Origin of the sequence: Nonlabens marinus S1-08 (assembly GCF_000831385.1) — a bacterium.
GTDB classification, from domain to species: Bacteria; Bacteroidota; Bacteroidia; order Flavobacteriales; family Flavobacteriaceae; genus Nonlabens; species Nonlabens marinus.
The window spans coordinates 1,652,793-1,708,790 of the sequence record NZ_AP014548.1; the positions used below are offsets into that span (position 1 = coordinate 1,652,793).

Genomic DNA, 55,998 nt, shown 5'->3' on the forward strand with positions numbered 1-55,998 from the left:
TCATTTTTGTAGAAGGAATAGGGAATGTAGGAGAAGCTTTGGTAGAGTACCTTACTCAAGAAGGAGCAAAAGTCACAATTGCCGATATCAATCGAGAGCGATTAGAAGAAGTACGTGACAAGTACGGTGCTACCATTTATGAAGGTGCTGATCTTCATGCAGAGCCTATGGATATCTATGCGCCGTGTGCGCTGGGTGCTACCATCAATGACAACACCATTACAAAATTACAGGCCAGCATCATCGCTGGTGCAGCTAATAATCAATTGGCAGACGAGAACAAACACGGCATGTTGTTGCAACAGCGCGGTATCGTTTACGCTCCAGATTTCTTGATTAATGCGGGTGGAATTATCAATGTGTATGCCGAGTTGGAAGGTTATGACCGTGCAGAGATCATGCGCAAAACTGAAAATATTTACACTACTACGATCGAGATATTAAATAAAGCAGAGCAAAACAGGATTACAACGCATTCCGCAGCCTTGCAGATCGCTCAGGCGAGAATCGATGCAAGACGTGCAGAACAGCAAGGTTAATCCGCATTTATAAAGTATTTTTGCCGTCCCATAATTCTAGTGTGGTGTTGTGGGACTTATAATAATTACGCTTTCGCGAAAGCTGACTCAACAACAGCCCGCGTTGCACCTAGAAAAATCGTTCTTATGCTTACCCGTCGACATTTGCGCATCAAGGTCATGCAAGCCGTTTTTGCTTTTCAAAAGCAACGACCTGATGAACTCAAGGATCTGGAGAAATTCCTCAATACGAGCATGACGCAAACTTTTGTACTATTTCTTTATATGGTGCAACTGTTGATTGAGATTCACAAACTAGCAGAACAGCGCCACAAACTAGCAACAGAGCGCTTTACAGGATCTGATGCGGTTAAAAACCCCAGTCGCGCGCTTATTGAGAACAAAGTATTGGTAGAACTTTCTAAAAGTCCAGCTATTAAGGAAGCCTTGAGGAAACGCAAGTTGGACCCTTGGCATTTAGATAGCGCTTATGTAGAGCGACTTTATGAAAAAATCATCATGAGCAAAGAATTTGTGGTGTATGCTAGCCAGGAAAATGAGTCTATTAAAAAGGATCAATCCTTTATCAACACGATCTTTTCAGAGATCATTGCGCCTAGCGATGAGTTGATGGATTACCTAGAAGATGCTAATATTACTTGGACAGATGATTACCCACTTGTAAATACGGAAATGATCAAGTTCATACGTAAAGTAAAAGTGGATAAAGAGATCAAGTTGCCTGAACTGGTAAAAGATCCAGATGATATCAAATTTGCCATGGATCTTTTTAGAAGAACCGTGCTCAACATGGATGAGCTATGGGCGAGAGTGGACGGTAAAACACCTAACTGGGATAGTGAGCGTATCGCTCAAATCGACAGTGTATTAATCATGATGGCACAATGCGAATTTTTGTATTTCCCTAGCATTCCAGTAAAAGCATCATTAAACGAGTATTTGGAAATCTCTAAAGACTACAGCTCTCCTAAGAGCAGCGTTTTCATTAACGGTATACTGGATAATTTACTCAAGCAATTCCAGCAAGAAGATATGATCAATAAAATCGGACGTGGTACGTTATAGATAAAGGATTTACATTGCCAACAAAGTGCTTTTTATTACCTTTGAGGCGCTTAAAAATTTAAGAAAATGAAAAAAATTGTTTTAATTTTTGCAGCAGTAGCTGCGATGTCACTAACAAGTTGTAACGAGAATGCTTCTGCTAAAATTGACGAGGCAAACTTAACTGCTGCGGCTAATCGTGAGTCTGTAAAGGCTGATTTCCCAGTAATGACTTTTAACGAGCCAGAATATGATTTTGGAACGGTCACTGAAGGTACTGTAGTAGAGAAGGAATACACATTCAAAAACACAGGAAACTCTCCTTTGATCATCGTAAACGCAAAAGGTAGCTGTGGTTGTACGGTTCCTACATGGACTAAAGAGCCAGTGGCACCAGGAGAAGAAGGAACTATGCTAGTAAAATTCAATACTAGTGGTAAGCCAGATGCTCAAAGCAAAACGGTGACTATCAAAACCAATACGGAAGCTGGTCAAGAAATGATCGTCATTAAGGGTTATGTATCTCCTAAAGGTGGAGCTACTCCTAACGCCTAATTTGTCATTATGGATATGAATCAGATTATAGGGTTTGCACCTTATATACTTATCGTGATTGTTTTTTATTTCTTGATCATTAGGCCACAGTCTAAAAGAAGAAAAGAAGAAAAACAATTTGCAGAGTCATTGAAAGTAGGAGACCGTGTGATTATGTCTAGCGGTATTCACGGCAAAGTGAATCAAATCAATGCCGATAAAGGAACGGTGATGGTTGAAACAGGAGCTGGTAAAATGCTCTTTGAGCGATCTGCAGTTTCAGTAGAGCTCACTAAGAAATTAAATACTCCAGACGAGAAAAAGTAATCGTCTAAAATTTACCAGAAAGCCCTTGAGAAATCAAGGGCTTTTTTATTTGGCAAATTCTGTCAACTCAGTTCGAATAGGAAGCGCACATGCCGTTGATAGACTTCCAATCCTCACCTTCGGCAGTTTTTTTCAAAATTGCGTTGCGATGCTCTAATAATTGACTCATATATTTTTTGAGAAAAAGCGAGTCGGCTATTTTCCCTATAATCCCCAATGGCGAGTCGTAATCAAAAACATCTTTCATAATCATTGTACCATTGCTGGAGGAGATAAAATGATGTTCATGTCTAAATCTTTTAAATGCTCCAGACACCATCTCGTCTGCAAAAAAGTGATGTGGTTGAACCTCTGTAATCAGACTGGTCAATTGTTGCTTGATACCAAAATGCGTCGCTTGCCAAGTAACCGTTTCACCTTCCTCCACCAGCCCGGTAATTCTACCTGCGATGGCTTTTTCATAAGTGTGTTTTAGCGAATTTTGATGAAGATCTATACTTCGAGCCAGATCAAAAACTAATTCAATTGGTGCTTCAACATGAGTTTCTAGAACGATCTTTGGCATTTGCTTTTTTATAAAGATACTAGGAACGGTAGTTATGAGAATCTAGAAGTCATGGTATTCTTGAGAGAAATGAATGAAGCAGTATATCCTAACTATCCAGACACACAAACCATAGTAGAGGAGAGTACCAGCTTTCCCAAGGTTAGCAAATTTACCTCCATGACCTATACGTTTACAGATAATTTCATGTTGCCCTTATCGCATGATGAGGTGGTTTATGGAAAAAGTTCCATTATAGGTAGAATGCCAGGCGATTCTTGGCAAAAGTTTGCCAACCTGCGATTTTTATATACTTCTATGTTTACGCATCTGGGTGGTAATTTGCTGATGATGGGATCAGAATTTGGCCAGCATGAAGAGTGGAAATCAATGGCAGCCTAGACTGGCACCTGACAGAGCTTGCTGATCATAAGGGAATCATAGCCACCATTACTGACTTGAATAAGTTGAACAAGAAGAGTCTGCACTACATGAGTTGCAATTTGCTGTGGCAGGTTTTGAATGGATCTCTCATGAAGATGCAGCGAATAGCGTGATCAGTTATTTGCGTAAAGGAAAAAGATTCTAAAGTAGTCGTCGTTTGCAACATGACACGAGTACCGCGAGAAAACTACAGCATAGGATTGCCAGAAGCAGGCAATTACAAATTGCTTTTCAAAAGCAATACCACTGAATATGGCGCTAGTGATTTTAAGGTGAAAAAATCATTTTCTGCTCAAAAAGAAAATTGGCAATACCACAATCAATGCGTGGAATTGGATTTGCCGCCTTTGGAGGGGGAATCACATTTAATTAGTAAATTTAAAACTCATGAAATTTTTGCTATTCATAACCATATTACTTTTTGCGTCAACTGCTTCGGCTCAAATGAGTTCATCAGAACTTTTAGAGGAGGTACTTAATCAACTGGAGATTAAGGTAGAAAATGTAGAGATGCGATTTCTGTCTGAAATGGTTATTTCTGACTCGGAAGCTATTCTTGTTTTTCCGGAAATAGCAGAACAAGGAGAGCAATATGCTATTTACCATTCGCATGTACTCATTGTTGATAGAAACGATGGATCTATAAAATCAAGGTTTTCAAGAAAAGAGGAATGGTTTAGTGATGCTATAGGTATTGAAGCTATAGAAATTTTGTTTGAACCCTATCAAATATCAAACGAATACAAGGTTTTTGGAATTCTAATTGACTATTATGTCCAAAGTAGAGCAAATCCATATTCTTCTAAAAACCTAAGTTTATTTATAATTAAAGAAGATACGCTGGAGCGAGTTTTGAACGATTATATAATTTATCAGTACAGAGGAGAAACAAATGGAACGGGAGATGGAGAGTTCGAAGAGATCATTGGAGCGATTGAAACTATTAAGTCTAACCAAACTCTCGATAATCTACAGATTATTAAAACTATGCGAAAAATAGAATTTGTGGATGGAGTGGAAGAGGTTACTGAAACATCGGAAAGCACAGAGGTATTGACATTTAAAAATGGTCAGTACGTTCAATCCAACTAACTAGCAGAGACTTGAAATCAATTTTAATTGCCACGTAAAATTTAGATAAAATCTGGAATGGTAATTTTCACATCGATCTTGCTATAAACTTCAATCAAGTTAAACTTCCCACAAGCTTGCTACTTAGGCTGTATAGATCCTTTATCTTAATAAAAAAGATAAAGACATGAAAAACTTAGGATTATTAGCCACATTACATGCCAAACCAGAACAGGCAGAAACTGTAAAAAACTTTATTAAAGGAGCCGTTGATCTTGCTAAAAAGGAGGAGAAGACTTTGACATGGTACAGTTTTCAGATTGACACGACCACTTTTGGAATCTTTGATTCGTTTGAAGATGAATCTGGCAGAGAGGCACACTTGAACGGAGAGATCGCCAAAGCCTTAATGGGGAAAGCAGATGAACTTTTGACTCAAGCTCCAGATATTAAGAAGATCGACATACTTTCTGCAAAGTAGAAAAGCACAAGTAACGATCAAAATTTACTCCAAAAACAAAAAGAAGCTATGAATATCACATTAAAACAAGCCCAAGCCGTTATTGAAAAAGCAATGGCTAAAGCTAAAGAACTGAATACTAAAATGAACATCTGTGTTGTTGACGCAGGAGCAAATCAGGTCGCATTTGTCCGCATGGATGGTGCCTGGTTAGGAAGTGCAGATATTGCATTGAAAAAGGCCAAAACTGCAAGATTCTTTGACATGCCATCTGGCGAGATAGGAAAATTGTCACAACCAGGAGAATCACTGTTTAATATTGAGCATTCCAACGGTGGTTTAATTTCTTTCCCAGGAGGAATTCCCATGACAGATAAAGATGGAACCATCATCGGCGCGGTAGGCGTTAGTGGTAGCTCTGTAGAGAATGACCATGAGGTGGCAGCAGCAGGAGCTTCAGCTATTTAATTTAACGACTCTTCTAACTATAAAAGCCCTCCTAATTTAGGAGGGCTTTTGAGTTATTGAATTTTCGAGTCTTGCCTTAATTCAATTGGGTTTCACCCACTGCTGTTACTTGTCCCACGGTTACTTGAACATCAGCAATGGTAGCTGTTTGAAGACCAGCTGTAGCATCAGGCTCTAATGTTACCGTGTAGGTTCCTTCAGGAACTCCACTCAATCTATATTCACCTAATGAATTGGTAAAGGTAGAAATGGTATTGACACCATCTGTTGCTGTGACCAGGGTTTGTACGGTAGTAGGAACAACAGTACCGGAAATGGCACCAGTTTGAGCTACCAATTCCGTTCTAATCACGGGCTTTAAAGAGTATCCTCCATTGCCTTGTTGAACAATAGATTTGTCCGCATCAAAATCAAGGATGAACTCATAAAAAATCCCGCCTTCTAGATCTTGGTTGACATTCAATTTCAGTCCAGATTGTTGAGCGCTAGGAGTGGAAAGCGGGAACGTCTGACCATCAACTACAACCGTATTGTCATCGCCCAATACAAGTCTTATTTGGCTGATTCTTCCTGCTGGAATTTCATCATCTGCTAGAATGACGCTGGCGCCACCTGTTAATTCTAATAGGTCATAAACACCTGTGTTGACAGCTCCTATCTCGACTTCTTCATCGCCATCATCATTATACTTAATCATGACATCCTGAATGTCAATAAAAACATTGTCATAATCACCAGGAGCATCCACAAGTCGAATGCTTACCCGGGCGGGTTGTGTACTGTCATCGCTATCGCTACAGGAAAATAGAGATACCGTTAGAATGGTACACATCAAAATACTTAGGTACTTTTTCATAATTAGGGTTTTAGGTTATTTTAGGGTTACACTATTCAACGAATATATTTTTTTCTTGTTGCTCAAACCCCATTTTTAACCTTGATTACAGAAGGTATTAACAAAGATTTGCGACCTGTTTTTATGGACTAAACCAGTGAAACATTACTCCTAACGAGAGGTCTCAGCTGCTTCAAAATATCATTGAAATGAAGAAAGTGTAATTAAGAATACAGATGAACTGCCCGCCTGGAACCTGAAAAGAGCTGTTCAATTTTCTCAACAGTTTGCAATTAAACCAGTAACAACCTCTATCAAGGATAATCTATCAACCCTAGGTTTTCTTAATTAAAAATCAAAACCAAGTCAGAGCGCGTTAATCTTTATAAAATTTAGTTTTTTGTAAGAATAATAAACAGGTCACTCTTTTATATTAAACGAAAATACATACCATGAACTATTTAAAAACATTACTCTTAATTGCTGTCGCCACCGGAATCTACAGCTGTGGTCCAGCAGTTACGACCACTAAGCCGACTAATGACAGTCTTAAGAAATATTCCACATTTGCTTATTTACCTAATGCAGCTATTGACATGCCTGAAAATTCTTTTAGCGCAGATAGTGTGAATGCTATGGTATTGCAACAGGTTAATGATAAAATGATGGATGCAGGATATGAACTAGACCGATCGAATCCTGATTTATTGGTTTTAGTGAGTACTAAAGTAAACCAACAAACTGAAACTGATACGGATCCAGTATATGCTAGATATGGGTTTTACAACCGTCCTGGATTAAATGTAAACCCTTATTATAATAATTATTACTACCGTGGATATTCTACCTACCCAACAGTGGTGGGATATGATACAGATACCTACCAGTATAAGGATGGAACTCTGATTGTCCAATTAGTTGATCGTGAGTCTCGTGAGACCGTATGGAAAGGCATCAGCAGTACTAGTATTTATGATAGTAGTACTACCGTCGCCTTAACTAATTTGGTGAATGCTATTTTCGAGGAATACCCCTTGATGAATAATTAATTACAATCATATCAAAAAGTAGAGACCGATTCAAATCGGTCTTTTTTTGTTTGTATTAATGTGTATGGTTGTTTCGCTTTCGCGAAAGCGAACTTGCCTCAACATTTTCGTTTTTCCAGGTTGCGCGTTGATTAAGATGTGGTGTGGATCTTCCAGCAAGCTTCCTTGATGAAACCAGATGGCACAGTGATTTTTGAAAGCTGCCAATCCAACAATGTTTTTGCCATTGCTCGTATAGCAAGGTGCTCCCCATTTTATTTCTTCTTTCAATGATAGATTGCTGAGAAGATCTGCAACAGACTATAGTTGTGACTCCCATTTTACGTGAAGCTCTATATATGCTCTAGTTGTACTGACTTTTGCTTTCATGATGTCGTTAAAAATATGTTTATTCCGTCAGAATTAAGAAAAGAGGGTTTTTGAATGGATTACTTTGAGCAAAATTTTAGATAATGCTAACACTATTACAAGACGTACTTGAACAAAAACCTGATGTTGAAGGAGAGATCGATGTCAATCCAGGGAATTTTATTGAGAAAATAGATACTTGGTTAGATGGTTTCGTAAGGATTTTACCTAACGTTCTTATCGCTATAGGTCTATTCATAGCCATTCTTTACTTGGCCGGTTGGATAGGTGGAGTAGTGCGCAAACAATTAAGGAATAGAAATAGATCCAATTTTGGGGAAGTTCTGGGAAGTTTTACCAAATGGATTCTGGTCATATTTGGTTTTGCAGTATGTATAACGATTATTGCGCCCAGCCTCAGTTTTGGTGACTTGATTGGTGGATTGGGCGTGAGTAGTGTTGCCATAGGGTTTGCTTTTCAAGATATTCTTCAAAACTGGCTTGCAGGTATTTTGATCTTGACTCGTCAACCTTTTAGAATAGGAGATGAGATTGAGGTTAATGGAATGAAAGGTCGCGTGGATCGCATTGAAACCCGTGCCACAGTGATTACTACCTATGATGGTATCGACATTGTCGTTCCTAACAATGATATTTATACTAACGCGGTGAAAGTCATAACCGCTCATAATTATGTAAGGTCTCAATATGATCTAGGATTGGGTTATGATCAGCCTTATGAAAAAGCTGTGAAAATCATACGCGAGACACTGCAAAGTATAGAAGGAATTGCACAGGATAAACCTATAGATATTCTCAACTGGGATCAAGCCGATAGCTGGCTAACGATTCGTATGCGTTGGTGGACAGACTCAAAACGCGGCAATGTGGTAAAAACCTTTAGCGAGGTCATTGTCAAAACGCAACATACGCTGGATGATGAGGGCATAAATTTACCGTTCCCAACAATGGTACAAGTGCGAGATGCGCATGATGTAAAAGAAGCCCAAAAACGAGCGGATCGTAAAAATGCCGATGTCATCAAAGATGATGAAAACCAGCAAAAAGAAAAGTCAAAGAAAAAAGAACAGGAGGACTACACTGATAAAAATGCAGATAAAGTGAGTACCAAGCAGGCACTGGACAAGGAAGACCGAGAAGGCGACTCCAAGTACACAGAATAATCTATTTTCTTTTAATACATAAAAAACGAGCCCTAGGGCTCGTTTTTCTTATTGACTCAAATTATAATTTCTAAAATCTCCACCCGAAGTTGACACCGCCACGGCCGGTTACTTCTGGTAATTCATAGTCTGCTGGATCATCTGCTAGACCTAAGTTGCGACCTATCCCGAAACCAACATCGATCAAGAAACCACTGTCGCTCACCCATTTCCAGCCTATACCCACTCCTAATGCTACATCAAAATAATTTTCTGTGACTTCAGAACTATTAGATTCTGAAGCAAAAACGAAGTAGGAATCCTCAAAGGAATGTGCTTTTAAAAATCCTTCACCATAGAATCCCTTTGCGCCATAATCTTCTTTTGAGAAAAAATACTGCCTGTAGTAAGGAGTAATGCTGAAGGTTTCAACATAGTCAATGTCTTCGCTATCCATGATTCCAATATTGAGGTCTACTCCAACACCAGAGTGTCGGCCTAAAACATATTCATAACGCGGATTGATCCCCAAACCTGCAATAGCAGCGACAACATCAAGGCTTACCTCGTGTTTCTTAACCTCATTAAAGGAATCAAGTCGTTTTTGACTGTCAGTTAAGTCTTCTTCTTGCGCAAAAGCTGCGGTTGATGTGAATAGCACGAGAAGTGCAAGGAATGTATTTTTCATGGATTGGTTTTATACTGCTAAGATGCAAAAAAAATAGAAACGTTGCGTTTTGATGTTTTAAAATGCTTTTATCTAGCAATAGCTACCAATTCCGCAATACGAACGATCACCTTACTGGCAGCAATCATGCTTTCTACCGGTACATATTCATAAGGCCCGTGGAAGTTGTGTCCACCTGCAAAAATGTTAGGACAAGGTAATCCCATGTAACTCAATTGAGAACCGTCTGTCCCACCACGTATGGGTTTAATGAGCGGTTCAATATCTAAATCTTTCATGGCTTGCTCTGCAATGTTTACAATATGCATTACGGGCTCTACTTTTTCCTTCATATTGAAGTACTGATCCTTGATTTCTATACTGACTACTTCACGCTCGTATTGTGCGTTCATGTCAGCGACCAATTTATAAAGGACTTCTTTACGAGCATCAAAATGATTCTTATCGTGATCGCGAATGATATAGTGAAGTTCTGTTTTTTCAACTGCACCTTTCATGTTGTGCAAGTGAAAGAAACCTTGATATCCTTCCGTATGTTCTGGGGTTTCCAGTCTAGGTAAGGAATCTACAAATTCAGTAGCAATGTACATGGAGTTCACCATTTTACCTTTAGCATAACCTGGATGAACTATTTTGCCATGGAAAGTTACTACGGCTCCAGCAGCATTGAAGTTCTCATATTCTAACTCGCCTATTTGGCTACCGTCCATGGTATACGCCCAATCTGCGTCAAACTTTTCCACATCAAATTTATGGGCACCGCGACCTATTTCTTCATCTGGAGTGAAGCCGACTTTTATCGCCCCATGTTTAATTTGAGGATTGTCGATCAAGTGTTTTACGGCAGTCATGATTTCTGTGATTCCAGCCTTATCATCAGCAGCGAGGAGTGTCGTACCGTCTGTGGTAATGATGGTTTGACCTTTATATTGCTTTAAATCCTCAAAATAATCAGGAGATAAAATCAAATCGCTCCCTTTAAGTGGAATATCACCACCATCATAATTCTTGATAATCTGCGGCTTGATATTTTTTCCCGTAAAATCTGGGGTGCTATCAAAATGGGAAATAAAACCGATAACGGGCACATCGTGGCTCACGTTGCTGGGCAGCGTTGCCATGATATAAGCATGATCATCAATACTCACATCACTCATTCCCATATCGATCAATTCTTGATACAATTTACGGGCAAGATCCCATTGTTTCTCTGTGCTAGGTGTTGTATCGCTGGCAGGATCTGACTCTGTATCAATGGTGATGTAACTTATAAATCTTTCGGTGATTTCTTGGTGCGTCATGATTTTTTGAACTGGGAATTATTTGAGGAAAGATAGGGATTACAAGAGCATTTTATCCCTAGTAGGATCTTAAATTGATTCGAATATTTTGTAGTAGGTTCCGCTTTCGCGAAAGCGGAATAGCGACACACACTCCATCATTAAAATTGAGTATTGCGTGCAAATGGGTTTTCTACTTGAGAAAAAATGGTGTTGTTTCCAGCCTCGTATAAAGCTCTGTTTTTGTATTTGTACTTTAATGCATATTTATCCAACTCCGTAAAATTGATCACTACATTTTCATACATTTTTGAAAGCTGATCTGAGTAATCATCAAGTTGAGATAGCTGAATGGATGATTGCATGGAAAAGGTCTGAATGTTGACTTTAATAGGTTGCCAGTTTGCAGGTATAGCCGTGGTAGGCTTTAATGGTACTGTAACAATTGATTGCGGCTGATAGTTGACTGAAGACGTAATGCTCTGTGACTGATTTGAAGCAGATTGAGGTAATTGTTGACCTACTGCAGCTATACAGGAGATTACGGCAAGCAAAAAGAGTGTTATAGTTCTCATGTATTTAAATATAGTAAAAAATCAGGCGATAGTAAGCCCTAACTCTCTGCCTTTTTCAAGCATCAGTGCACGTGCAGCGTCGTGCTCATTAGGAATATCTCCGTCTAATATAGCCTCTTTAATCACTGATTTGATGATGCCTATTTCTCGACAAGGCTGTAGATTGAAAGTTTTCATAATCTCCTCTCCACTCACTGGTGGCTGGAAATTACGCACATGATCACGTTCCTCGACCTCGACTATTTTATCGCGTACTTTTTGAAAGTTGCTGTGGTATTTTTTGAAGCGCTTTGGGTTTTTAGTGGTGATGTCAGCCTCACATAAAGTCATTAAATCCTCAATATGATCTCCGGCATCGTGAACCAGCCTGCGCACGGCACTATCCGTAGCAGCTTCATCAATAACCGCTATAGGTCGCGAGGACATGCGTACCATTTTTTGAACAAATTTCATTTTTTCATTCAACGGCATGCGCAGCCTTTTGAACAAATGGAACACCATTTTAGAGCCCTTGAATTCATGACCATGAAATGTCCAGCCTACTTTCTTACTGAATCGCTTAGTAGGTGCCTTACCTATATCGTGAAACATTGCTGCCCAGCGCAGCCACAAGTCATCTGTGTTTTTTGATATATTATCAACGACTTCGAGAGTATGATAAAAATTATCCTTGTGTGTTTGACCTTCAATTTCTTCAATGCCTTTTAACGCGGTCAATTCAGGTAAAATCAATTCTAATAATCCAGATTTTTCTAAGAGTAAAAAACCATGGGACGGTGCATCACACAGCATAATTTTATTCAGTTCTGTAACAATACGCTCATTGGAAATAATATGGATGCGATAGGCGTTCTTTTTAATGCTTGCGAAAGACGCAGGCTCAATCACAAAATCCAACTGGCTTGCAAATCGTATGGCACGTAACATGCGTAACGGGTCATCGCTGTACGTAATGTCTGGATCCAGCGGTGTCCTAATGATTTTCTTTTCTAGATCCTCTAGGCCGTGGAAAGGATCTAATAAACGACCATAATCATCTGGCTGTAAAGAAAACGCCATGGCATTAATCGTAAAGTCTCTCCTGTTTTGATCATCCTCTAATGTTCCATCTTCCACAATCGGGTTGCGGCTACTGCGGTCGTAACTTTCTTTTCGGGCTCCTACAAACTCCAGTTCAAGATCGTTAGTCTTAATCATGGCGGTACCATAGTTCTTAAAGACACTAATTTTTGTGCTTTGAGTAAGTAGTTTCTTTGTCCTTTCCGCAAGCTCAATACCACTCCCTACTGCTACAATATCAATATCCTGCTTATTACCTCGCTCAAGTAAAAAGTCTCTCACAAAGCCACCAATAACGTAGGCCTGAACATTAATGTCTTGAGCGGCTTGACTTACCACTTTGAAGACACTGGAACTGATGGCTTCCTTGTAAAATGAATCGGCCATGGGGTTATTTTCTAATGATCTTGATAAGGCCGTCATTTGAAATCTTCATGATGGCACTGGGCTTGAGGTTTTTTGCTGGTAGGGGAAGGTCGACCACGTGGTCCACACGTTCCAACAGCTCCTTAGAAATATCCTCAAAATGCACGGGCGATGGGTGCCCGCTAATGTTTGCGCTAGTGGAAACAATGGGTTTGCGCAATCCTCTGATGATTTCCCGGCACAAAGGATCGTTTGTGACACGAACGGCAAGGGAATTATCGCTAGCGATCAGGTTTTCTGCCACACCCTTGGGTCGGTCAAAAACGATGGTTAGCGGGTCTTTGTTGACCTTAAGCACTTCCCAGGCCATTTCAGGAACCTCCTCAATATATTGATCGAGCATAGGAAAGCTGTCCACTAGAATCAAAAGCGACTTAGAAGGGTCACGTTCTTTGATAGCATAGATCTTTTCTACTGCTTCAAAATTGGTGGCATCACAGCCTATACCATAGATCGTATCTGTAGGGTACAAAATGGTATTTCCCTTTTTTAAATGAGCTACAGCTTCTTGTACAAACTTTCTAGGAATGTCAAATTTAGGCTCTTTGGTCTTTTTGTTTTCCCGGCCACGAACTTGGTCTCTTCTATTACTATGTCTATCGCTTTTGCTCATGCTACAAAATTAATGGTTCTTACAACAAAGTAGCAAAGTTGGTTGAGATTTAGTAGTCCTATTTAAATTTAGGTTCTAAGGCATCATTTTCAAGAGATCTCTTTCGCCATTATGATGTTTCCTATAGTTATATCCGTCCTTTTTTAGCATAAAAAACTTAATTTGCGATTCAATTTTCAGAAGGGTTATGAGCAGTGAGAATTTTGTAAGTAATTCGCTTTCGCGAAAGCAGTTTCAAAATATCCTAGAATTATTTCAAGATTCTGATAGGAAATTAGGTGATGATCGCAATCAGATTAAGATCGTACAGTTTGAGGGTCGAAAACTGGTTGTCAAATCTTTTAAAATTCCAAATGCTATCAACCGTATTGTTTATCGATTTTTTAGAAAGTCCAAAGCAGAGCGATCTTACCTTAATGCGCTTTATCTCAAGTCTCGAAATTTAGGAACTCCAGAGCCATTAGCATATCTTGAAGAAATAGGTCCAGCGAGGTTCCATCAAAGTTATTATGTTAGTGAATTTGTAGAACATGATTTTACTTTCAGAGAGTTAGCTGCTGACGATACTATCAAAAATAAGAAGGAGATTTTGAAAGCCTTTACTCAGTTTATTTATCAACTCCATGAAGCAAATGTTTACTTTCTAGATAACTCGCCAGGGAACACTTTAATTTTAATATCAGGAAATGAGTACAAGTTCTATCTGGTAGATTTGAATCGTATGAAGTTTTATGATATTCCTGTAAAGGATAGGCTTAAAAACTTTGAACGTCTATCACCTCAAAAATGGATGTTTGACATCATGGGAGCAGAGTATGCTAGACTTTCTCAATTAGATCCTGAAGAGACCATAAATACCATGTGGAATCATGTTCAAGCATTTCAAGACCATTTCCAGAACAAGAAAAAATGGAAAAAGCGATTGAAAAAAATATCTTAATATGAAATTAAAAGAATGGCCAGCTTCTCTCTATCATAGTAATAGATTGAAAAACTTATCTATTGATCAATTAATCGATAGGGATGTTCCAACTATCAATGCCATAGTATCGCTTACTTCAATACCGTCAAGGTTGAAAACAATCCACATAACGCTCAAAAGTGTCATGATGCAAGATTGCAAGCCTAAAAAAATAGTGCTTTGGCTACATGAAAGTTTAGAAGGCCAATTACCGCCTAGTTTATTAGAACTGACTAAAGGCTTGCTGGAAATCAAGTATTCAGTATACACATTTTCCCACCGCAAGCTCATTCATAGCATAAGAGAATTTCCAGACGATATGATTATTACTGTTGATGATGATATCATATATCACCCCTCAACGCTTTCCTCATTATACCAGGCCGCTATAAAGAATCCAAAAAAAGTGACATCCCATAGAGGAAGGAATATATCGTTTGACAAAGAGGGAAAAGTGTTACCCTATCCTGAATGGAACTATGCCAATAAGCAGACGGCAGATAAAAATTGGTTCATGCCTATAGGAGCATTTACAGTAGCATATCCACCTCATGTTTTGAGTGATCAAATTGATGATGTGGAAACATTCATGAGGATTACCCCTAAAAATGATGACCCATGGTTTAAAGTTATGGCATTATTGAATGGGAATAATAGCGTTCCCTCAGGTGTTGACCTTCCTGAACCTATACCTATTGCCGGAACTCAGAAAATTTCTTTAAAGAAAATTAATGTCGATCGCGATTTCAATAGAACTCAAATGGAAAATATTTTAAACGAGTTTCCAGAATTGAGAAAGCTAATCAATATTCCTGCGTAACAACCATAATTTGACATAGCGCATAAAAACCATGTATCCTCTAAGATACGCAATGACAAGGCCCACAAACCCATCTAAAAAGCCTAGTTGAACAAAGTAATGCTTGCAAAATGACCATACAGGTTTAATGATGAGGTGAAAACCAGTAATCCTTCCAGTTCTTTTATCATAATCAACGGCTTGATGGGAAGCATACCGTTGAAGTTTTTTGATATGGGCGTCCATGCCTACATATTTGTAATGCGTCAGTTTATTTTTGAGATACCCAACACTGCCATCTGCGACTATTTCAGAATGTACCTGTTTATCAGCATAGCGACATTTTGATTTTTTAAAAAACCGGATCACCTTGTCATTTCTCCAGCCGCTAAAACGCACTTGTTTTCCCATAAAGAAATTCAAGCGTCCGATCCAGTACCCTACATGAGGTTGCTGATCTATGCGATCGAATAGACTAATGATTTCTTCTTTAAGAGCAGGTGTAACGCGCTCATCTGCGTCAACAAGCAAAATCCATTCATTCTTTGCTTGGGGTATTGCCCAATTCTTTTGACTTGCACTGTGCTCATAGTCTCGAACTAAGAGTTTGTCAAAGTATGGTGTTGCCAGTTCTACCGTGTTATCCGTACTATTGCTATCAACAAGTATAATTTCATCACAGAAATTAACCGATTTCAATACCTCCACTATATTGTGTGACTCATTATAGCAGGGGACTATAGCGGTAATCTTATACTTCTGCATGTGAGTAACTCTGTTTGAAAGCAAAAATAAACTTGTTAGTGACTTCTCCCATCTCCATTCATTATTTTTCCCGAAATTTGTACAGATATGACAAACGCTCCCATAATAAGTGTAGTAATTAGTACGTACAATTCAATTGAATGGTTACAAAAGACATTGTGGAGTTATGAGCAGCAAGTTTTTAGACCATTCGAGATCGTTATTGCAGATGACGGTTCACAGCAAGAAACGATTGATTTTATTAATAATTATAAGTCATGGAGCGATCGTCCTATTATTCATGTATGGCATGAGGACAAAGGGTTTCAAAAGAGTGCAATTTTGAATAAAGCATTACTTGCTTGCACAACAGATTATGTAGTAATGAGCGATGGCGACTGCCTCGCACGAGAGGATTTTATCCAGGTACATTATGAGAGACGTAGAAAAGGATGTTTCTTATCTGGTGGATATTATAAATTACCGTTAGAACTTTCTCAAAAGATAACTAGGGAGGACATTCTCACGCAAAAATGTTTTGACTTAGCTTGGCTCAAGAAGAACGGATTGCCAGAAAGCTATAAAACCCAAAAGCTCAATTCAGGTTTTGTAAAGGCAAAGATTATGGAAAAAATAACGCCAACAAATGCCAGCTGGAACGGTCATAATTCAAGTGGTTGGAAAAAGGATCTTCTCGCAGTTAATGGTTTTGATGAACGCATGCAGTATGGTGGTCAAGATCGAGAACTTGGCGAGCGCTTGTTTAACTATGGAATTAAGTCCATTCAAATAAGGTATAGTGCGATATGCCTACATCTTGACCATGCTCGTGGTTATAAGAATCAAGAATCTATTGATAAAAATAAGGCCATCAGAAAAAAGACCAGAACGGAAAAGTTGAATTACACACCGTACGGTATCGTAAAATAGAACAGTTCCTCCTTACTTTTTTATCAAGTTGTTTGGATTCTTTTTTGAATCCATTTTGTTATGTAGTTCAGTATTTGCTCGTCTGCCATATCTAAACTTTGAAACGTCATAAAAAGCTTGTTTTTATCATTTTCGAATTTCTTCAAATTACGTTTGACCTTAAACTTGCTTTTGTAGGATCGAAAATAGGTAAGTTGGATATTGGAAGTAAAGTTCTTTTTATTTTCTTTAAACTCTAAATGTTCTGACAAAGAGGATATGATAAATTGATCTTTATTTCTGAACCTGTGAGAAATGTTTTCTTCTAAGATTTTATGGGTTTCAAAAAAATTGGATAGGGTACTTCTTCTAATGCAAACTGGCGTATGAAAGCGTCTTATGTATTTTGCAGGGGGATGGTTTTCATAAGCAAGCTTAGCACTTGTTTCTTGAAAATGCTTGAAACTAGAGGTACGTTCTTTAGGTTTTAAATGAAGCACCTCTAAAAATTCATAATAGTATTTTCTGACTTTTCTATTTTCCCTGAATAGTTCTTTTTTACCTCTAATGATGGGTTTCCCGTCGGTAAAAAAATCATTAACATTCGTTTCACGCATCAAAAAGGTATCGTCATTAAACACTATAAAGTGTTCAGCTAGATTCGGGATGCGATATAGCATACAACCAATAGAGCAAGAGTTAAATGTTGGCAAATGCTCTTCAAAGCCCCTAAAGATTACTTTATGATCAACAATTTCTAAATTGATACCTTTTTGACTTGCATTCTTTTTTAAAACATCAAAACCTTCAGGTACCTGATTATCGGTTACTAAATAAATAGTATTTACAAAAGAAGCAAACTTAATAATAGAAGAGATAGCAATATTTATTTCTCCTATAGAATTATACCTCAATCGACTTTTTCGTTCATCAAAGTTTATTTTTTTTGGAGAAAACTGATTGAATTTTGACTGCCAAATAGGATCATTACCATCCACCCATGTGATGACAGCATCTACATTAATGTCGGTCGTATTTTGTTTTGGAGCCATAAATGAGTTTGCTGGAAGGTTTACGTCGGTTATTAAACCGCCACATCATATTCTCTCAAAGCGTCATTGAGCGATGTTTTCTTATTTGTACTTTCCTTGCGGGTTCCTATGATTAAGGCACATGGAACGTTATAAGTTCCTGCAGCAAAAGTTTTTGCATAGCTTCCTGGAATCACCACAGATCTCGCCGGTACAACTCCTTTCATTTCAACAGGTTTGTCTCCAGTGACATCAATAATTTTAGTACTTGCGGTAAGGACAACATTTGCACCTAATACCGCTTCTTTTTCAACACGAACACCTTCCACAACAATACAACGTGATCCTATAAAGGCATTATCTTCAATGATCACAGGTGCCGCTTGTAAAGGCTCTAATACACCACCTATTCCCACACCACCTGATAAGTGAACGTTAGCGCCTATTTGCGCACAACTACCTACTGTAGCCCAGGTGTCCACCATGGTACCTTCATCTATATGAGCTCCTATGTTGACATAACTTGGCATCAAAATCACCCCCTTAGATATATAAGCTCCATGTCTTGCAACCGCATGAGGAACCACACGTATGCCGCGATCTTTATAACCACGTTTCAATGGAATCTTATCATGAAATTCTAAAGGCCCACATTCTAAGGTTTCCATTTTTTGAATTGGGAAATAAAGAACCACTGCCTTTTTTACCCATTCGTTCACCTGCCAGCCATCTTCAGTGGGTTGTGCAACACGCAACTCGCCAGTGTCTAGTAAATCAATAACGTTGCGTATGGCATCTTGAGTCACCTTGTTTTCAAGTAAACTGCGGTCTTCCCAGGCATTTTCTATGATGTTCTTAATCTGTTCCAATTGTAATGTATTTTATGATTCAAATATAAAACCTAAAAAAGGAACACAGGGGATAATCTATTGTCAGGTTGATTATGGATCAGACTGCTGCATTATTCCTATTTTTGCAGCCTATGGGGCGTTTGATGGCAATTGATTATGGAAAGAAAAGAACCGGCATTGCCGTGACTGATCCTATGAAAATTATCGCCTCCGGATTGTGCACCGTTGCTACTAAGGAGTTGGGCCACTGGCTGGTGAACTACCTGCTCAAGGAAGATGTGGAAACCATTGTAGTGGGTGAGCCTAAACAAATGGATTATACGGATAGTGAGCTGGGCGGAGAGATTACCGCTTTCGCGAAAGCGTTACAAACTCAATATCCCAACATCAAAGTAGAACGAGTGGATGAACGATTTACTTCTAAAATGGCATTCCAAACCATGATTGACAGTGGGTTGAATAAAAGGCAACGACGCAACAAGGCGCTTGTTGATGAGATTGCAGCCACCATTATATTACAGTCCTACATGGACCGAAAAAACTATTTATAAAAACGAGTTACTTCAAATGATTTTACCAATCGTAGCCTACGGTGATCCCGTACTAAGAAAAGAAGCTGAAGAAATTTCTAAGGACTATCCTAAGTTGAAAGAAGTTCTAGAAAATATGTGGGAGACCATGTACAATGCCGCGGGCGTGGGACTGGCCGCACCGCAAGTAGGATTGCCCATACGTGTTTTTCTGGTAGATACTGAGCCGTTTAGCGACGATCCAGACCTAACGGCAGAAGAGCAGAAACAACTAGCAGATTTCAAACAAACCTTTATCAATGCTGAAATTGTAGAAGAAACTGGCGACGAATGGTCTTTCAATGAAGGTTGCTTGAGCATACCTAATGTACGTGAGGATGTTTTCAGACCGGAGAAAGTAACCATAGCTTATCAAGATGAGAACTTTAAAGAGCATACAAAAACCTTTGATGGTCTAATTGCCCGAGTGATCCAGCATGAATACGATCATATTGAGGGTATTTTATTTACAGACAAAATTTCTGGACTCAAAAAACGTTTGATCAAAAATAAATTGAGTAATATTTCCAAAGGAAAAACAAATGTAGATTATCGCATGCGTTTTCCTGATGCAAAAGGCCGCAGGTAACCACGGTTTTATATATTTGCCACCGTTTTAAAAAACAACTATGAGTTTAGACAGCATTTTATCCATTACAGGAAAGCCAGGATTATATAAATTGAAGACTAAAGCGCGCAGCGGTTTTGTTGTAGAGTCATTGACAGATAATAAAACATCCATCATAGGGATGAATCACAACGTGAGTGTCTTGAAAGATATTTCTATCTACACCTATGAAGCTGAAATGCCTTTAAAAGAAGTATTCAATAAAATCGCTAGCAAAGAAGATAAAGGAGCAGCGATCAGCCACCAGTTGAGTAAGGATGAATTAGCCAGTTATTTCAACGAGGTCGTTCCAGAATATGATGAGGATCGAGTGTATGCCAGTGATATCAAGAAAGTAGTGCAGTGGTACAATATTTTGCAAGAGAATGACCTGTTAGGAACCTTGTCTGACGAGGAAGAATAACCTAAACTGAATCACAAATTCTAAAGCCTTTTCTTGATAGAGAAGGCTTTTTTGTTCGCTTTCGCGAAAGCGATATTGCAAAGATTGCTCTTCCACCAGCATCTTTATTTTTTATAGAAAGGAATACGGTAACTAATGCCATAGGAATACCCGACGCCTATAGAGTTTGTGTCATAGGTACGGCCAAATCCTGGCACGTAGAGATTTCCAAAGCCATCCGGTTCATCTTCAGAAACCATAACTTTCAACTGAACGTTGATGCCCATATAAAGGTTATTCAAAACTTCGACCTTAATACCCGCTTGTACTTCGGCCCAAATGGCTAATAAGCCATCTGTCTTGTTCCCAGAGATTTGACTGTCAACAGGAAAAAAATCATTGTCCTGATAGTAATCAAATCTATCCAGAGTGGTTGAAAAATTACTAGCCCCCACACGGAATCCTGAATAAAGCATGTTGTCTAAATCCTGCCAGTTGTTATAAAAATTATAATCAGCACCCGCTTTGAGAAAGGAGCCACTGGTTTCAAAGTCCACTTGATTGGTTTCTCGATCCAGGCTTTCTGTACCCAGCTCTCCAGCTATATACCAGTCGTCGGTCAACCGGAAATCTGCCATGATTTGAAAACCTGTATACTCCTCGTCTAATGCGGTACGTGCTATACTGGCGAGATCTAGACCTAAGCGTAATCCATAGGTCTTTTCATAGGTAATGGTATCATTTGCAACCGCACTACCAGTTGCAGTTTGAGCAATACTAATAGAAGTTACAAAAACTAAAAGAAGGCTAGTGACGTATTTCCACATGGATGTCTTGATTTGAGAGTACGTTACTATTTCTTATAAGGATATTCCTGATCCAGGGCGATGATGGTGTCTCTGCAGGCTGATCTATTTCTAAATCTTTATAAATCGCCCGGAATCCGCAAGCACGGTTGATGTATTCTTGATCAACGGTATAATTGAAATTCAACGCATCTTTATTCAACGTTCCATTAAGTGTTCGTTCAAAAGAATACATCGTGTTTCCCGGAATAATGCGCAGTGGAATCGCAATGGAATCCACAGCGGTAAGCGTTAGAGCTCCCGTTTCATTTAAAGGTGCAGCAGTCTGGCTTTCCTGATCGATAACCTGCAAGCTGGCTACAGGCTTTCTGTTTAATGGATTGTTTTCGTCAGTGAAAATAACAATCAATCGTGGTGTCGCAGCTTCTTCAGGTACGCACAAATCATCCTTCTCGCAAGACGCAAGTACCGTGGTAAAAATCAAGCCTAACAGCAGCAACCTGGAATTATTCATTAACTAGTTTTGTAAGTAAATCCGTTGTAGCAGGATAGCTTGGTCTATGTATATAATCAGATTGTACAATTTCACCTTTTTTGTTGAAGATGGTGTACGTGGGAAAACCTTCTAAGTTAATCTGTCTTGAAATAACTTCAGATGCTTCGTCCTCAAGAAAGTAATGTTTGCCTTTGATTTTAAATTGTGCGATGTAAGGAATGTAAGCGCGTCGCTCGCTGTTATGACATAGATAAATAAACTCCACGTCTTCTTCAAATTTTTGATGCAACTGTGGGGAAGCTTCTTTGAATTCTACTTTACAAGGTCCACACCAGGTAGCCCAGTTGTCGATGTAAATAACTTTGCCGTTAGCATTAGCGACGATCTCTTCTAGGTAATTCTCAGGGTTTTCTGATTCAAACGTTAGTAATTCAGCACCTTCAGGCAGTTCTGGAGATTTTAAAAGATCCTTTTCCTCTTGATATCTAGAACTAATTGACTCTAGAATCCTAGGTTCTGAAATCCTACTGTTTATTTTTTCTTTGGCCTTTTCATAAACCACGATGTTATGATCGTTCAAACTTGCGTAAACCAAATCATGGATAACATAATCATAAAGTAAGCCTGTGTTTTTCTTGGCAGTGGCTATTTCAATCGCTTTAAGATCCATGTCGTTGTCGTCCATTTCTCCATCTGCCGTCGCTCGTGCTTCACTGCGTAAATGATAGGTAAGGTTGTAAATCAATCGTTGCATGGTACCTGTATTCACCAGGTCCTCATGTTTCACGGCTGGAATGTTCTCAATGAATTTATAATAAGCACCGTCGGCGTCTGGAGACTCCAGACCGTAGTAACTGCGGTAATTAGCAAAGTCCAATCGGGTAGTGGGAATATAAAAATTCTCTTGAGCCTTAATGTAATTTGTAAGGACATCATCATCAATATCTTTCAGGAACTCAGAGTTAAAATCCTTCAAGGTCTTTTGACCGGCATCCATGTAGGCTAGAAATGCTTGCATGGCATCTGGTTCTTGGGAATCGTAAAACTGTTGAACATCTAATGGAAAACTTTCTTTGTATACCATCAGCCTTTCGTTTGCCACTTGTCGATCACCTGTAAACTGATACCTACCGTTGAAAGGTGGAATATCTTCTTTTGATGATACTGAAATATGAATACTGTCTCCTGGAACTGCGAAGACGCTGAAGGGCGTACGCCCCACAATTGTTAGTTCTGCAGCTTGAGTCATGGGTATGTCAAATCTAAAATCACCATTAGCGGATAACTCCGCAGAATACTCTTCATAATCGGTCGATAGATAATCATATGCATAAGCCGTCAATTGATGCAAATCCACTGATTCTGCACCATTTATGCGACCCACAATGATTGTGTTTTTTTCTGATCCGTCTACTGCTGCCTCCTCCTCTTTATTACAAGCATAGAGGGAGATCGTGAGCAATAAAACGGCAAAATATTTTTTCATCAATTTTTTATTTCAATTCCAATAACACCACATTTTCTACGTGATGTGTTTGTGGAAACATGTCCACGGGTTGCACTTTTATCACTTTATATTGCGCATCTAACAACGCAAGATCCCGTGCTTGTGTTGCACTATTACAGCTTACATATACAATACGAGGAGCTGCGAGTTGTAGCAATTGAGCCACCACATCTTTATGCATTCCGTCTCTAGGAGGATCTGTAATCACAACATCCGGTGTACCGTGTTCTGCTATAAAATCTGCAGTAAAAACTTCTTTCATGTCTCCTACATAAAACTCTGCATTTTCTACCTTGTTGTGTAGCGCGTTTGCTTGAGCGTCCTCAATAGCTTGCGGCACAGATTCTATACCTACAACTTTGGCGGCTTTACCAGCTACAAACTGCGCTATGGTTCCTGTTCCTGTATAAAGATCATAAACGGTTTGTGTGCCGTCAAGTCCGGCAAAATCTCTAGTAATCTTGTACAGTTCATACGCTTGAGCACTGTTGGTTTGATAAAATGATTTAGCACTGATCTTAAATTGAAGGCCTTCCATCTCTTCCATAATATGATCTACACCGTCATATAAAATCACGTCTTGATCATAAATCGTATCGTTTGCTTTCTCATTAATGATGTATTGCAGCGACGTAATTTGCGGAAAGCTTTCTTTTAAATGTTCTAGCAAAGCGATGCGATGCTCCTCATGGTCTTGAAAAAATTGGATCACCACCATGACTTCGCCTGTACTCGACATACGCAGCATTAGGGTTCTTAAGGTTCCAGATTTTTCTCTAGGGGAGAAGTAGGAGATATGTTCCGCTTTCGCGAAAGCGTGGACAGCCAAACGTATTTGCTCACCAACAGCTGGGTGCAAGTGACATTCATCCAGGTGCAAAATTTTATCCCACATACCCGGAATGTGAAAGCCCAAGGCCTTTTTATCATCGTCCTCTAGTTGCACATCAGACTGAATTTCTTTTAATGTCAACCAGCGATTTGCTGAAAAACTAAATTCCATCTTATTGCGATAATAGTACTGCTCGTCACTGCCTTTAATAGGAGTGATTTCTGGCAACTCAAGATGACCTATGCGTGTTAGATTTTCTAAGACTTCCTTTTGTTTAAAATAAAGTTGGCTTTCATAAGCCATAGATTGCCATTTGCAACCGCCACAGGTATCGTAATGCTTGCAGACTGGAGTGGTGCGGCGATCTGAAAGGGTATGGTATTTAGTGACTTTACCTTCATAGAAAGATTTTCTCTTTTTAAAGGTGGTGATATCTACCACATCACCAGGCACGGCGTCAGTCAGGAAAATTACCGCTCCTTCTTCAGTTTTGGCCACACTTTTACCGCGTGCTCCAGCATCGACCACGGGAACATTTTCAAAAGTCTGATTGGCTCTTCTTCTTCGTTTAGACATAGGCGTCAAAATTAAGGGAATCGGTGTGATCTAGACGAGTTCTGGACATAATTTTAAGTAAGATCAACTATAGAATTAACCCTACTTAAAGGAAAAGACTTTTTTGATTTTGTAATTTGCGACAAACGAAAAAACAAGTAGAATGAATATAGTAGAATCCAACAAGTCACAACAATATATTGAGGTAGAAGAAGCGCATGGAGCTCATAACTACCACCCCTTACCAGTAGTTCTTGAACGCGGTGATGGAGTATATGTGTGGGATGTTGATGGAAAGCGCTATTTTGATTTTTTAAGTGCATATAGCGCTGTGAATCAAGGGCACTGTCATCCTAGCATCATAAATGCAATGAATGGGCAGGCCAAAACATTGACACTTACCTCCAGAGCTTTTCACAATGATAAGCTGGGAGCATTCAATAAATACATTACAGAATATTTCAATTTTGATAAAGTGCTACCAATGAACACTGGGGCTGAGGCGGTAGAAACTGCGATCAAAATTGCACGTAAATGGGCTTACGAGAAAAAAGGGGTAGCAGAAACAGATGCGCAAATTATCGTTTGTGACAATAACTTCCACGGTCGCACCACCACTATCATTTCATTCTCAAATGACGAGAATGCGAGAAAGAACTTTGGTCCATATACACCAGGATTTATCAAAATTCCATATGACGACACTGATGCGTTAGAAAAAGCGTTGCAACAAGATAATGTTGCTGGATTTTTAGTGGAGCCTATTCAAGGAGAAGCAGGAGTTTACACACCTAGTGATGATTACATGCGCAAGGCAAAAGAGCTTTGTACTAAAAACAACGTCCTTTTCATTGCTGATGAAATCCAAACTGGAATTGCTAGAACTGGAGCTTTACTTGCCGTTTGTGGAAAATGTGACTGTCAAGGACATTGTGAACGTCAAGAAACCTACTCTAGGCCTGATGTACTCATTTTAGGGAAAGCCTTGTCTGGAGGAGCCTATCCAGTAAGTGCTGTTTTAGCAGATGATGAAATCATGAACGTGATTCACCCAGGACAGCACGGGAGTACTTTTGGTGGGAATCCGGTAGCAGCGGTGGTAGCCATGGCGGCATTAGATGTAGTTAAGGATGAATCTCTTGCTCAGAATGCTAGGAAATTAGGTAGTTATTTCAGAGCACAGATCAATGAATATATTGAAACTACAGATACCGTAGTTTTAGTTCGTGGTCGCGGATTGTTAAACGCGATCGTAATCAATGATTCTGAAGATGGTGATACCGCTTGGAATATTTGTATGAGATTGCGCGATCATGGATTGTTAGCAAAGCCGACTCACGGAAACATCATTCGTTTTGCACCACCATTGGTAATGACCATGGAGCAGTTGGATGAATGCATTGCTATTATCATTAAGACGTTGAAAGAATTTGAATAATTGATCAAACAGCGATAAATAAAAAAAAGGGAAAGCGTGAGCTTTCCCTTTTTACTTTTCTATGAAGAATGACTAGTTATTCATGTCAGCCTCTGCTTGAGCACGAGTCTGATCGATAACATCTTGAGGAACTCCTAAAGATTCCATTATTTCTATAGTACGCTCCAATTGTTCTTCTTCAGTATATGCTATATACGTATAAGCGGTATAGGCTGTCATTAATCCAGAAACGATTAAAGCTATAAGAGCAACCGTTCTTGCTGTTTTCATCGCTTTCCCATTGGAATATAACTCTGGGTTCTCAGCATACTTTTTCAATTCTTTAGTTGCGATGACAAACGCGATGATGGAAGCTATAAGTCCAATCCCGTAAGCGCAGCAACATAGAAATCCAACGATGGATAGTATGTAGACTACGGTAGTGTTTAATTTTTGCATAGTACTTAGTTTAGGTTAAGGTTAGTTTGATAATGTAACTGGTAATTATAGTTCCTACAGTTAAGATAGTACCCCATAATTTTATTTGTTCGCTGTGTTTTACAGAGACAAACATATCAAAAATAAGAAAACCTAAAAGAAAAATGATAGGAATCAACGCAGGGTACATTAAAAAAGATTCGGCAACCCGACCCTGTAACAAAAAAGAAATGGACCGCTGGATACCACATCCAGGACAGTCCATTCCAATTATTTTTTTAGTAAAGCAAGGCAGCATCCAGCTGTCTTCCAGTAGTACTTTCATAGAGTTTAGTTAGATATCACCACTTTAGTAGCTACTTCAACCTTATCAGTAGTAGTTACTTTTACGATATAAATTCCAGCAGCATATGCTGTAGTATTAAAGGTATAGTCTGCGCTAATGTCCTTAGGATTAGAAGTAGTCACTTGTCTTCCTGCAAGATCAAATATGGCGATGTTAGCAACATCTTTCATTGCTGTATTACGAACAGTCAACAAACTTTGCTCATTGTTTTGAAAGATATTGAAACTTTCCACTGCTGCGATATCAGAGGTACTTAAGGTTGTTTTTTCTTGGAATACGATTTCGTAACGGTCTTCAGTGGTGCCTTTTCCAGTTTCAATAGTGTAGCTATCGTTTAGAATATCGTGGTAGGAATTGTTCAGTTTGTCGTGGATGAGCACGTTTAGAGTTTCAAAATTTTCTCTTCCAGTAATCTGAATCTTATAAGTCGATTTATCAATGGATGACTTAAAACTAATAGGAATAACAGTTTCTAATTCATTAAACGGCAATGATTGTATTAAGGCTTGTCTGCCTTCTACCGGCATATAAGCATCGTTTGCAACTCTATTTGCTACATTACTGGCATCCATACCCCAATCCCAACCAACGGTTGAACCCTGTGGAAAAGTTACGATCATATTTCTACTGTATTGACCATTAATCAATACTTCAAAGCTCATTGCTGAAGGAATATTAGCAGCGTTAATATTGGCTACTTGATCTCCAGCATTGCTAGGCGCAGCTTTAAATAAACTGCTATCTCCATTCTCCTTGACGAAAACTCGCTGACTATTTTTAAAGACTACCGTTCCAGAGTCTCCATCATCTAGGCTTGTAAATCCATCTTTTACCTCCGTACTTGGATCATCTAATGTTCTTTGGATGACAAATCCTTGACCTATAGCCGCATAGCGTCTTGAAGCGAAATTAGCATTACCTACTGGGCCTGATAAACCAGTATTGTTAGTTGTTGCATCACCTATTTCATTCCCTTGTTGATCGTATTTTTTAAATACGGCATCTACATACACTCCATTGCTTTCATTGGGGTCAGTCGACCCTATCTGCGGTGAATAAGTTCCATAACCTCCTTCATATTCAATCAAAAGGTGTGATGTGGAAGCGGAATCCCAAAAGAATAGCTCACCGTCGATCAAACCTTGATTGTCAATCATAAACTGTTTTAAATCTAATCCAGAAGGATAAGGATTTCCAACTAAAGAAAAGTCACCATTCTTAACTGAAACCGGGAAGTCACCGTTATTTGGAATGCCTCTAAAATCATAGCGCTGGCCGGTATGAGATTGATTATTTGTTATTAGATTGGGCCCGTTTGTTAATTCCACACCTTTCATGGTAAAACCATATCCTGGAGCTACAACATCAGTATCTGCTTGGAAGCTTTTCCATCCAAAATATCCACCACCTGTAACGCCTGCAGCGTCAGATGGATCAGCACTTTTATAACTGTATAACCATCTTTTAGCGATTTGAAGTTTACTATCTACTACAGGATCTTTAGGATTGTCTAAATCTGTCATATCAGTAAAGCGCTGACTATCCGTTTTACCGTCCCTTAAATTAGAGCTTAGGTATGTTGCTTGTTCTGCATCGATAACATAATCTGTCTCAAATTTAAAAGTTTCCATCAATTTAGGAAAGTATAGTTGAGTGTAAGAGAAGCCATTATTGGCAGTTGTTGCATTTGGTAAACTAACTGGGGAAGACCAGTAGTTATAAGTAAAGTTATCTGCAAAACCTTCTTGAAATACGGAGAACGTTCCTAAACCGATATTTGAACTATTTGAGTTTTGCTGAATCAATTGAGCAATTCTACCATTACCATCACCAGATGCGTCACCACCTTCTCGTAGATAAAAAGCAGATCCAGGTCTATTATTAGCAGGAACCGCGTCGTCAACTACAGGAGCATCCCTTAATTCCAACTCTTCTGTTATAAAAATATCCGTCCCCTTAGAATAAATAAAGGCGTCGTTAACCACATGAACCTGTGCCATACTGGTAGTTACCATGGCGATGGATGCAATTAGAAGTGTAATTTTTTTCATAGGATATGATCTACTTGTTACAAAAATATACTCTTTACTAGAGTAATATCGTTAATTTTATACGCAATACGAATTGCCTACAATAATGTCGGTAAAATACATAATAAATCGGTGAACGAAAGTAAAAAGCAACTTTTTAACGGTATTTTAATCATCATAGGTGGCGGCTTACTGGTTTATTCCCTGACAGTTACGGGCACGAGTATATATACGCAAATAGTCGGGTTGATGGTTTTAATGATAGGCGCTTATCGAGCAAGTGCGCACTGGGCTAAACATAAAGACGATCATTTAGATGAATAGCAAGTTTAAAACGGGAGATCAGGTACTTGTAATTGACGATGATTTGAGTGGGGTGGTCGCTTTCGCGAAAGCGAAACAAATAACCATCACCACTACAGACGATATCGATTTAACCTTTCATGAGGATGAGTTGATTCTAGATCAACGATTTAAAGTAAGTGCCGTGATTCCAAAAGGGGAACCTGCTCCAAAAAAGCCAAAAAGGCGCATCCAGTCTCGCAAGAAAGCCGCTTTTATTCCTGCAGTTGAAATTGATTTACACATTCATAATCTGACAGATCGCTATCGTGGTATGGATAATTATGACATGCTCAATTTACAAATGGATACCGCGAGAGATAAAATAGAATGGGCACATCGCAATAATATTCCCAGATTGGTATTTATCCACGGCGTTGGGGAAGGAGTACTGCGCAAAGAATTAGAATATCTATTTGATCGCTATGATTACCTTAAATACTATGATGCCGATTATCAGAAATACGGTAAAGGTGCCACAGAAGTTTATTTATTCCAGAATCCGAAATAACTAAGGATTATTAGGCTCTGCTTCTGTAAAATCAGGAATAATAGTTACTTGATAAGCAGGCCTAATGTAGGTTCCGAAGTTATCAAATAGGTCAAAAACCACCTCTTGACCATCACGGGTCAAAATTAAATTCTCAATACGGATATTCACCACCGCAGTTCTCGAATAGGTGTGCGGGATGAAGTTGTCTATTGCTGGATCAGCAGCAGTAGCCACCGCTGAATTTAAATAGTTTGGAATGCCATTGGTGGTGTCATTTGTGGGGTCTAGATCGCCATTAAGGTCTTCTTGAATAGTTAAAATACCATCGCCGTCATCGTCATTGTCTAAATAATCTGGTATGCCGTCTTCATCTTCATCGTTGACCACACCTTCAACACTGGTTGGAATATTATCGCCATCGTCATCAAAATCTAATTTATCAGGTATCCCATCACCATCCGTATCCTGACCAAATGGTTCTTGATTTGAAGGTACTCCATCGTTGTCAGTATCCACACTATCTGGCTCTGTATCTGTTTGAGCAGCGTTAGAGGTAAGCGCTTGATTTGTCGTTGTAAAAATTACTTGACCTGCTTCAGAGCTCAACAAGTCGTTGACCTGGGGCACTGCTGGTGGTACAGGATTACAAAAATAAGAGGTTCCTGGAGCACTGTTGTACTTGCGGTACTCAACCTTGTCAGAGCCATTTAAGTTGAAGTCGCTAAAGGTTCCATCGGTATCGAATATTTCAGTAGTCGTTGAGAGTCTGATACTCAAGCTTTCAAAACTTCTATTGTCTAATTTGTAGAACACATAAGTTCTATTTCCTTCTGTAACATCAGGTAAACACGCTTGTACATCAATACCTTCAAAATCAAAATTATCCACAATAATATCGCCATCATCACAACTGGCAATGGCAAGAGCGGCTATAACGTAAATCAACTTTCTCATCCTACAAAGGTACTATATCATAATAAAGAATAGGATACTGATTATTGTGTGCGAAAATTTTATTTTTACCCCATGAAACAAGTCTATCTAGATAATGCCGCAACGACCCAGTTGCGACCTGAAGTAGTAAGCCGAATGGTGGAAGTCCTGTCTGATGTTCATGGAAACCCCAGCTCTACTCACAGCTACGGTCGCAGTGCCAAATCATTAGTAGAAACCGCTCGCAAGAATATAGCTAAGCAGCTGAATGTGACCGCGGCTGAAATCATTTTTACATCTGGTGGAACAGAGGCAGATAATCTAGCGATTCACAGCTGTGTCCGTGATTTGAAAGTAGAACGCATAATTACCACCGGCATTGAGCATCATGCCGTGGTTTACATAGTTGATTACTGTAGAGATACGTATGGCGTACAAGTAGATCACGTTGATTTAAAAGAATGCGGTACTCCAGATTATTATCACCTAGAGAAACTGCTTCAAGAGTCAGATAAAAAAACACTAGTCTCTTTAATGCACATCAATAATGAGATTGGAAATCGGCTTGATATCGATAGAGTAGGAGGTTTGTGTAAAAAATATGGTGCACTATTTCATAGCGATTGCGTGCAGTCTATCGGTCATTATGAAATGGACCTTTCTACACTCCCGGTTGACTTTACAGCAGTAAGCGCCCATAAATTTCATGGGCCTAAGGGGGTTGGCTTTGCGTTTGTAAGAAAAGGAACTGGGTTGAAACCATTAATTTTAGGAGGTTCTCAGGAACGTGGTATTAGAGCTGGAACAGAAAGTGTTCACAATATTGTAGGGATGGATCTTGCGCTTCAAATGGCATACGAACACCTTGAAGAGGATAGAGCCTATGTTAAGGAGCTGAAAGAATATTTTAAAAATTCGCTCGAGGCGAAAATTGATGGCGTCAAGTTCAATGGTAAATGTAGCGACTCAGAAAACTCCACTTACACCTTGCTAAATGTTTGTTTGCCTTGTCCAGCTGACAAAGCAGCGATGTTATTATTCACCCTGGATTTGAAAGGTATTGCCTGTTCTAAAGGAAGTGCTTGTCAAAGTGGAAGCCAAAAAGGATCTCACGTACTTTCTCAAATCCTCAATGAGGACGATCTAAACAAACCAAGTCTGCGATTCAGTTTTTCAATTTATAATACTAAGGAAGAATTGGATTATGTGGTAGATGTACTGAAAGAGTACATAGACTCTATTTAAAATCTAGCCACTACTCTAAAGTTCAAGACCCTAGGCGTCAAGAAGTTTGGAATTGCTATTTGTCTGTTGGCAGCAATATCGCGCACCCATATATTGGTAATGCTATTTTGATTGTCAAAAATGTTATAGATCTCTGCACCTATATAGAACTCATCAAAATTTGCAAAAGTCTTGCTTTCGTTCTCATCGTCCTTAAATACATAATTGATCCCTAGATCTGCACGTCGGTAATCCCGTAAACGAAATTGGAAGTCATAAGGATCTGCATAATTAGGGGAGCCACCGGGCAATCCTGTATTATAAACTAAATTTAAATACATGCGCAACTGCGGCATATTAGGCACGTAATCTTGAAATAACATGGCAAACTTCAATCGCTGATCTGTAGGTCTGGATATAAATCCGCGATCATTTAAATTTTCTTCTGTTTTAAGGTATCCGGCAGAGATCCAACTTTCTGTACCTTTTATAAATTCACCGTTCAACCTTAAGTCCAGTCCATAGGCGTAGGCCTTAGCTTCATTATTAGCTCGGTAACGTATCCTTACATTTTCTAGAGTATAGGTATTGACATCACTTAAATTCTTATAATACGCCTCGCTGGTTAATTTAAACGGTCGATCGTTCCAGGAGAAACTCCAGTCATTGCCCACTACAAAATGCAAGGATCTCTGGGCTTTGACATCAGGAACAACGGTTCCATTCTCATCTCGCAATTCTCTATAAAATGGAGGCTGATAATAAACTCCCGTGGATAGGCGGAAAAGCATATCTGTGTTTTTCCAGTAAGGCTTGATCGCAAATTGACCTCTAGGGGAAATTACGGTTTGAGTAGAGTTTTCAAAAGCGTCGCCATAAACGGTCCAGTTGTGAATACGTCCTCCTAAATTCCAAAACACTTCGTTCTCTCCCCAAAATCCTCGACTGTTGTACTGTACATAAGCTTGCACACGCTGGATTTGAACTTCATTATTTGCATTGATAGAGTTAAAAGGTGTTAAAGGCGCTGTAAAAGAATTATAGGGTTCATCATTTCTAAAGCCGCTATTAGGTGGTCGTACACTAAAACCAGCGCTGTCGACCACCGTATATTCTCTTACTCGATCTCGTATGTCTTCCACATTATATTTCAATCCCCAGTCCAATTGATCGTTTGAGTTCCCTTCGTTTTTAAAAACATAAGTTCCTCTATGTTCTGCCGTTGCGATTAAGGCATCTAAGTCATTACGGCCATGTTCCAATTCTGAACCAATTCCGGTTACAAAATCCACCTGTCCGAAATCTCTGCTACCTATATTCGTATTGGGGCTTCCAATGCCATACCGGGCTAAAATATCGTAATGTTCCTGTTCCTGGGTTAAGTAGGTGCTGGCTATGAATCGCAAATTAAGCTGGTCATTAACATCATAACTCGCCTTGATGGCTCCAAAATAAGTCTCGTATTGATCTTCCTCTTGGCCTTCATAATCAATAACTACTGCTATCGGTTCTTGGATAGTTCCAAAATTTGTTTGCCGGTCTTCTGGCTCAAAGTCATAGCTGTTCACGGCAATGTTTCCTAAGAAAGCCAATTCAAATTTAGGGGATATGCGGTAAGTTATGTAGGTCTGAGCATCGTAGAACCTTGGGACTGCATTGGCTTGAGTTTCCCTAGAATTAATGAACAGACTGTTGTCTCTATAGCGCAATCCTGCTGTGGCGGTCATCGCTTTCGCGAAAGCGGTACCCTCAACAAAAGCACTCGCACCTAACAAGCTGGCATCTATTCCAGCGCCAAAATCTGTAGGGCGACGGTACTCAATATCCAAAACGGAACTCAATTTATCACCATATTTTGCCTGAAAACCTCCGGCTGAAAAGTCTACACTACGAACTAAATCAGTATTAACAACGCTCAAGCCTTCTTGCTGGCCGCTGCGTATCAAGAAAGGCCGATAGACTTCGATTTCATTGATATAAACTAGATTTTCATCATAGTTGCCACCTCTAACTGCGTATTGTGTACTCAATTCATTATTGTTGTTGACCCCAGGCAAGGACATCAATATGTTTTCAACTCCAGGCTGCGCGCCAGGAATCTTCCGAATCAATTCAGGGTCAATGACCGTTACCCCTTCAAAATCTCTATTAGAAGTTGTGTTAATGGTTACCGTTGCGATTTGTTCCACATTAATTTTAAGTACTGGATTGATTTCCAGTACTTCGATGCTTTTTAGAATCAAGTTTTTGATTCGGACTGGTTGATAGGTGAGATTAGAAAACTGCAGTTCTAAAAAAGAGTTTACTGGAACCTTGAGCTCGTAATACCCATTGGAATTGCTAATTGTTCCTAGTGTTGTCCCAACGACAGTCACATTCACATTGCCTACAGGCTGTTGCTGCTCATTCAAGATGATTCCTTGAATCGTGGCTTGCTGTGCGTATGATGCAGCGCTACATATGAAACTTAAAAGAAAAAGGATTGATCTCAATACGGCTGGTTATTCCTTGCGTTGGAAATTAGCTTCAAATTTAGTGCTATTTCCCACATTGTCTGTAACAATGACGACCAGTTGATTATCAGTCTCCGTACTCACCCCATTAGAAAAGTCATAAGTGATGAGGTCTGTCTTATAATCGTATTCCATAAGAATAAATTTACCGTTGAGGGTGGCGCGATAGGCCTGAACACCAGTTTCCTTATCTTCGATCTTAAGAGTCAAGGTTTTGTTTTTGCTCAACCATTGGCCACTTTTAAAGTTTACAGGAACAATAGTAGGAGGATTGGTGTCCTTGCGTATGCCATACGTTCCTAGTGTTTTAGTAAAAGCGGTCAGCGTATTTCCTTTTAAGGTAGAGGAAACGTGATAAGCGGCTCCCCAGGGAGTAATACGAGCTATGTAATACTTACCCATATCATCACCTACCTTGCTTTTCATGTCATAGTTGAGAATCATGTTTTTATGCAGGGGGATCACATCTTCATGTACTTTGAGCACATCGGCGTTTTCACTGATGTTTAAAAAGGTATCTTCATAAAGAGTGCCTTTAGGAATAGTAAGTGTAAATGAACCTTTTGTAGTGCTGAAACTCTCATTGTGAGCCACGAGAGTTGCGTTTTTAGGATCTTTAAGGCTCAGATATTCATTCTTACTTTCGTTAGTGATATCCATATTGATTTCACTGAGGTTTCCATCAAAATCAGTGATGGCTATTTTGTAAGTATGTTTAGCTTCAGGATCTAGTAATTTTAATTTCCCATTGTTATTGGTTTCTCGGTACAGGCTTAAGGGACTTCCATCTGGAATAAACAGTTTTGAAATCCTACTTTTATTTTGTTGAAAGTGTTCGTAATCAATCATTTGATTGATGTATCGGGTCTCGTCAAATGAGAAGCGATCAAAGGTCATCTCAAAACTAGGCTTCCCATTGAAATATGTTTTGATGTCGTACACCCCATTTTGATTGCTGGCAGCGTCCATTTGGTCGTTTGTATTGACGCCTATTCCTATTTCACCATATGCTGAAAAAGGTTCTGTTTTAAATTTTCCAGAGCCTAACGAAATGACGCGTAATAGTTGAGCTTCATTCTTACCATTAATGGTAGACTCTGTGTCTAATGGATAGGCTTTAATCTGTTTCACGAGTGGCAACCGTGAATCAGGAATCTTTATACCAAATAGCAAGGGGTTGATAGGTCGCGCGTCGCCATCGCGTATCTCAAAATGCAGGTGAGGACCGCCACTACCACCTGTATTTCCACTGTAAGCAACAGTTTCCCCTTGGTCTACTCGCAAGTCAAGATCGTCTGGGTACAATTGAATTTCATAACTCTCCTGTTCGTACTGCCTTTTTTTGATGTACTCTTCAATTCTAGGAGCAAATTTTTCAAGGTGGGCATATACCGTCGTGTATCCATTAGGATGAGTAATGTACAGCGCTTTGCCATATCCGTAATGCTCGATCTTAATACGACTAACATAACCAGCGGCGGCAGCGATAACATTAGCTCCAGTACGTTGGTTTGTTTTTATGTCTAGGCCGCTATGAAAATGATTGGATCGCAATTCTCCAAAAGACCCGCTCAGTTTTAATTCAATATCTAATGGATGGACAAAATAGTCTTGTGGGAGATTTTGTAGGGTTTGGCTTTCGCCAAAGCGAACTATAAACAAACCGCAAAACAACAAAAGGAAATATTTTCTTAGCATAATCTAAATATATGATGGTAGCAACGCTCCGCAAAAAGGTTTTCAAAGTTTGTTCCATAAATATTTGTTTTATATCAAGGGAAACCTAATTTTGTTGGAACTGCATGAATTTTGTTGCTATGTCAAAGCTTTTGAATCAAATAGATCAGATTGAACTAAGGATCAAAGCATTGATGGATGAAAATCGAAGACTTCAAATGGAGGCTGTGGATCGCCAGAAGGTGATTGATAGTTTAGAAAAGGAAATTGAAGAAGCCCAAGAAACGATCCGTAGTGGTGCAGAGAGTATGATTGCTCTCAAAACAGCAAATGCCATGTTAGGTAGTGACGATTACAAAACAAAAACTAAACTCAAGATTAATGCATTGGTTAAGGAAATCGATCAGTGTATTGCACAATTAGCATAGTTTGGAAGATAAACTCAAAATAAAAATATCGATTGCAGATCGGGTTTATCCATTAACTATAGATCCTTCTCGAGAGGAGGGATTGCGTAAGGCCGCAAAGAACATCCAGGACATGATCAAACAACTGGAGCAAAGCTATGCCGTACGTGATAAACAGGATGTCCTGGCTATGTGCGCGCTGCAGTTTGCTGCGAGATCTGAGCAACATATTATTGACAAAAGTGACGATCATCAAGAAGTTCAAGACCGCCTGCAAGTCCTGGATCAATTGTTGAAGCAACATTTGTCATAGACGTTCTTTAAATACAAACAGTTACTACCTGCACTTGTTTCATTTTTTGGTGAACTCAACACATAATTCTTTAAAAAAGGTGAGTCGTGGTTGTAAAAGCAAGCCGTGCCTTGAGCCGGATCCTTGATCAGCCAGTTAACCTTAAACTTTATTTAAGGAGTTCATACAAAACCCTAACCTGTGCAGGTTTTTTTATATATACAAACCATGGATATCAATACAATTATATATGCGATAGTCGCATTAATCATAGGCCTAGCAATAGGCTATTTTATAGCAAAATCAATAGTAGAAAAAGGCAAAGCCTCCCAGCTGATTGCCGACGCTAAAAAAGAAGCCTCGTCTATTGTAAAAGACGCAGAGACTCAAGGGGAGAAAATAAAGTCTGAGAAAACTTACAGAGCTAAAGAGAAATTCATTCAGCTAAAATCAGAGCATGAAAAGGAGATCATGCACCGTGAAAAGAAGATGAATGATGCAGAGAAGCGCATCAAGGATAAGGAGTCCAAAGTCTCAAATGAATTGGCTCAAAACAAACGCTTGACTCAGAGTTTAGAAAGCAAGCAAAAGGATCTAGACGAGAAAAGAGAGGCATTTTCCAAGAAACAGGAAGAGATCGAGAAGACACACTCCCAACAAATCAAGCAACTAGAAACGATTAGCGGCATGTCTGGGGAAGACGCTAAAAAGCAATTGGTTGAATCTTTAAAAGACTCTGCTCGTACTGAAGCAATGTCCATCATACAAGATACCATTGAAGAAGCAAAGCTTACGGCACAACAGGAAGCACGTAAAGTAATTATCAATACCATACAGCGCATAGGAACTGAGGAAGCGGTGGAAAATTGTGTTTCGGTTTTCAATTTAGAAAGTGACGATGTTAAAGGACGCATCATTGGTAGAGAAGGACGTAATATTAGAGCAATAGAAGCTGCTACTGGGGTAGAAATTATAGTTGATGATACGCCAGATGCCATCATTTTAAGTTGTTTTGATGCGGTGCGCAGGGAAGTAGCCAGATTGTCATTACACAAACTAGTGACTGACGGTCGTATTCACCCAGCCCGTATTGAAGAAGTTGTCAGTAAAACCCGCAAACAAATCGATCAAGAAATTGCTGAGGTTGGAAAACGAACCGTGATCGATCTAGGAATTCACGGCTTACACCCTGAGTTGATCAAGATGGTGGGACGAATGAAATACAGGTCTTCTTATGGTCAAAACTTATTGCAACACAGTAGGGAAGTAGCAAAACTTTGTGGAACTATGGCAGCAGAGTTAGGCTTGAATGCAAAACTCGCTAAAAGAGCTGGATTGCTTCATGATATAGGTAAAGTTCCTGAAACGGAAGATGAAACTCCTCACGCCATCCTAGGTATGAAGCTGGCCGAAAAGCATGGGGAAAAACCAGAGGTTTGTAACGCAATTGGAGCCCACCACGACGAGATAGAAATGACATCCTTGTTGTCCCCTATCGTTCAGGTTTGTGATGCGATAAGTGGCGCCCGTCCTGGTGCAAGACGCCAGGTATTAGATTCTTACATTCAACGTTTAAAAGATTTAGAGGATATTGCTTTTGGTTTTGGTGGAGTAGAAAAAGCGTATGCCATTCAAGCAGGACGAGAGTTAAGGGTGATGGTAGAAAGCGAAAAGATCTCAGACGAGAGAGCAGGACAACTATCCTTTGAAATTTCTCAGAAAATCCAGACGGATATGACTTATCCTGGTCAAGTCAAGGTTACGGTAATTCGAGAAACTCGAGCAGTAAACATTGCCAAGTAAAGAGTAGAAAAAAAATCTAAAATTAAAAAGCCGCCCGTAAGGCGGCTTTTGTTGTTGTTTCTAATGTCCCTAAGATTAGAAACTTTGTTTGGTTAACCGCGGTTAAAGATGACTAAAGCATTGTCTTATCTCAAATTACAGTAACCTTTACTCAAAGTGTCTTAGATCATACTACCCCTAATAAATCTCTAAGACATTGTAAAGATGGAGATGATTTAGATAAAAAAAAATACCCCATATGGGGTATTTTTCATTTTAAGATGTTAAAATATGAGTTATTCATTATAAATGTTATCATAGCCTTTTTCCGGTACTTCAAAGAATTTACCAGTGACATAGCGGTAATGACGGTCTAGACTAGCTAAGTCTTTTATATCCTGCTTATCAAAGTTCACAGCTGCAGAAGCAATATTATCTTTTATGTGCCCCTCACTGGTTGATTTAGGTATTACCGCAGTACCTCTGTGGTACGACCAGGCAATGAGGATCTGACCAGGTTCCACATTATGTTTTTTGGCTAGTGCCTGAACGGTATCCATTTCTAGCATATTAGGCTCATCATCCTGTTTCATACCATCAGACCGGTCACCGCTACCTAAAGGGGAGTAGGCAGTCATGTGGATACCATGTTTGCTGCAATATTCAAACAATTCATTCTGCTGTAATAAGGGATGTAATTCGACCTGATTCATTTCAGGAACATCATCAGTTTTTGAGATGAGGTCTCCTAGTTTAGTAGTAGAAAAATTGGAGACACCCATGTGTTTAGCTAGCCCTTCTTTTTTACACGCAAGCATGGCATTCCACGTATCAATAATAGGAGCTTCCTCAGGAGTCAAATAATCTTCAGGACCCGATGGATTTTTAGCATCTGGTTTGAAGGCTACAGGCCAGTGCATCAGATATAAGTCTAAATAATCTAGTTGCAAGTCCTTCAGTGTTTTTTCTAGAGCAGGCTTCACATCTTTAGGTAAATGTGCGTTATTCCAAAGTTTAGAAGTAATCCAGACTTCTTCTCGTTTAATTTTTCCTTCTTCAAAGACCTCTGTAAAGGCCTCACCAATGGCCGCTTCGTTGCCGTATATCGCAGCACAATCGATATGTCGGTAACCATTGTTCAATGCTATTTTAATAGCCTCTTTTACTTCAGCATCTCCAGATTTCCAGGTTCCTAATCCTATCGAGGGCATTTGATCCCCATTCTTATATTTGAGTGTTTTCATTATTAATTGTTTTCTATAAAGTTAGCTTTCGCGAAAGCGTGCTCAAAACAACTCTACTACTTTGACATAACTTTAATAGGAAGCACGAGGATGAAATTCTTCTAGCACGTTTTTAAGATAGGTGCGATCTACGTGAACGTAAATCTCAGTAGTAGTAATGCTTTCATGTCCCAGCATCATTTGAATGGAACGTAAATCTGCTCCATTCTCTAGCAAATGGGTAGCAAAAGAATGACGGAAGGTATGTGGACTAATTTTCTTTTTGATCCCAGCGGCTGCTTTCAAATCTTGAATGATGGTGAAAATCATTGCTCTTGTCAACCCTCTACCGCGCCTGTTTAGAAATAAAGTATCGGTATGGTCAGTTTTAGAAGGAGCGTGAACCCTAATCTCGTTGATATAAAATTCAATAAGCTTGATCGTACTATCTCCTATAGGCACATAGCGCTGCTTGTCACCCTTTCCTGTGACTAGAATGACGCCTTCCTCAAAATACAGATCACTTATTTTAAGTGCGACGAGCTCTGAGACTCTTAACCCGCAGGCGTAAAGGGTTTCTAAAATGACTCTGTTGCGCTCGCCGTGGGCGGTAGAACGATCAATGGCGGCTATAAGTTTGTCTATCTCCTCCACGCTTAAGGTGTCAGGAAGCTTACGTCCCAGCCGCGGCGCCTCGATAAGCTCCATAGGATTATCCTTGCGGTAGTCCTCTAAAGCAAGGTATGTAAAGAAATTTTTCAAACTGCTGATCGTTCGAGCCTGAGTCGCAGGTTGTACTGTACCTGCTAACTGGTGGTTAAATTCTTTAATCCTTGCATCAGAAATAGTGGTAGGTAGCTCGCGATACCCCATACCGGCCAGCCACACGTGAAGCTTTTCCAAATCACGAGTGTATGCTTTGACAGTGTTCGAGGACATACCTCGTTCTAGCTTCAAGTACGTTTTAAAATCCTTTATGAGGTGTTCCCATTTCATGAAGACAAAATTCGGAAATTGATAAGTGGTTTATCGTATAGATTGAATTGTTTATTATCAATTAATTGTAATATGTTCAACGTCTATCAAATAATATTTGTGAAAAATTAACAATCTAGGTATAAAATTTAATAATCCTTAATACACAGGTGTGAGAACAAGGAATAGCTTTGTCCCATAACTTAAAATAAACTATCATGAAAAAATTAGTAGCAATTGCAGTAGTAGCTTTAGGAAGCATAGGGTTCGCTCAAGCACAAGAAATTGATTTTGGTGTACAAGCAGGTTATAATATAGCAAACCTTCAAGGTGACGACGTGGACGATGTAGATGCTCGTAATGGTATCAACGTAGGGATTACAGTAGAATATGAATTTGGACCTAGTTTTGGACTTCAAGTAGGTGCTATATACTCTCAACAAGGAGCTGAAGGTATTTTCTTAGGACAACAGTCTGAATTAAAATTGGATTACATCAATGTACCAGTTCTAGCTAAATTTTATCTAGGAGGATCTGGATTTTCTATTGACGCTGGACCACAGATAGGATTTGTTGTTAATGATGAAGTTGAGATTGTGGAAGGTCCATTTTCAGGAACAACCAGCGATATTGATGCTGAAGGTATAGATCTAAGTGTAGGTGGCGGATTAACTTACAAATTCAGAGAAGGTACAACACTGGAAGGAGTGTCTTTTGGAGCTAGATATATGGTTGGCGTAACTAATATTTACGAGGATGACAGCACGTTAGATGATGACATTACCAATCAAGTATTTTCTTTCAACTTAGGATATAAGTTCTAAGAATTGAAATTTTTTGAAATGAGAAGCAGCTCTTTAGAGCTGCTTTTTTTTTATTTCCGCTTTCGCGAAAGCGAAATTACCAATACCTTTAAATTATGAAGATACTTATCATCAACGGCCCTAATTTGAATTTATTAGGAACTCGCCAACCAGAGATCTATGGATCCAAAACATTTGACAGTTACTTTTCAGAATTGCAATTTGGCTTTCAAGAAGTCGAGCTGGCAAAGTATCAATCTAATGTGGAAGGCGAATTGATAAATAAGTTACAGGAAGCTCAAGAGCAGGAATACGATGGAATCATACTCAATCCTGGCGCTTATACCCATACGTCACTCGCCATTGCAGATGCGGTTTCTTCCATTAAGACCGCAGTGGTGGAGGTGCACATTTCAAATGTTATGGATCGCGAGCAAATACGTCATACTTCCTTGATTTCTAAAAATGCGGTGGGAACCATATCAGGATTTGGCCTGAACGGTTACAAACTTGCCATTCAAAGCTTTTTAAATACAAGAGAAGCTAATTAAAATCTTTTTATTGATACATAAAAAATCCCGTCTGGAATTTTCCAGACGGGATTTTTAATTTTTAACGATTTGATTACAGACCTGGATATCTTCCAGTTATAATATCGATACCATCAATAACCCAACCTACGAAAAAGAAACCTGCAGTAAAAATGAACAATAGGTTATAAAGCCATGGACTACCTAAAAACCAACGGTGACCTGCAAGGAATCCAGTAACTGGGATAGCCCATAGGACGAAGGCAATAGTTTGATCCTCAGACCAGGCTATAGCGGCTGGAGAGCTCAAAACTGTAGAAGTAGTTTCAACTGAGGTTGCAGGGTCAACTGTAACTACAGCTTGACGTTCTACAGGAAAGGAAGCGTAGCTAAATGAAGATATGAGCATAAAAATACTCATGATAGCGAGTGATAAATTAGTTTTCATAATGGATGATTTTGTTAGTTATCTTTGTTAAAAATAATTATTTAAATGCGCTATCCCTTATTTTTTTTGATTTTGCTAACATATAATTATGGCATGTCTCAACAGATCGATTATGTGGGAATGCTCGCTTTGCAGGATAGTACTTTTATTTCTTATAAAATTGAATTGACTGAAAAGGATGGGTTGTTAAGTGGGTTTTCCTATACCGATCTCAACGGGCCACATGAGTCAAAAAACACGCTGGTTGGTAGATTTGATGATAAGGAAAACACGATCGAGTTTCGTGAAGTAGCTATTGTATATACAAAATCACCTATTACAGAACTCGATTTTTGCTATGTATATTTCAAAGGTGATTTACGTAACCTTAAGGGGAGGGCAAGCCTTACCGGATCATTTAAAAGTTATTATGATGATTTACAACCATGTATAAATGGAGAAATCATCATGCAAGGAGAAGATAAATTTCAGCGTAAAACGGATAAGATTGTTAGTAGAGTAGAAAAGTCGAAGAAGGTACCCGATAGCATAAAACAACGTATTGCTAATAGTAGATTTTTAAATAGTTCTAAGCGTCAAGGATTACAAGGTGGCGAGACATTGAACGTATTCTGGGAATCTAAAATAGCCTACCTAGAAATCTGGGATCCAGGAACGGTTGATGGTGATGCGATGTCCATTAATCTCAATGGCAAGATGATCAAAGACAGTTATTCTCCTAAAAAAGCAAAAACTAAAATTCCATTAATCTTTGATAAAGAGGTCAATAAACTCACCTTAAAAGCACTCACCGAAGGAACTGAGCCACCCAACACAGCACAAATACGAATTACCGACGGCAACGGTAAAGAAATAAGCATGCTGTCGAGTTTCAAGCTAGGTGAGCAGGTTGAGGTGGTGTTTTGTCAAAAGGATTTGAAGTAGATTTAAGTTCAAGGTTCAAGGTTCAAGGTTCAAGGTTCAAGGTTCAAGGTTCCAAAACGCCCTTTATTTTCGGTAATTCCATTTTGACAACCCTCGACGCAACTCCTCAAGGGAAAAGTCTGTTCTAGGTTTACTGGATTTTGTAGTATACTAAAGTGTATCGTCTTCCCTTGAGGGAAGATGAGAGATGGGTGTTGCGATGATTTTTGGAGCCTACTCAGCACATGGCAAACACCCTTTGCCTTCGGCATTTCCCTTGGGGGGGAAACAAGACCATTTTAAATTTATTGTATAGCAATATTTATCATGTTCCCTATAAGGGAAGATAAGAGATGGGTGTTTTGGATGCTGAAATCGAGTAACTTAATACTTGTCATAAAACCACACCAAATTTCTCCCTGGGTGGAATTAATCTCCGCCCCAAACAAAATCAGCAACAAAAAATGCCCCAAATTCCAAGAATTCAGAGCACTTATAATATTTCACTATCATCCAAATTATAAAAGCTGAAAGCTAAAAAAACTCATAGCTCACAGCTCATCGACTCAAATCTACAAGTGAATCACCTCACCATAAGCATCAGCAACAGCTTCCATCACCGCTTCACTCATGGTTGGGTGTGGATGCACGGCTTTCAATACTTCATGACCTGTAGTTTCTAGTTTACGCCCTAAGACCGCCTCAGCGATCATGTCCGTAACACCAGCGCCTATCATGTGACAGCCTAACCACTCGCCGTATTTGGCATCAAAGATCACCTTTACAAAGCCATCCTTAGTTCCAGCAGCACTAGCCTTTCCAGACGCGCTAAAAGGGAATTTACCAACCTTGATTTCGTAGCCAGCTTCTTTGGCTTGTGCTTCGGTCAGACCTACACTTGCAATCTCTGGAGTTGAGTATGTACATCCTGGAATATTACCGTAATCAAGCGGCTCAACGTGCATATCCGCTATTTTCTCCACACAAAGGATTCCTTCAGCACTAGCAACGTGAGCTAGAGCAGGTCCAGCAGTAATATCACCAATAGCGTAATATCCTGGAATATTGGTTTGATACCAATCGTTAACTAGGACTTTACCACGATCTGTAGAAATTCCTACTTCTTCCAGTCCTATATTTTTAATATTTGTCTCAATACCTACAGCACTTAGGACGATATCTGCTTCAATAGTTTCTTCACCTTTTTTAGTTTTTACGGTTGCTTTTACACCATCACCGCTAGTATTAACACCAGTCACCTCGCTAGAAGTCATGATTTTGATGCCTGTTTTCTTAAAGCTGCGCTCCATTTGTTTGGAGACGTCCACATCTTCCACAGGAACGATGCGATCTAAATATTCTACGATGGTCACTTCAGTTCCCATAGCGTTATAGAAATAGGCAAACTCAACACCTATCGCACCAGAGCCTACAATGATCATTTTCTTAGGCTGCTTGTCCAGGGTCATCGCCTCACGATATCCTATCACTTTTTTACCATCCTGTGGTAGTGAAGGTAGTGCTCTTGATTTTGCACCAGTCGCGATAATGATGTGGTTAGCTTCAACAGTAGATGTAGAACCATCTTCTGCTTTTACTTCAATTTTCTTTCCTTTTTTCAAGGTTCCGTAGCCCATGACTACATCGATCTTGTTCTTCTTCATCAAGAACTGGACGCCTTTACTCATGCCTTCCGCCACATCTCTGGAGCGTTTTACGACGGCATTAAAATCCTTGTCAGCGCCAGAAACCTTCAATCCGTAATCTTCTGCATGGTTTAGGTAATTGAAGACATCGGCACTTTTGATCAGCGCTTTTGTTGGGATACAGCCCCAATTCAAACAAACGCCACCTAGAGACTCCTTCTCAACGATGGCTACTTTCATACCCAACTGGGACGCACGTATTGCAGTCACATATCCACCGGGACCACTACCTAAAACGATTACATCGTACTTACTCATATCTGTCAATTTTAAGAGCCGTAAAAATATAGAATAAACGGCTAACGATTGTATTTTTGACCAACCCATTTCCCATGTACAAATCTATCGTCAGACCTCTATTATTTCGCTTCGATCCAGAAGGCGTGCATCACTTTTCGTTTAAGGCTATCAAGTTTTTGAGCAAGGTGCCTGGTTTTAGTTCGCTTTCGCGAAAGCGTTACAAACTCAAACACCCTGCATTAAAAAGGCAGCTTTTTGGGCTAGAGTTCGAGAATCCGGTGGGGCTAGCCGCAGGATTTGACAAGGACGCCAAAGCCTATAGTGAATTCTCAGACCTGGGATTTGGCTTTGTGGAAATAGGAACCTTGACGCCAAAACCACAAGCCGGAAACCCCAAAACTCGATTGTTCCGACTTAAGCAGGACGGCGCTATCGTAAACCGTATGGGCTTCAATAACGGCGGCGTGGATGCTGCGGTGGAGCGGCTCAAAAGAAATAAAAAGCGCATTTCGAGTGCCTCAATGCTTGATGCTAGGAATAATTCGAGGCCTGAGGCACTCGAAGGCCGTCGTAATAAACACACTCTAATAGGCGGCAACATAGGGAAAAACAAAGTCACACCTAATGAAAAAGCGGTCGACGATTACATCATTTGTTTCAATAAACTTTTTGATCACGTTGACTATTTCACCGTAAATGTAAGTTCACCTAATACGCCTGGATTACGCGAATTGCAAGACCGCAAACCGCTTACCCATATTTTGCAAACGCTACAAGATCTGAATAATGCAAAAGCTGCGAGGAAACCTATTCTTTTAAAGATCGCACCAGACCTAACTGATAATCAATTGATGGACATTATAGGAATCGTGGAAGACACAAAAATCGATGGAGTCATTGCCACCAACACGACGATTGAGCGTAAGGAACTTAAAAGTGATATAACACTCCAGAAAGAAGCTGGTGGCCTGAGCGGCGCTCCACTAACAAACCGAGCAACCGAAGTAATCTCATTTCTGCATCAAAAAAGCAACGGCGCATTCCCCATTATAGGAGTCGGCGGAATCATGACCGCACAAGATGCCATCGACAAACTAAAAGCTGGCGCAAGTTTAGTACAACTCTATACAGGGTTTGTCTACGAAGGTCCAGCTTTAGTGCGCGATATCAACAGAGAGATTATCAAACAAGGATTGTAACGTTATTGTCATGCTGAACTCGTTTCAGCATCTACCAGAATTGAATTCTAAGGCTAATTACTTTTACTGAATCACACTAGTATTTTTAATCACAATGAATCTGAAAGAAGTAGAAAGACCCTGAAATAAGTTCAGGGTTACAAGGAAAGAAAGAAAAAACATATACTTGTCATGCTGAACTTGTTTCAGCATCTGCTTGATATAAAACTAAATGCTAGAATCTTTTATAACATTTTCCCTGGCGGCTTTCCTTCTAGCTTTATCACCTGGACCTGACAATATATTTGTGCTCACACAATCCGTCGCTAGAGGCGCACGCTATGGAATCGCCGTGGCCAGTGGTTTGATCACTGGCTGCATTTTTCATACATCAATTGTGGCATTGGGATTTGCGGTAATCTTACGAGATAACGAATGGTTGTTGCTCCTTATAAAAATTGCTGGAGCAATATACCTTTTGTTTCTAGCCTACAAAGTTTATCAGTCCAGCGACAACATCAAGCTGGATGAAAGTGTTGTCAAACAAGATTCCTGGTGGAAACTCTACCGTATTGGAATTACTATGAATCTGCTTAATCCTAAAGTGACTTTGTTCTTTTTGGCCTTGTTGCCACAATTTGTAGTTCAAAATGATATTGCAGAATGGATTCAGATTTACATTTTGGGCGGCATCTTTATGCTGGTTTCACTTGCTACATTTTACACCGTTGCTTTTTTGGGTGGTAGTGTTGCAAAATTCATTCGTGGTTCTAAATGGTTTGCACCAGTAATGAAGTGGACACAGATTGTAGTTTTTGTGGGCATTGTGGTGGCGATATTCATCAGTTGATCTTTTTCAAACCGAAATAATTAGACTGGAATAAGAGTAATGACTTCCCTCAAGTCATAGACAAAAACTTATGCTAAGTACTATCTTTACCAGAATGGAAAAAGTGAAAATCATAGAATGTCCGCGCGACGCCATGCAGGGAATTAAGGATTGGATACCAACACCTACAAAGGTGCAATACCTTCAATCGCTGCTGCGGTGCGGGTTTGATACTATCGATTTTGGTAGTTTTGTGTCGCCTAAAGCCATTCCGCAAATGGTCGACACGACTGAGGTTCTCGCACAACTCGACCTTTCAAAAACCGATTCTAAACTACTCGCCATCGTTGCAAACCTACGTGGAGCACGAGCCGCTTGCGAGCATCCAGAAATTGATTATTTAGGCTACCCGTTTTCTATAAGTGAGAACTTCCAGATGCGTAACACGCATAAAACCATTGCTCAGTCTGTTGAATTATTGCAAGAAATTTTAGACCTCGCTTTCGCGAAAGGGAAAAAAGTAGTCGTCTATATATCCATGGGTTTTGGGAATCCTTATGGTGATCCATGGAACGTGGACATCGTAGGCGAGTGGACCGAAAAGCTGAGCGCGATGGGCGTGGAGATTCTATCGCTGTCAGACACAGTAGGGACATCAGATCCAGAGTCCATTGACTATTTGTTCTCTAACCTAATACCGCGATATCCTGCGATTGAATTTGGTGCCCATTTACATACCACACCAAACAAATGGCACGAAAAAGTCGATGCCGCCTACAAAGCTGGCTGCCGCAGGTTTGATGGAGCCATTCAAGGTTTCGGTGGTTGCCCTATGGCAAAGGACGAACTCACCGGCAATATGCCTACAGAGAAAATGGTAAGCTATTTCAATGCTGCAAAAGCCAACTGCAATGTCAACGCGATGCCTTTTGAGAGTAGCTACAATGAGGCTACTAAGATTTTTAGGCAGTATCATTGATATATTGATACCGCATTTCGAGAGCATTTCGACCAGCTCAATGTGGCACCTCAATGCTCGGTTTTGAGTACTTATCCGAGGTCTGAGGTTCTCGAAGACCGACAATATAAAAACTGAAGATAAATTTTCATGCCAGTAGGATATATGTACATCTTGGAAAGCTCTGACGGTAGCTACTATACTGGAAGTACGATTCATTTAGAGGTTCGGCTAGGCTAACATAATGCTGGATTAGGAGCAAATCATACTAAGAAAAGACTTCCAGTAGAGTTGAAATATTTTGAAAAATACGACAGGATTGACACTGCATTTTATCGAGAGAAACAAGTTCAAGGCTGGAGCAGAGCTAAAAAGGCAGCTCTGATTGAAGGTAGGTTTTCTGATCTACCAGACTTATCAATTGCTTATCGGGATTTAAAAGATTTGGATAAATAAGTTAGACCTCTTGAATTAACAGGCCGCATTTCGAGAGCCTCAATGCTCAGTCACGAGTTCCAATCCGAGCCCTGAGGTTCTCGAAGGGCAATTCGGCAAAAAATTGTTTGTTTTAAGAGTAAAGTCTGGTTCTGGATTTAATCAAAGCAACATTTCGAGAGCATTTCGACGAGTTCAATTTTAACACGTCAATGCTTGATTGAAATTAATGATCGAGGCCTGAGGCTCTCGAAGGCCGTCTTGAGAAAACACCACTGTTAAACCACTTGCACATCAAACTAACAAGTGTTAGTTTCGTAAGGAATTAACGACCTATTTAGAGTGAACAAATTCCACGACATTCGATTATCAGAGGTTTACAAAGAAACTGAAGACACTACGGTTCTTGCATTTGATGTGCCAGAAGAATTAAGAGAAGACTTTGATTACCGTCAAGGCCAATTCTTAACCTTGCGAGCAACGATCAATGGCGAGGATGTGAGAAGAAGCTATTCGCTGTGCAGCAGTCCGCTGGATCAAGAATGGAAAGTTGCTGTTAAAGAGATTTTTGAAGGCAAGTTTTCTACCTACGTAAATCGTGAGTTAAAGACTGGCGATACCCTTCAAGTAGCTGCACCTAGTGGTGATTTTGGGATTGAGTGTGTGAATGAAAAGCAAACCAAAAATTACATTGCGTTTGCGGCTGGTAGTGGCATAACCCCCATGTTGAGTATCATAAAAACTCATTTACAGAGCGAGCCAAATGCCAAATTCAAGTTATTCTACTTGAACCGTATGGCAAAATCCATTATCTTCAAGGAAGAGATAGAGGCTCTGAAAAACAAATACTTAAGTAGGTTTGAGGTCTTTTATTTCTTGAGTCGCGAGCACAGAGACATTCCGTTGTTCAACGGTAGGTTTGATAAAGAAAAACTACAGCAATTGACTCAAACGCTTATAAATGCACCATATACTGATGATGCTTTTATTTGCGGTCCAGAGGAGATGATCTTCTTGATTAGAGATGAGTTGGTCGCAGCAGGAATGAAGAAAGAGAACGTTCATTTTGAATTGTTCGTCAGCGGTTTGAGCGATGCAGATAAAGCCAGAGCCGCCGCAGCTCTAGAGAAAAAAGTAGATGGTGTGGACGTGACCATTATAGATGGAAGTAAAGAATTCCATTTTGTGCTGGGTGATGACCACGACAATGTTTTGGACGGTGCGATTGCCGCGGGAGCTGATTTGCCATATGCCTGCAAAGGCGGCGTTTGCAGCACCTGCAAGTGCAAGGTAGAAGAAGGCAGTGTAGAGATGAAAGTCAATTATGCGTTGTCTGATGAGGAGGTCGACAAGGGGTATGTCCTAAGTTGTGTAAGCGTTCCAACCAGTAAGAAATTAGTAGTGAATTACGATGTTTGATGCCATGCTGAACTCATTTCAGTACCTCAAGACTAGAAACACAATGTTGATGTTAATTTCGCTTTCGCGAAAGCGGAACAATTTATGAGCATTTAAACATACAATAAGCAAAGCCGTCCTGCGATGGCTTGACGATAACAAGAATGAGAACCATGTCAGTTCGAGCGCAGTCGAGAACAGTTTGACAATTAAAAATAGAAACCATGAGCGAAGCAGAAATCAAGAGTCTAGAAGAGCAATTTGATGCAAAAATTGCTCGAGACGAGAAAATAGAGCCAAAAGACTGGATGCCAGAAAAGTATCGCAAGACACATATCAGGCAAATATCCCAGCACGCGCATTCTGAAATTGTCGGGATGTTGCCTGAAGGCAACTGGATTACTCGTGCGCCATCACTGCGACGTAAAGTTGCTTTGCTGGCAAAAGTTCAGGATGAAGCTGGTCACGGTTTATATCTCTACAGCGCTTGTGAAACCTTGGGAATCACTCGCGAGCAGATGTATGAAGACCTACATTCTGGAAAGGCGAAATATTCTTCCATATTCAATTATCCGACAGTTACATGGGCAGATATGGGTGCCATAGGCTGGTTGGTAGATGGTGCTGCCATCATCAATCAAGTGCCGTTGTGTAACACCTCTTTTGGACCATACGCTCGTGCCATGGTACGTGTTTGTAAAGAAGAGAGCTTCCACCAGAGACAAGGTTATGAGATCATGTTGTCGCTTTGTAATGGTAGCGAGGAGCAAAAGGAAATGGCGCAGGATGCACTGAATCGCTGGTGGTGGCCATCACTCATGATGCTAGGACCAACAGATGCCGAAAGTACGCACACCGCACAATCCATGAAGTGGAAATTGAAACGTAAAACAAACGATGAGTTGCGCCAGCAGTTTATTGATCAAACCGTTCCACAAGCAGATATTCTAGGCTTGACTATTCCAGATCCAGATTTGAAATGGAATGAAGAAACTGGACATTATGATTTTGGCGAGATTGATTGGGATGAGTTCTGGCAAGTGGTCAAAGGTCATGGTCCTATGAACAAATCAAGACTTGATGCACGTAGAAACGCATGGGAAAATGGTGCTTGGGTACGTGAGGCAGCAACAGCTTATGCAGACAAGCAGCGAGAAGGAAAAGAAGAAGCAGCTAAAGCATCATAAATTTAAAGTAAGCCGTCTTAGGACGGCTTTGCTATTTTACAATATCTAATCATATGAGTAATTCAAACAAAAAAGAAATACCACTTTGGGAAGTATTCATTCGTTCCAAAAATGGTTTGGAACATCGTCATTGCGGTAGCTTACATGCAGAAGATGCCGAAATGGCCATGAACAATGCACGTGACGTGTACACTAGAAGAAATGAAGGTGTAAGCATTTGGGTAGTAGAGTCATCCAATATAACTGCCAGTAGCCCAGATGACAGCGGTTCATTATTCGAACCGGCTAGTGATAAGGTGTACAGACATCCCACTTTTTATGAGTTGCCGGATGAACTCAAACATATGTAAAAGCTTAGCTTTTTCATATGTCAGAGTTCAAATTTAAATTTAAACCAAAACTGAAATTTAAAAGGTATGAATAAGGCTTATGATTTAGAGGACAGATTCATAGATTTTGCCGCGGCTATCGTTTAGGAGTTCGATAAACCTTCAAAGACTTTTGCATCTAGATATTATGCTGAACAGCTTATAAGATCTTCTGGATCAGTTTCATTAAATTTTAGTGAGTTTGCAGGTGCTGGAACTGAACGAGATAAAATAAATAAACTTAGAATTTCGCTTAAAGAAATTAAAGAGTGTAATAACAATCTCAAAATTCAGCTAAAAGCAGGAATTGGAAATCCCGAATCTTTAAAGTCTTTACAAGATGAAGCGGAGCAAATTATTAAAATTCTAGTTGCGATAATAAACAAACGATAAAAGCCATTTAAATTTAAGTTTAGACTTAGGTTTAGATTTAAAACATCCAATACATTCATGGAAAAACAGCTATCATCATCAAAACCAATTCGGGAACTAAACCCACAATTCCTCGAATCAAAGGAAAACAAACAGCACCTTATCGATTATCTATTGGGTGTTGCTGATAATTACTTAATTCTTGGACAACGACTAGGGGAACTATGCGGTCATGGGCCCAACCTAGAACCAGACATTGCGATTACTAATATTTCGTTGGATATCTTGGGCCAAGTGCGCAGTTATTATCAATACATAGCGCAGCTCAAAGGCGATAAGACGACCGAGGATGACATCGCTTTTCTAAGAACAGAACGTGAATATAAAAACGTTTTGCTGGTCGAACAGCCTAATATTGATTTTGCCTACGTAATAGTCCGTCAATATTTCTTTGATGTGTATAATCGCTTATTCTTGAATGCATTGCAACAAAGTGCAGACGAAACTCTGAGAGCACTTGCATTTAAAGGGATTAAAGAAGCTAATTACCACGAGCGTTTCTCAGGCGATTGGTTAAAGCGATTGGGCGACGGAACAGCAGAAAGCAAAGCCAAAGCTCAAGAAGCCGTTAACAATCTTTGGATCTTCACAGAAGAATTATTTCATAAAACAGAAGCCGATACGTCTATGGTTGAAGCTGGCGTTGCGCCAGATATGCTGCAGTTCAAGGAATATTATTATGAGAAAATTGAAGAGCAATTATCCATAGCCACACTAGATATTCCAGAAGTAGAATACTTCCAAAAAGGTGGAAAGCAAGGAGTACACAGTGAACATATGGGATACTTGCTAAGTGAAATGCAATACATGCAGCGTACTTACCCTAATTCAAAATGGTAAATATTAGAAATATAAATTAAGAAAATGTCAGTTCGATCGGAGTCGAGAACAGTTCAACTGGCTTAATATCAAATCTCAAACTATAAACCTCAAAATGATCCAAGATCTAAACATATCAGAAGAGCTTCTAGAAATTTTAGAATCCGTAAAAGATCCTGAGATTCCAGTTTTGAATGTGGTAGATCTTGGTGTTATCCGTGATGTTGAGGTCAATGGTAAAGAAATTACGATTAAATTGACGCCTACTTATAGCGGTTGCCCGGCGATGGATGTGATAGGTGATGATCTGGAACGCGCCTTTGAAAAGGAAGGATACACCACAAATGTCCAATTGATCATGAGTCCGCCGTGGACGACTGATTGGATCACAGAACGTGGTCGCAAGGCACTGGAAGAATACGGTATTGCCGCACCGCTGGATGAAACGGCTGACAAGGATGTGCTGCTCAACGAAAAAAAACTGGTCAAATGCACCAATTGTGGTTCAACCAATACAAAATTGGTGAGCCAATTTGGTTCCACCGCGTGTAAGGCCATGTTTCAATGTGAGGATTGTCACGAGCCATTCGATTATTTTAAATGCTTGAAATGATTCCGCTTTCGCGAAAGCTAAAACCAAAATACATTCTGTAAAATAACTAACCGAAGCCGTCCTGCGACGGCTTGACAATTAAAATAACAAATGTCCCAATCCATACAATTAGAAATCGATAACGGCATTGCCGAAATCACTTTCAATCGTCCACAGGTCTTCAATTCCTTCAATAAAGAAATGGCTTTTGCAATGCAGGATGCGCTCGATCGCTGTGCGCAGGACGACGTCCGCGCCGTCATGATCACTGGAAACGGCAAGGCATTTTGCGCTGGTCAGGATATTCAGGAAATCACAAATCCAGACCTCAATCCAGGTTTCAAAGCCATTCTTGACGATCATTACAATCCGATTGTATTGAAAATCCGCAATCTGGAAAAGCCTGTGGTTGCTGCCGTCAATGGTGTGGCAGCTGGTGCTGGAGCAAATCTGGCTTTGTGCTGCGATGTAGTAATCGCGACCGAAAGTGCTGCTTTCATTCAGGCGTTTTCAAAAATTGGGCTTATTCCAGATAGCGCGGGAACGTTCTTTCTGCCACGATTGATTGGGTTTGGAAAAGCAAGTGCTGCAATGATGCTGGCAGATAAAATTACCGCTGCAGAAGCTGATCAATTGGGAATGATCTATAAAATGGTAAAGGATGACGAGTTCCTCGCTTTCGCGAAAGCGACCACAAAAAAACTGGCCGAATTACCGACTATAGCTCTAGCCAATACTAAAAAGGCACTCAATGAGTCCATGACCAACAACGTGGAACAACAATTAAAATTGGAGTCCAAATTGCAAATTGAAAGCGCATCCACGGCAGACTATGAAGAAGGCGTCGCGGCATTTATGGAGAAAAGAAAACCGAATTTTAAAGGGAAATAAATCCAATAAAATCAAGCATCAACATTGCGTATTTAATATCTCCAATCCCGCATGGATAGTTTAACTCAAATAGTTCTAGGAGCCGCAGTTGGTGAGGCTGTGTTGGGTCGCAGGGTTGGGAACAAGGCGTTGCTCTATGGTGCGATTGCAGGTACAATTCCAGATCTGGATGTCCTTGTACAGAACTTTGCTGATACGATTACCGCAACTGAGGCACATCGCGGCTTTAGCCATTCCATTATCTTTTGCGTTTTGGCAGCACCATTATTGGGTGGGCTGGTCAATAAAATAGAGAGCAAGCAAAAACTGGGCTGGAAACCTTGGGCATGGCTGTTCTTTTGGTGTTTGTTCACGCATCCGTTATTAGATTGTTTTACCACTTGGGGAACACAGTTGTTCTGGCCATTTGATTGGAGAATAGCTTTCAACAGTATTTTTGTGATTGACCCGTTGTATACCATTCCGTTTATGGTTTGTGTCATCTGGGCAATATTCCTAAAGAGATCTTCGACATTACGCAAGAAACTCAATTGGACGGGAATTGCCATCAGTTCAACTTATTTAATATGTACCGTTGGACTTAAGATGATCGCTACTGCTAGATTTGAACAAGCGCTGGAAAACCAAAAGATTGACTATAATCACATCTCAACCAGACCAGGTGCGTTCAGTACCATTTTATGGAACGCCAATGTAGAAACAGAAAATGCGTATCTCTTAGGAGACTATTCCTTTTTTGACTCGCAACCTATAAGCTTTGATCTATATCCCAAAAACCGATCAGCAGAACCGGAGTTTGAATCACCACAAGCTCGAGAAGATATAGAAAGAATGAAAGATATCGCTCAAGGCTGGTATCTAATGGAAAACAAAAATGGCAAATGGTATTTCTATGATCTACGTTTTGGATTAAGACCTATTAATCAAAACGAAAAAGAATTTGTATTTGCCTATATTGTGAAAGAAGGTGATGATGGGCTAATTGTAAATGAAACGGATAAAAACCTTGAGGATGCTAGCTTGATATTTAAAGAGTTATGGGAGCGCATTCAAGGAAATTAAATGATATCTGATTTAAGATATTTGATATTAGATTTTTGATTTTTAAGTATTTATGAGAGCACAGGATTTAGAGGATAGGTTGATAGGTTTTGCCGTTTCAGTAATCAAAGCTTGTAAATTTTTAGATAAAAGCTTTGCTTCACAACATCTATCTAAACAATTGATTCGATCAACAACATCTGTCGCGTTGAATTATGGCGAGGCACGCGGTGGAGAATCTACAAGAGACTATTTGCACAAAATGAAAATTTGTCTCAAGGAATTAAGAGAGTCTTACATTAATTTAAAAATTCAAAAAGGTGCGGATTTAATAACTAAAATCGAACTTATCGATTCCCTACTTGATGAAAACAATCAACTGATATCAATTTTTGTAGTCAGTATTAAAAACACAAAGACGGTATAGAATGACAGATCAAAAATCAAAAATCAAAAATCAAAAATCTCCAATCACTAAGGTTGGAATTATAGGAGCAGGAACCATGGGAAGCGGTATCGCTCAGGTCGCGGCGACAGCAGGATGCAAGGTGAAACTATTTGATTTGAACCTAGATCAATTGCGCACCGCAGAAGACTCATTGGAAAACATT

66 protein-coding genes, 1 other RNA gene and 1 pseudogene (2 of these 68 running past the window's edge) are annotated in these 55,998 nt (G+C 39.7%); 43 read left to right on the forward strand and 25 right to left on the reverse strand.

Features of this window, described 5'->3' with window-relative positions; translation table 11 throughout:
• The 4 genes from NMS_RS07525 to yajC form a co-directional block, all read left to right on the forward strand.
• A protein-coding gene (locus tag NMS_RS07525) for a Glu/Leu/Phe/Val family dehydrogenase (RefSeq protein ID WP_041496153.1) crosses the window boundary here: on the forward strand, positions 1–539 show its 3' portion. The gene continues 565 nt to the left of window position 1, outside the view; 539 of the gene's 1,104 nt are visible here — the last part of the coding sequence; the start codon falls outside the window, past its left edge; the stop codon is at positions 537–539.
• Positions 540–665: 126 nt separating this feature from the next.
• Entirely contained in the window at positions 666–1,604 is a 939-nt protein-coding gene (locus tag NMS_RS07530; RefSeq protein WP_041496154.1) for a transcription antitermination protein NusB, read from the forward strand.
• Between the two features lie 66 nt (positions 1,605–1,670).
• Positions 1,671–2,138, forward strand: a complete 468-nt coding sequence (locus NMS_RS07535; RefSeq protein WP_041496155.1) for a DUF1573 domain-containing protein — start codon at positions 1,671–1,673, stop codon at positions 2,136–2,138.
• Between the two features lie 9 nt (positions 2,139–2,147).
• A complete protein-coding gene (gene yajC, locus NMS_RS07540) occupies positions 2,148–2,444 on the forward strand; it encodes a preprotein translocase subunit YajC (protein ID WP_084217644.1) in 297 nt (98 codons plus the stop codon).
• Positions 2,445–2,511: 67 nt separating this feature from the next.
• Here the strand turns inward: yajC and NMS_RS07545 are convergent, their stop codons facing one another.
• Positions 2,512–3,009: an SRPBCC family protein gene (locus NMS_RS07545; RefSeq protein WP_041496156.1), complete on the reverse strand. Its 498-nt coding sequence runs from the start codon at positions 3,007–3,009 to the stop codon at positions 2,512–2,514.
• On the opposite strand from NMS_RS07545, the gene NMS_RS14080 reads away from it, so the two are divergent.
• The 5 genes from NMS_RS14080 to NMS_RS07565 all read left to right on the forward strand — a co-directional run bounded on the left by NMS_RS14080 (position 3,010) and on the right by NMS_RS07565 (position 5,431).
• Entirely contained in the window at positions 3,010–3,390 is a 381-nt protein-coding gene (locus NMS_RS14080) for a hypothetical protein (protein WP_052476822.1), read from the forward strand.
• A gap of 206 nt (positions 3,391–3,596) precedes the next feature.
• Positions 3,597–3,911 (forward strand): alpha amylase C-terminal domain-containing protein, encoded by a 315-nt coding sequence (locus NMS_RS14085; RefSeq protein WP_052476823.1) that lies wholly within the window; start codon positions 3,597–3,599, stop codon positions 3,909–3,911.
• Positions 3,820–4,524: a PA3715 family protein gene (locus NMS_RS07555; RefSeq protein ID WP_084217646.1), complete on the forward strand. Its 705-nt coding sequence runs from the start codon at positions 3,820–3,822 to the stop codon at positions 4,522–4,524. Before NMS_RS14085 ends, NMS_RS07555 begins: the two co-directional genes overlap by 92 nt.
• A gap of 166 nt (positions 4,525–4,690) precedes the next feature.
• Complete coding sequence (locus NMS_RS07560; protein WP_041496158.1) at positions 4,691–4,984, forward strand: putative quinol monooxygenase; 294 nt, start codon at positions 4,691–4,693, stop codon at positions 4,982–4,984.
• A gap of 48 nt (positions 4,985–5,032) precedes the next feature.
• Positions 5,033–5,431, forward strand: a complete 399-nt coding sequence (locus NMS_RS07565; protein ID WP_041496159.1) for a GlcG/HbpS family heme-binding protein — start codon at positions 5,033–5,035, stop codon at positions 5,429–5,431.
• Between the two features lie 76 nt (positions 5,432–5,507).
• On the opposite strand, the gene NMS_RS07570 is transcribed toward NMS_RS07565, so the two are convergent.
• Positions 5,508–6,287 (reverse strand): DUF4382 domain-containing protein, encoded by a 780-nt coding sequence (locus tag NMS_RS07570; protein WP_041496160.1) that lies wholly within the window; start codon positions 6,285–6,287, stop codon positions 5,508–5,510.
• 431 nt (positions 6,288–6,718) lie between these two features.
• Here NMS_RS07570 and NMS_RS07575 point away from each other — a divergent pair, with 431 nt between their 5' ends.
• Positions 6,719–7,315, forward strand: coding sequence for a DUF4136 domain-containing protein (locus NMS_RS07575; RefSeq protein ID WP_041496161.1), 597 nt, complete (start codon positions 6,719–6,721; stop codon positions 7,313–7,315).
• Between the two features lie 30 nt (positions 7,316–7,345).
• Here NMS_RS07575 and NMS_RS14105 read toward each other — a convergent pair whose 3' ends face one another.
• Positions 7,346–7,585 (reverse strand): DUF1801 domain-containing protein, encoded by a 240-nt coding sequence (locus tag NMS_RS14105; protein ID WP_052476825.1) that lies wholly within the window; start codon positions 7,583–7,585, stop codon positions 7,346–7,348.
• A gap of 182 nt (positions 7,586–7,767) precedes the next feature.
• Here NMS_RS14105 and NMS_RS07585 point away from each other — a divergent pair, with 182 nt between their 5' ends.
• Positions 7,768–8,847 (forward strand): mechanosensitive ion channel family protein, encoded by a 1,080-nt coding sequence (locus tag NMS_RS07585; RefSeq protein WP_041496162.1) that lies wholly within the window; start codon positions 7,768–7,770, stop codon positions 8,845–8,847.
• Positions 8,848–8,917: 70 nt separating this feature from the next.
• On the opposite strand, the gene NMS_RS07590 is transcribed toward NMS_RS07585, so the two are convergent.
• The 5 genes from NMS_RS07590 to NMS_RS07610 form a co-directional block, all read right to left on the reverse strand.
• The gene (locus NMS_RS07590) at positions 8,918–9,514 is read right to left on the reverse strand and encodes a hypothetical protein (protein WP_041496163.1); all 597 of its coding nucleotides are present in this window, start codon (positions 9,512–9,514) and stop codon (positions 8,918–8,920) included.
• Positions 9,515–9,582: 68 nt separating this feature from the next.
• Positions 9,583–10,815 (reverse strand): peptidase T, encoded by a 1,233-nt coding sequence (gene pepT, locus NMS_RS07595; protein WP_084217648.1) that lies wholly within the window; start codon positions 10,813–10,815, stop codon positions 9,583–9,585.
• A 140-nt stretch (positions 10,816–10,955) separates the two neighbouring features.
• Complete coding sequence (locus NMS_RS07600) at positions 10,956–11,369, reverse strand: hypothetical protein (protein ID WP_041496165.1); 414 nt, start codon at positions 11,367–11,369, stop codon at positions 10,956–10,958.
• Positions 11,370–11,390: 21 nt separating this feature from the next.
• Complete coding sequence (locus tag NMS_RS07605; protein ID WP_041496166.1) at positions 11,391–12,815, reverse strand: CCA tRNA nucleotidyltransferase; 1,425 nt, start codon at positions 12,813–12,815, stop codon at positions 11,391–11,393.
• A gap of 4 nt (positions 12,816–12,819) precedes the next feature.
• Positions 12,820–13,467 carry an L-threonylcarbamoyladenylate synthase gene (locus NMS_RS07610; RefSeq protein ID WP_084217650.1) on the reverse strand — a complete coding sequence of 216 codons (648 nt, stop codon included), beginning with the start codon at positions 13,465–13,467 and terminating at the stop codon, positions 12,820–12,822.
• Between the two features lie 187 nt (positions 13,468–13,654).
• Between NMS_RS07610 and NMS_RS07615 the strand changes: the two genes are divergently transcribed.
• Both NMS_RS07615 and NMS_RS07620 read left to right on the forward strand, forming a co-directional pair.
• The gene (locus tag NMS_RS07615; protein ID WP_041496167.1) at positions 13,655–14,407 is read left to right on the forward strand and encodes a lipopolysaccharide kinase InaA family protein; all 753 of its coding nucleotides are present in this window, start codon (positions 13,655–13,657) and stop codon (positions 14,405–14,407) included.
• 1 nt (position 14,408) lies between these two features.
• Positions 14,409–15,248, forward strand: coding sequence for a hypothetical protein (locus NMS_RS07620; protein WP_041496168.1), 840 nt, complete (start codon positions 14,409–14,411; stop codon positions 15,246–15,248).
• Here NMS_RS07620 and NMS_RS07625 read toward each other — a convergent pair.
• Entirely contained in the window at positions 15,228–15,992 is a 765-nt protein-coding gene (locus NMS_RS07625) for a glycosyltransferase family 2 protein (RefSeq protein ID WP_041496169.1), read from the reverse strand. The genes NMS_RS07620 and NMS_RS07625 overlap by 21 nt on opposite strands.
• An 87-nt stretch (positions 15,993–16,079) precedes the next feature.
• On the opposite strand from NMS_RS07625, the gene NMS_RS07630 reads away from it, so the two are divergent.
• Positions 16,080–16,901, forward strand: a complete 822-nt coding sequence (locus NMS_RS07630; protein WP_041496170.1) for a glycosyltransferase family 2 protein — start codon at positions 16,080–16,082, stop codon at positions 16,899–16,901.
• A gap of 23 nt (positions 16,902–16,924) precedes the next feature.
• On the opposite strand, the gene NMS_RS07635 is transcribed toward NMS_RS07630, so the two are convergent.
• Positions 16,925–17,932 carry a Stealth CR1 domain-containing protein gene (locus NMS_RS07635; RefSeq protein ID WP_041496171.1) on the reverse strand — a complete coding sequence of 336 codons (1,008 nt, stop codon included), beginning with the start codon at positions 17,930–17,932 and terminating at the stop codon, positions 16,925–16,927.
• Positions 17,933–17,964: 32 nt separating this feature from the next.
• Positions 17,965–18,780: a 2,3,4,5-tetrahydropyridine-2,6-dicarboxylate N-succinyltransferase gene (locus tag NMS_RS07640; RefSeq protein WP_041496172.1), complete on the reverse strand. Its 816-nt coding sequence runs from the start codon at positions 18,778–18,780 to the stop codon at positions 17,965–17,967.
• 113 nt (positions 18,781–18,893) lie between these two features.
• Here NMS_RS07640 and ruvX point away from each other — a divergent pair, with 113 nt between their 5' ends.
• The 3 genes from ruvX to NMS_RS07655 are packed head-to-tail and all read left to right on the forward strand — an operon-like array spanning position 18,894 to position 20,362.
• Complete coding sequence (ruvX, locus tag NMS_RS07645) at positions 18,894–19,313, forward strand: Holliday junction resolvase RuvX (RefSeq protein WP_041497572.1); 420 nt, start codon at positions 18,894–18,896, stop codon at positions 19,311–19,313.
• Between the two features lie 16 nt (positions 19,314–19,329).
• Complete coding sequence (gene def, locus NMS_RS07650) at positions 19,330–19,920, forward strand: peptide deformylase (protein ID WP_041496173.1); 591 nt, start codon at positions 19,330–19,332, stop codon at positions 19,918–19,920.
• A 40-nt stretch (positions 19,921–19,960) separates the two neighbouring features.
• A complete protein-coding gene (locus NMS_RS07655) occupies positions 19,961–20,362 on the forward strand; it encodes a DUF5606 family protein (protein WP_041496174.1) in 402 nt (133 codons plus the stop codon).
• Positions 20,363–20,466: 104 nt separating this feature from the next.
• Here the strand turns inward: NMS_RS07655 and NMS_RS07660 are convergent, their stop codons facing one another.
• From NMS_RS07660 to rlmD, 4 genes are read right to left on the reverse strand one after another with little or no spacing between them, the layout of a single operon-like run.
• Positions 20,467–21,168: a DUF6048 family protein gene (locus NMS_RS07660; RefSeq protein WP_041496175.1), complete on the reverse strand. Its 702-nt coding sequence runs from the start codon at positions 21,166–21,168 to the stop codon at positions 20,467–20,469.
• On the reverse strand, positions 21,149–21,661 hold the full coding sequence (locus NMS_RS07665) for a DUF6452 family protein (protein WP_041496176.1): 513 nt from the start codon (positions 21,659–21,661) through the stop codon (positions 21,149–21,151). The genes NMS_RS07660 and NMS_RS07665 overlap by 20 nt, the downstream gene beginning before the upstream one ends.
• On the reverse strand, positions 21,654–23,129 hold the full coding sequence (locus NMS_RS07670; RefSeq protein WP_041496177.1) for a TlpA family protein disulfide reductase: 1,476 nt from the start codon (positions 23,127–23,129) through the stop codon (positions 21,654–21,656). Before NMS_RS07670 ends, NMS_RS07665 begins: the two co-directional genes overlap by 8 nt.
• A 7-nt stretch (positions 23,130–23,136) precedes the next feature.
• Positions 23,137–24,558 (reverse strand): 23S rRNA (uracil(1939)-C(5))-methyltransferase RlmD, encoded by a 1,422-nt coding sequence (rlmD, locus tag NMS_RS07675; protein ID WP_041496178.1) that lies wholly within the window; start codon positions 24,556–24,558, stop codon positions 23,137–23,139.
• A gap of 142 nt (positions 24,559–24,700) precedes the next feature.
• On the opposite strand from rlmD, the gene rocD reads away from it, so the two are divergent.
• The gene (rocD, locus tag NMS_RS07680) at positions 24,701–25,975 is read left to right on the forward strand and encodes an ornithine--oxo-acid transaminase (protein ID WP_041496179.1); all 1,275 of its coding nucleotides are present in this window, start codon (positions 24,701–24,703) and stop codon (positions 25,973–25,975) included.
• Positions 25,976–26,047: 72 nt separating this feature from the next.
• Here the strand turns inward: rocD and NMS_RS13990 are convergent, their stop codons facing one another.
• Genes NMS_RS13990 through NMS_RS07695 form a run of 3 tightly spaced genes read right to left on the reverse strand, consistent with a single transcriptional unit; the run spans position 26,048 to position 28,789 of the window.
• Positions 26,048–26,413 (reverse strand): CCC motif membrane protein, encoded by a 366-nt coding sequence (locus NMS_RS13990; RefSeq protein ID WP_052476826.1) that lies wholly within the window; start codon positions 26,411–26,413, stop codon positions 26,048–26,050.
• Between the two features lie 10 nt (positions 26,414–26,423).
• Positions 26,424–26,717, reverse strand: coding sequence for a DUF2752 domain-containing protein (locus NMS_RS07690; protein WP_041496180.1), 294 nt, complete (start codon positions 26,715–26,717; stop codon positions 26,424–26,426).
• A 5-nt stretch (positions 26,718–26,722) separates the two neighbouring features.
• Positions 26,723–28,789 (reverse strand): T9SS type A sorting domain-containing protein, encoded by a 2,067-nt coding sequence (locus NMS_RS07695; protein WP_041496181.1) that lies wholly within the window; start codon positions 28,787–28,789, stop codon positions 26,723–26,725.
• Between the two features lie 111 nt (positions 28,790–28,900).
• Here NMS_RS07695 and NMS_RS07700 point away from each other — a divergent pair, with 111 nt between their 5' ends.
• Positions 28,901–29,092 carry a hypothetical protein gene (locus NMS_RS07700; RefSeq protein ID WP_041496182.1) on the forward strand — a complete coding sequence of 64 codons (192 nt, stop codon included), beginning with the start codon at positions 28,901–28,903 and terminating at the stop codon, positions 29,090–29,092.
• Entirely contained in the window at positions 29,085–29,621 is a 537-nt protein-coding gene (locus NMS_RS07705) for a Smr/MutS family protein (RefSeq protein WP_041496183.1), read from the forward strand. The genes NMS_RS07700 and NMS_RS07705 overlap by 8 nt, the downstream gene beginning before the upstream one ends.
• Here the strand turns inward: NMS_RS07705 and NMS_RS07710 are convergent, their stop codons facing one another.
• Entirely contained in the window at positions 29,622–30,557 is a 936-nt protein-coding gene (locus NMS_RS07710; protein ID WP_041496184.1) for a hypothetical protein, read from the reverse strand. It abuts the gene before it with no gap.
• Positions 30,558–30,629: 72 nt separating this feature from the next.
• Between NMS_RS07710 and NMS_RS07715 the strand changes: the two genes are divergently transcribed.
• Positions 30,630–31,781, forward strand: a complete 1,152-nt coding sequence (locus NMS_RS07715) for a cysteine desulfurase family protein (protein ID WP_041496185.1) — start codon at positions 30,630–30,632, stop codon at positions 31,779–31,781.
• Here NMS_RS07715 and NMS_RS07720 read toward each other — a convergent pair.
• Positions 31,778–34,252 (reverse strand): TonB-dependent receptor plug domain-containing protein, encoded by a 2,475-nt coding sequence (locus NMS_RS07720; protein WP_041496186.1) that lies wholly within the window; start codon positions 34,250–34,252, stop codon positions 31,778–31,780. The two genes, NMS_RS07715 and NMS_RS07720, sit on opposite strands and share 4 nt — an antisense overlap.
• Positions 34,253–34,261: 9 nt before the next feature.
• Positions 34,262–35,971: a M23 family metallopeptidase gene (locus tag NMS_RS07725; protein ID WP_041496187.1), complete on the reverse strand. Its 1,710-nt coding sequence runs from the start codon at positions 35,969–35,971 to the stop codon at positions 34,262–34,264.
• Positions 35,972–36,090: 119 nt separating this feature from the next.
• On the opposite strand from NMS_RS07725, the gene NMS_RS07730 reads away from it, so the two are divergent.
• From NMS_RS07730 to rny, 4 genes are all read left to right on the forward strand, one after another.
• Complete coding sequence (locus NMS_RS07730) at positions 36,091–36,378, forward strand: hypothetical protein (RefSeq protein WP_041497574.1); 288 nt, start codon at positions 36,091–36,093, stop codon at positions 36,376–36,378.
• 1 nt (position 36,379) lies between these two features.
• Positions 36,380–36,670, forward strand: coding sequence for a cell division protein ZapA (locus NMS_RS07735; RefSeq protein ID WP_041496188.1), 291 nt, complete (start codon positions 36,380–36,382; stop codon positions 36,668–36,670).
• Between the two features lie 53 nt (positions 36,671–36,723).
• Positions 36,724–36,833: non-coding RNA, 6S RNA (gene ssrS / locus NMS_RS13620), on the forward strand.
• Between the two features lie 44 nt (positions 36,834–36,877).
• Positions 36,878–38,452 (forward strand): ribonuclease Y, encoded by a 1,575-nt coding sequence (gene rny / locus NMS_RS07740; RefSeq protein ID WP_041496189.1) that lies wholly within the window; start codon positions 36,878–36,880, stop codon positions 38,450–38,452.
• A 275-nt stretch (positions 38,453–38,727) separates the two neighbouring features.
• Here rny and NMS_RS07745 read toward each other — a convergent pair whose 3' ends face one another.
• On the reverse strand, positions 38,728–39,675 hold the full coding sequence (locus NMS_RS07745) for an aldo/keto reductase (protein ID WP_041496190.1): 948 nt from the start codon (positions 39,673–39,675) through the stop codon (positions 38,728–38,730).
• 72 nt (positions 39,676–39,747) lie between these two features.
• Positions 39,748–40,650, reverse strand: a complete 903-nt coding sequence (xerD, locus tag NMS_RS07750) for a site-specific tyrosine recombinase XerD (RefSeq protein ID WP_041496191.1) — start codon at positions 40,648–40,650, stop codon at positions 39,748–39,750.
• 197 nt (positions 40,651–40,847) lie between these two features.
• On the opposite strand from xerD, the gene NMS_RS07755 reads away from it, so the two are divergent.
• Both NMS_RS07755 and aroQ read left to right on the forward strand, forming a co-directional pair.
• Positions 40,848–41,453: a porin family protein gene (locus NMS_RS07755; protein WP_041496192.1), complete on the forward strand. Its 606-nt coding sequence runs from the start codon at positions 40,848–40,850 to the stop codon at positions 41,451–41,453.
• 95 nt (positions 41,454–41,548) lie between these two features.
• A complete protein-coding gene (aroQ, locus tag NMS_RS07760; RefSeq protein WP_041496193.1) occupies positions 41,549–41,983 on the forward strand; it encodes a type II 3-dehydroquinate dehydratase in 435 nt (144 codons plus the stop codon).
• Positions 41,984–42,056: 73 nt separating this feature from the next.
• Here the strand turns inward: aroQ and NMS_RS07765 are convergent, their stop codons facing one another.
• Complete coding sequence (locus NMS_RS07765) at positions 42,057–42,410, reverse strand: NINE protein (protein WP_041496194.1); 354 nt, start codon at positions 42,408–42,410, stop codon at positions 42,057–42,059.
• Positions 42,411–42,503: 93 nt separating this feature from the next.
• Between NMS_RS07765 and NMS_RS07770 the strand changes: the two genes are divergently transcribed.
• Positions 42,504–43,334, forward strand: coding sequence for a hypothetical protein (locus NMS_RS07770; RefSeq protein ID WP_197539483.1), 831 nt, complete (start codon positions 42,504–42,506; stop codon positions 43,332–43,334).
• A 551-nt stretch (positions 43,335–43,885) separates the two neighbouring features.
• On the opposite strand, the gene lpdA is transcribed toward NMS_RS07770, so the two are convergent.
• The gene (gene lpdA / locus NMS_RS07775) at positions 43,886–45,277 is read right to left on the reverse strand and encodes a dihydrolipoyl dehydrogenase (RefSeq protein ID WP_041496196.1); all 1,392 of its coding nucleotides are present in this window, start codon (positions 45,275–45,277) and stop codon (positions 43,886–43,888) included.
• A 74-nt stretch (positions 45,278–45,351) separates the two neighbouring features.
• On the opposite strand from lpdA, the gene NMS_RS07780 reads away from it, so the two are divergent.
• The 15 genes and pseudogenes from NMS_RS07780 to NMS_RS07835 all read left to right on the forward strand — a co-directional run.
• Entirely contained in the window at positions 45,352–46,458 is a 1,107-nt protein-coding gene (locus NMS_RS07780) for a quinone-dependent dihydroorotate dehydrogenase (protein WP_041496197.1), read from the forward strand.
• A gap of 211 nt (positions 46,459–46,669) precedes the next feature.
• Entirely contained in the window at positions 46,670–47,287 is a 618-nt protein-coding gene (locus NMS_RS07785; RefSeq protein WP_041496198.1) for a LysE family translocator, read from the forward strand.
• Between the two features lie 94 nt (positions 47,288–47,381).
• Positions 47,382–48,245: a hydroxymethylglutaryl-CoA lyase gene (locus NMS_RS07790; RefSeq protein ID WP_041496199.1), complete on the forward strand. Its 864-nt coding sequence runs from the start codon at positions 47,382–47,384 to the stop codon at positions 48,243–48,245.
• 144 nt (positions 48,246–48,389) lie between these two features.
• Complete coding sequence (locus tag NMS_RS14020; protein ID WP_231862408.1) at positions 48,390–48,464, forward strand: GIY-YIG nuclease family protein; 75 nt, start codon at positions 48,390–48,392, stop codon at positions 48,462–48,464.
• A gap of 51 nt (positions 48,465–48,515) precedes the next feature.
• On the forward strand, positions 48,516–48,680 hold the full coding sequence (locus NMS_RS14025; protein ID WP_231862373.1) for a GIY-YIG nuclease family protein: 165 nt from the start codon (positions 48,516–48,518) through the stop codon (positions 48,678–48,680).
• 321 nt (positions 48,681–49,001) lie between these two features.
• Positions 49,002–50,078 (forward strand): 1,2-phenylacetyl-CoA epoxidase subunit PaaE, encoded by a 1,077-nt coding sequence (gene paaE / locus NMS_RS07795; protein WP_041496200.1) that lies wholly within the window; start codon positions 49,002–49,004, stop codon positions 50,076–50,078.
• A gap of 203 nt (positions 50,079–50,281) precedes the next feature.
• Positions 50,282–51,244: a 1,2-phenylacetyl-CoA epoxidase subunit PaaA gene (gene paaA, locus NMS_RS07800; protein WP_041496201.1), complete on the forward strand. Its 963-nt coding sequence runs from the start codon at positions 50,282–50,284 to the stop codon at positions 51,242–51,244.
• Positions 51,245–51,297: 53 nt separating this feature from the next.
• Entirely contained in the window at positions 51,298–51,594 is a 297-nt protein-coding gene (gene paaB, locus NMS_RS07805; RefSeq protein WP_041496202.1) for a 1,2-phenylacetyl-CoA epoxidase subunit PaaB, read from the forward strand.
• A gap of 171 nt (positions 51,595–51,765) precedes the next feature.
• A pseudogene (locus tag NMS_RS13725) lies at positions 51,766–52,005 on the forward strand (four helix bundle protein); the annotation flags it as partial.
• Positions 52,006–52,062: 57 nt separating this feature from the next.
• On the forward strand, positions 52,063–52,884 hold the full coding sequence (gene paaC, locus NMS_RS07810; RefSeq protein ID WP_084217654.1) for a 1,2-phenylacetyl-CoA epoxidase subunit PaaC: 822 nt from the start codon (positions 52,063–52,065) through the stop codon (positions 52,882–52,884).
• A 94-nt stretch (positions 52,885–52,978) separates the two neighbouring features.
• A complete protein-coding gene (paaD, locus tag NMS_RS07815; protein ID WP_041496203.1) occupies positions 52,979–53,476 on the forward strand; it encodes a 1,2-phenylacetyl-CoA epoxidase subunit PaaD in 498 nt (165 codons plus the stop codon).
• A 90-nt stretch (positions 53,477–53,566) separates the two neighbouring features.
• Entirely contained in the window at positions 53,567–54,346 is a 780-nt protein-coding gene (locus NMS_RS07820) for an enoyl-CoA hydratase-related protein (protein ID WP_041496204.1), read from the forward strand.
• A 51-nt stretch (positions 54,347–54,397) separates the two neighbouring features.
• Positions 54,398–55,408, forward strand: a complete 1,011-nt coding sequence (locus NMS_RS07825; RefSeq protein WP_041496205.1) for a metal-dependent hydrolase — start codon at positions 54,398–54,400, stop codon at positions 55,406–55,408.
• Between the two features lie 52 nt (positions 55,409–55,460).
• Positions 55,461–55,814, forward strand: coding sequence for a four helix bundle protein (locus NMS_RS07830; RefSeq protein WP_041496206.1), 354 nt, complete (start codon positions 55,461–55,463; stop codon positions 55,812–55,814).
• Position 55,815: 1 nt separating this feature from the next.
• Positions 55,816–55,998 carry the 5' end (the start) of a 3-hydroxyacyl-CoA dehydrogenase NAD-binding domain-containing protein gene (locus NMS_RS07835; RefSeq protein WP_052476832.1) on the forward strand. Its footprint extends 1,032 nt past the window's final position, so only the first 183 of its 1,215 coding nucleotides appear in the window; it begins with the start codon at positions 55,816–55,818; its stop codon lies beyond the right edge, outside the window.

Bases quoted from the DNA above. Each gene is read 5' to 3' on its own strand.
- NMS_RS07530 (WP_041496154.1), top strand. From the start codon at position 666: ATGCTTACCCGTCGACATTTGCGCATCAAGGTCATGCAAGCCGTTTTT.
- NMS_RS07535 (WP_041496155.1), top strand. From the start codon at position 1,671: ATGAAAAAAATTGTTTTAATTTTTGCAGCAGTAGCTGCGATGTCACTA.
- yajC (WP_084217644.1), top strand. From the start codon at position 2,148: ATGGATATGAATCAGATTATAGGGTTTGCACCTTATATACTTATCGTG.
- NMS_RS07545 (WP_041496156.1), bottom strand. From the start codon at position 3,009: ATGCCAAAGATCGTTCTAGAAACTCATGTTGAAGCACCAATTGAATTA.
- NMS_RS14085 (WP_052476823.1), top strand. From the start codon at position 3,597: ATGACACGAGTACCGCGAGAAAACTACAGCATAGGATTGCCAGAAGCA.
- NMS_RS07555 (WP_084217646.1), top strand. From the start codon at position 3,820: ATGAAATTTTTGCTATTCATAACCATATTACTTTTTGCGTCAACTGCT.
- NMS_RS07560 (WP_041496158.1), top strand. From the start codon at position 4,691: ATGAAAAACTTAGGATTATTAGCCACATTACATGCCAAACCAGAACAG.
- NMS_RS07565 (WP_041496159.1), top strand. From the start codon at position 5,033: ATGAATATCACATTAAAACAAGCCCAAGCCGTTATTGAAAAAGCAATG.
- NMS_RS07570 (WP_041496160.1), bottom strand. From the start codon at position 6,287: ATGAAAAAGTACCTAAGTATTTTGATGTGTACCATTCTAACGGTATCT.
- NMS_RS07575 (WP_041496161.1), top strand. From the start codon at position 6,719: ATGAACTATTTAAAAACATTACTCTTAATTGCTGTCGCCACCGGAATC.
- NMS_RS07585 (WP_041496162.1), top strand. From the start codon at position 7,768: ATGCTAACACTATTACAAGACGTACTTGAACAAAAACCTGATGTTGAA.
- NMS_RS07590 (WP_041496163.1), bottom strand. From the start codon at position 9,514: ATGAAAAATACATTCCTTGCACTTCTCGTGCTATTCACATCAACCGCA.
- pepT (WP_084217648.1), bottom strand. From the start codon at position 10,815: ATGACGCACCAAGAAATCACCGAAAGATTTATAAGTTACATCACCATT.
- NMS_RS07600 (WP_041496165.1), bottom strand. From the start codon at position 11,369: ATGAGAACTATAACACTCTTTTTGCTTGCCGTAATCTCCTGTATAGCT.
- NMS_RS07605 (WP_041496166.1), bottom strand. From the start codon at position 12,815: ATGGCCGATTCATTTTACAAGGAAGCCATCAGTTCCAGTGTCTTCAAA.
- NMS_RS07610 (WP_084217650.1), bottom strand. From the start codon at position 13,467: ATGAGCAAAAGCGATAGACATAGTAATAGAAGAGACCAAGTTCGTGGC.
- NMS_RS07615 (WP_041496167.1), top strand. From the start codon at position 13,655: ATGAGCAGTGAGAATTTTGTAAGTAATTCGCTTTCGCGAAAGCAGTTT.
- NMS_RS07620 (WP_041496168.1), top strand. From the start codon at position 14,409: ATGAAATTAAAAGAATGGCCAGCTTCTCTCTATCATAGTAATAGATTG.
- NMS_RS07625 (WP_041496169.1), bottom strand. From the start codon at position 15,992: ATGCAGAAGTATAAGATTACCGCTATAGTCCCCTGCTATAATGAGTCA.
- NMS_RS07630 (WP_041496170.1), top strand. From the start codon at position 16,080: ATGACAAACGCTCCCATAATAAGTGTAGTAATTAGTACGTACAATTCA.
- NMS_RS07635 (WP_041496171.1), bottom strand. From the start codon at position 17,932: ATGGCTCCAAAACAAAATACGACCGACATTAATGTAGATGCTGTCATC.
- ruvX (WP_041497572.1), top strand. From the start codon at position 18,894: ATGGGGCGTTTGATGGCAATTGATTATGGAAAGAAAAGAACCGGCATT.
- def (WP_041496173.1), top strand. From the start codon at position 19,330: ATGATTTTACCAATCGTAGCCTACGGTGATCCCGTACTAAGAAAAGAA.
- NMS_RS07655 (WP_041496174.1), top strand. From the start codon at position 19,961: ATGAGTTTAGACAGCATTTTATCCATTACAGGAAAGCCAGGATTATAT.
- NMS_RS07660 (WP_041496175.1), bottom strand. From the start codon at position 21,168: ATGTGGAAATACGTCACTAGCCTTCTTTTAGTTTTTGTAACTTCTATT.
- NMS_RS07665 (WP_041496176.1), bottom strand. From the start codon at position 21,661: ATGAATAATTCCAGGTTGCTGCTGTTAGGCTTGATTTTTACCACGGTA.
- NMS_RS07670 (WP_041496177.1), bottom strand. From the start codon at position 23,129: ATGAAAAAATATTTTGCCGTTTTATTGCTCACGATCTCCCTCTATGCT.
- rlmD (WP_041496178.1), bottom strand. From the start codon at position 24,558: ATGTCTAAACGAAGAAGAAGAGCCAATCAGACTTTTGAAAATGTTCCC.
- rocD (WP_041496179.1), top strand. From the start codon at position 24,701: ATGAATATAGTAGAATCCAACAAGTCACAACAATATATTGAGGTAGAA.
- NMS_RS13990 (WP_052476826.1), bottom strand. From the start codon at position 26,413: ATGCAAAAATTAAACACTACCGTAGTCTACATACTATCCATCGTTGGA.
- NMS_RS07690 (WP_041496180.1), bottom strand. From the start codon at position 26,717: ATGAAAGTACTACTGGAAGACAGCTGGATGCTGCCTTGCTTTACTAAA.
- NMS_RS07695 (WP_041496181.1), bottom strand. From the start codon at position 28,789: ATGAAAAAAATTACACTTCTAATTGCATCCATCGCCATGGTAACTACC.
- NMS_RS07705 (WP_041496183.1), top strand. From the start codon at position 29,085: ATGAATAGCAAGTTTAAAACGGGAGATCAGGTACTTGTAATTGACGAT.
- NMS_RS07710 (WP_041496184.1), bottom strand. From the start codon at position 30,557: ATGAGAAAGTTGATTTACGTTATAGCCGCTCTTGCCATTGCCAGTTGT.
- NMS_RS07715 (WP_041496185.1), top strand. From the start codon at position 30,630: ATGAAACAAGTCTATCTAGATAATGCCGCAACGACCCAGTTGCGACCT.
- NMS_RS07725 (WP_041496187.1), bottom strand. From the start codon at position 35,971: ATGCTAAGAAAATATTTCCTTTTGTTGTTTTGCGGTTTGTTTATAGTT.
- NMS_RS07730 (WP_041497574.1), top strand. From the start codon at position 36,091: ATGTCAAAGCTTTTGAATCAAATAGATCAGATTGAACTAAGGATCAAA.
- rny (WP_041496189.1), top strand. From the start codon at position 36,878: ATGGATATCAATACAATTATATATGCGATAGTCGCATTAATCATAGGC.
- NMS_RS07745 (WP_041496190.1), bottom strand. From the start codon at position 39,675: ATGAAAACACTCAAATATAAGAATGGGGATCAAATGCCCTCGATAGGA.
- xerD (WP_041496191.1), bottom strand. From the start codon at position 40,650: ATGAAATGGGAACACCTCATAAAGGATTTTAAAACGTACTTGAAGCTA.
- NMS_RS07755 (WP_041496192.1), top strand. From the start codon at position 40,848: ATGAAAAAATTAGTAGCAATTGCAGTAGTAGCTTTAGGAAGCATAGGG.
- aroQ (WP_041496193.1), top strand. From the start codon at position 41,549: ATGAAGATACTTATCATCAACGGCCCTAATTTGAATTTATTAGGAACT.
- NMS_RS07765 (WP_041496194.1), bottom strand. From the start codon at position 42,410: ATGAAAACTAATTTATCACTCGCTATCATGAGTATTTTTATGCTCATA.
- NMS_RS07770 (WP_197539483.1), top strand. From the start codon at position 42,504: ATGTCTCAACAGATCGATTATGTGGGAATGCTCGCTTTGCAGGATAGT.
- lpdA (WP_041496196.1), bottom strand. From the start codon at position 45,277: ATGAGTAAGTACGATGTAATCGTTTTAGGTAGTGGTCCCGGTGGATAT.
- NMS_RS07780 (WP_041496197.1), top strand. From the start codon at position 45,352: ATGTACAAATCTATCGTCAGACCTCTATTATTTCGCTTCGATCCAGAA.
- NMS_RS07785 (WP_041496198.1), top strand. From the start codon at position 46,670: ATGCTAGAATCTTTTATAACATTTTCCCTGGCGGCTTTCCTTCTAGCT.
- NMS_RS07790 (WP_041496199.1), top strand. From the start codon at position 47,382: ATGGAAAAAGTGAAAATCATAGAATGTCCGCGCGACGCCATGCAGGGA.
- paaA (WP_041496201.1), top strand. From the start codon at position 50,282: ATGAGCGAAGCAGAAATCAAGAGTCTAGAAGAGCAATTTGATGCAAAA.
- paaB (WP_041496202.1), top strand. From the start codon at position 51,298: ATGAGTAATTCAAACAAAAAAGAAATACCACTTTGGGAAGTATTCATT.
- paaC (WP_084217654.1), top strand. From the start codon at position 52,063: ATGGAAAAACAGCTATCATCATCAAAACCAATTCGGGAACTAAACCCA.
- paaD (WP_041496203.1), top strand. From the start codon at position 52,979: ATGATCCAAGATCTAAACATATCAGAAGAGCTTCTAGAAATTTTAGAA.
- NMS_RS07820 (WP_041496204.1), top strand. From the start codon at position 53,567: ATGTCCCAATCCATACAATTAGAAATCGATAACGGCATTGCCGAAATC.
- NMS_RS07825 (WP_041496205.1), top strand. From the start codon at position 54,398: ATGGATAGTTTAACTCAAATAGTTCTAGGAGCCGCAGTTGGTGAGGCT.
- NMS_RS07830 (WP_041496206.1), top strand. From the start codon at position 55,461: ATGAGAGCACAGGATTTAGAGGATAGGTTGATAGGTTTTGCCGTTTCA.